This is a genomic window from Thermobispora bispora DSM 43833 (assembly GCF_000092645.1).
Taxonomy (GTDB): Bacteria; Actinomycetota; Actinomycetes; order Streptosporangiales; family Streptosporangiaceae; genus Thermobispora; species Thermobispora bispora.
Window position 1 is genome coordinate 2,518,872 of record NC_014165.1, and the last position, 57,671, is coordinate 2,576,542.

At 72.1% G+C, this 57,671-nt stretch carries 52 protein-coding genes and 1 pseudogene (2 of these 53 cut by a window edge); 25 read left to right on the plus strand and 28 right to left on the minus strand.

Annotated elements, in window-relative coordinates; all coding sequences use genetic code 11:
* A protein-coding gene (locus tag TBIS_RS19870; protein ID WP_013132408.1) for an FmdB family zinc ribbon protein crosses the window boundary here: on the plus strand, positions 1-454 show its 3' portion. It extends 23 nt beyond the left edge of the window; only the last 454 of its 477 coding nucleotides appear in the window; its start codon lies off the left edge, out of view; its stop codon occupies positions 452-454.
* Between the two features lie 20 nt (positions 455-474).
* Complete coding sequence (locus tag TBIS_RS10780; RefSeq protein WP_013132409.1) at positions 475-3,309, plus strand: FAD-binding and (Fe-S)-binding domain-containing protein; 2,835 nt, start codon at positions 475-477, stop codon at positions 3,307-3,309.
* Here the strand turns inward: TBIS_RS10780 and TBIS_RS10785 are convergent.
* Together TBIS_RS10785 and TBIS_RS10790 are read right to left on the minus strand one after the other, a co-directional pair.
* On the minus strand, positions 3,289-7,038 hold the full coding sequence (locus TBIS_RS10785) for an AAA family ATPase (protein WP_013132410.1): 3,750 nt from the start codon (positions 7,036-7,038) through the stop codon (positions 3,289-3,291). The two genes, TBIS_RS10780 and TBIS_RS10785, sit on opposite strands and share 21 nt — an antisense overlap.
* The gene (locus TBIS_RS10790; protein WP_013132411.1) at positions 7,035-8,135 is read right to left on the minus strand and encodes an exonuclease SbcCD subunit D; all 1,101 of its coding nucleotides are present in this window, start codon (positions 8,133-8,135) and stop codon (positions 7,035-7,037) included. The genes TBIS_RS10785 and TBIS_RS10790 overlap by 4 nt, the downstream gene beginning before the upstream one ends.
* A gap of 191 nt (positions 8,136-8,326) precedes the next feature.
* Between TBIS_RS10790 and TBIS_RS10795 the strand changes: the two genes are divergently transcribed.
* Together TBIS_RS10795 and TBIS_RS10800 are read left to right on the plus strand one after the other, a co-directional pair.
* A complete protein-coding gene (locus TBIS_RS10795; protein ID WP_013132412.1) occupies positions 8,327-9,823 on the plus strand; it encodes an alpha/beta hydrolase family protein in 1,497 nt (498 codons plus the stop codon).
* A gap of 181 nt (positions 9,824-10,004) precedes the next feature.
* A complete protein-coding gene (locus TBIS_RS10800) occupies positions 10,005-11,504 on the plus strand; it encodes an LCP family protein (RefSeq protein WP_148231507.1) in 1,500 nt (499 codons plus the stop codon).
* On the opposite strand, the gene TBIS_RS10805 is transcribed toward TBIS_RS10800, so the two are convergent.
* The 6 genes and pseudogenes from TBIS_RS10805 to TBIS_RS10830 form a co-directional block, all read right to left on the minus strand.
* The gene (locus TBIS_RS10805) at positions 11,501-12,496 is read right to left on the minus strand and encodes an enolase C-terminal domain-like protein (protein WP_013132414.1); all 996 of its coding nucleotides are present in this window, start codon (positions 12,494-12,496) and stop codon (positions 11,501-11,503) included. The genes TBIS_RS10800 and TBIS_RS10805 overlap by 4 nt on opposite strands.
* A gap of 483 nt (positions 12,497-12,979) precedes the next feature.
* Positions 12,980-14,169: pseudogene (locus TBIS_RS10810) on the minus strand (VWA domain-containing protein).
* Positions 14,169-16,301, minus strand: a complete 2,133-nt coding sequence (locus TBIS_RS10815) for a DUF5682 family protein (RefSeq protein ID WP_013132416.1) — start codon at positions 16,299-16,301, stop codon at positions 14,169-14,171. Before TBIS_RS10815 ends, TBIS_RS10810 begins: the two are co-directional and overlap by 1 nt.
* Complete coding sequence (locus TBIS_RS10820) at positions 16,291-17,376, minus strand: ATP-binding protein (RefSeq protein WP_013132417.1); 1,086 nt, start codon at positions 17,374-17,376, stop codon at positions 16,291-16,293. Before TBIS_RS10820 ends, TBIS_RS10815 begins: the two co-directional genes overlap by 11 nt.
* A complete protein-coding gene (locus TBIS_RS10825; protein ID WP_013132418.1) occupies positions 17,373-18,725 on the minus strand; it encodes a DUF5691 domain-containing protein in 1,353 nt (450 codons plus the stop codon). The genes TBIS_RS10820 and TBIS_RS10825 overlap by 4 nt, the downstream gene beginning before the upstream one ends.
* On the minus strand, positions 18,722-19,999 hold the full coding sequence (locus TBIS_RS10830) for an SWIM zinc finger family protein (RefSeq protein ID WP_013132419.1): 1,278 nt from the start codon (positions 19,997-19,999) through the stop codon (positions 18,722-18,724). Before TBIS_RS10830 ends, TBIS_RS10825 begins: the two co-directional genes overlap by 4 nt.
* Positions 20,000-20,166: 167 nt before the next feature.
* On the opposite strand from TBIS_RS10830, the gene TBIS_RS10835 reads away from it, so the two are divergent.
* From TBIS_RS10835 to TBIS_RS18670, 11 genes are all read left to right on the plus strand, one after another.
* The gene (locus TBIS_RS10835) at positions 20,167-21,672 is read left to right on the plus strand and encodes an aldehyde dehydrogenase family protein (protein WP_013132420.1); all 1,506 of its coding nucleotides are present in this window, start codon (positions 20,167-20,169) and stop codon (positions 21,670-21,672) included.
* A 429-nt stretch (positions 21,673-22,101) separates the two neighbouring features.
* Positions 22,102-23,964, plus strand: a complete 1,863-nt coding sequence (locus TBIS_RS10840) for a hypothetical protein (protein ID WP_013132421.1) — start codon at positions 22,102-22,104, stop codon at positions 23,962-23,964.
* 2 nt (positions 23,965-23,966) lie between these two features.
* Positions 23,967-26,069: a hypothetical protein gene (locus TBIS_RS10845; RefSeq protein ID WP_013132422.1), complete on the plus strand. Its 2,103-nt coding sequence runs from the start codon at positions 23,967-23,969 to the stop codon at positions 26,067-26,069.
* A gap of 271 nt (positions 26,070-26,340) precedes the next feature.
* On the plus strand, positions 26,341-26,787 hold the full coding sequence (locus TBIS_RS19080) for a hypothetical protein (RefSeq protein ID WP_013132423.1): 447 nt from the start codon (positions 26,341-26,343) through the stop codon (positions 26,785-26,787).
* Positions 26,784-27,245, plus strand: coding sequence for a hypothetical protein (locus tag TBIS_RS19085; protein WP_013132424.1), 462 nt, complete (start codon positions 26,784-26,786; stop codon positions 27,243-27,245). The genes TBIS_RS19080 and TBIS_RS19085 overlap by 4 nt, the downstream gene beginning before the upstream one ends.
* A complete protein-coding gene (locus tag TBIS_RS19090; protein WP_013132425.1) occupies positions 27,242-27,625 on the plus strand; it encodes a hypothetical protein in 384 nt (127 codons plus the stop codon). The genes TBIS_RS19085 and TBIS_RS19090 overlap by 4 nt, the downstream gene beginning before the upstream one ends.
* Positions 27,626-27,766: 141 nt before the next feature.
* Positions 27,767-28,093 (plus strand): hypothetical protein, encoded by a 327-nt coding sequence (locus TBIS_RS18665; RefSeq protein WP_013132426.1) that lies wholly within the window; start codon positions 27,767-27,769, stop codon positions 28,091-28,093.
* Between the two features lie 9 nt (positions 28,094-28,102).
* Complete coding sequence (locus TBIS_RS19095) at positions 28,103-28,441, plus strand: phage tail fiber protein (protein WP_013132427.1); 339 nt, start codon at positions 28,103-28,105, stop codon at positions 28,439-28,441.
* A 23-nt stretch (positions 28,442-28,464) separates the two neighbouring features.
* Positions 28,465-30,606, plus strand: coding sequence for a hypothetical protein (locus TBIS_RS19100; protein ID WP_013132428.1), 2,142 nt, complete (start codon positions 28,465-28,467; stop codon positions 30,604-30,606).
* A 3-nt stretch (positions 30,607-30,609) separates the two neighbouring features.
* Positions 30,610-30,948, plus strand: coding sequence for a hypothetical protein (locus TBIS_RS10855; RefSeq protein ID WP_013132429.1), 339 nt, complete (start codon positions 30,610-30,612; stop codon positions 30,946-30,948).
* A 269-nt stretch (positions 30,949-31,217) separates the two neighbouring features.
* Entirely contained in the window at positions 31,218-31,898 is a 681-nt protein-coding gene (locus tag TBIS_RS18670; RefSeq protein ID WP_158306180.1) for a peptidoglycan recognition protein family protein, read from the plus strand.
* 97 nt (positions 31,899-31,995) lie between these two features.
* Here TBIS_RS18670 and TBIS_RS19305 read toward each other — a convergent pair whose 3' ends face one another.
* The 3 genes from TBIS_RS19305 to TBIS_RS18675 all read right to left on the minus strand — a co-directional run bounded on the left by TBIS_RS19305 (position 31,996) and on the right by TBIS_RS18675 (position 33,231).
* Positions 31,996-32,157, minus strand: a complete 162-nt coding sequence (locus tag TBIS_RS19305; protein WP_158306181.1) for a hypothetical protein — start codon at positions 32,155-32,157, stop codon at positions 31,996-31,998.
* A gap of 535 nt (positions 32,158-32,692) precedes the next feature.
* Positions 32,693-32,917 (minus strand): hypothetical protein, encoded by a 225-nt coding sequence (locus tag TBIS_RS10865; RefSeq protein ID WP_083785258.1) that lies wholly within the window; start codon positions 32,915-32,917, stop codon positions 32,693-32,695.
* Positions 32,918-33,015: 98 nt separating this feature from the next.
* Positions 33,016-33,231, minus strand: a complete 216-nt coding sequence (locus tag TBIS_RS18675) for a hypothetical protein (RefSeq protein ID WP_013132436.1) — start codon at positions 33,229-33,231, stop codon at positions 33,016-33,018.
* 138 nt (positions 33,232-33,369) lie between these two features.
* Between TBIS_RS18675 and TBIS_RS10870 the strand changes: the two genes are divergently transcribed.
* The 5 genes from TBIS_RS10870 to TBIS_RS10890 all read left to right on the plus strand — a co-directional run bounded on the left by TBIS_RS10870 (position 33,370) and on the right by TBIS_RS10890 (position 37,415).
* Entirely contained in the window at positions 33,370-34,041 is a 672-nt protein-coding gene (locus TBIS_RS10870) for a pirin family protein (RefSeq protein WP_204251951.1), read from the plus strand.
* 40 nt (positions 34,042-34,081) lie between these two features.
* The gene (locus tag TBIS_RS10875; RefSeq protein WP_148231508.1) at positions 34,082-34,408 is read left to right on the plus strand and encodes a carboxymuconolactone decarboxylase family protein; all 327 of its coding nucleotides are present in this window, start codon (positions 34,082-34,084) and stop codon (positions 34,406-34,408) included.
* Positions 34,409-34,452: 44 nt separating this feature from the next.
* The gene (locus TBIS_RS10880) at positions 34,453-35,205 is read left to right on the plus strand and encodes an SDR family NAD(P)-dependent oxidoreductase (RefSeq protein ID WP_013132438.1); all 753 of its coding nucleotides are present in this window, start codon (positions 34,453-34,455) and stop codon (positions 35,203-35,205) included.
* A 135-nt stretch (positions 35,206-35,340) separates the two neighbouring features.
* The gene (locus TBIS_RS10885) at positions 35,341-36,516 is read left to right on the plus strand and encodes a glycosyltransferase (protein WP_013132439.1); all 1,176 of its coding nucleotides are present in this window, start codon (positions 35,341-35,343) and stop codon (positions 36,514-36,516) included.
* Entirely contained in the window at positions 36,513-37,415 is a 903-nt protein-coding gene (locus tag TBIS_RS10890; RefSeq protein ID WP_013132440.1) for an MraY family glycosyltransferase, read from the plus strand. Before TBIS_RS10885 ends, TBIS_RS10890 begins: the two co-directional genes overlap by 4 nt.
* Positions 37,416-37,469: 54 nt before the next feature.
* Here TBIS_RS10890 and TBIS_RS10895 read toward each other — a convergent pair whose 3' ends face one another.
* Entirely contained in the window at positions 37,470-38,687 is a 1,218-nt protein-coding gene (locus TBIS_RS10895) for an ABC transporter ATP-binding protein (RefSeq protein WP_013132441.1), read from the minus strand.
* Positions 38,688-38,833: 146 nt separating this feature from the next.
* Between TBIS_RS10895 and TBIS_RS10900 the strand changes: the two genes are divergently transcribed.
* Together TBIS_RS10900 and TBIS_RS20235 are read left to right on the plus strand one after the other, a co-directional pair.
* Positions 38,834-39,802 (plus strand): LacI family DNA-binding transcriptional regulator, encoded by a 969-nt coding sequence (locus TBIS_RS10900; protein WP_241019668.1) that lies wholly within the window; start codon positions 38,834-38,836, stop codon positions 39,800-39,802.
* Between the two features lie 323 nt (positions 39,803-40,125).
* Positions 40,126-40,563 (plus strand): aggregation-promoting factor C-terminal-like domain-containing protein, encoded by a 438-nt coding sequence (locus TBIS_RS20235; protein ID WP_013132443.1) that lies wholly within the window; start codon positions 40,126-40,128, stop codon positions 40,561-40,563.
* A 197-nt stretch (positions 40,564-40,760) separates the two neighbouring features.
* Here the strand turns inward: TBIS_RS20235 and TBIS_RS10910 are convergent, their stop codons facing one another.
* From TBIS_RS10910 to TBIS_RS18190, 4 genes are all read right to left on the minus strand, one after another.
* Positions 40,761-41,111: a DUF202 domain-containing protein gene (locus TBIS_RS10910; RefSeq protein ID WP_013132444.1), complete on the minus strand. Its 351-nt coding sequence runs from the start codon at positions 41,109-41,111 to the stop codon at positions 40,761-40,763.
* Positions 41,108-41,443, minus strand: a complete 336-nt coding sequence (locus tag TBIS_RS10915) for a YidH family protein (protein ID WP_013132445.1) — start codon at positions 41,441-41,443, stop codon at positions 41,108-41,110. Before TBIS_RS10915 ends, TBIS_RS10910 begins: the two co-directional genes overlap by 4 nt.
* 162 nt (positions 41,444-41,605) lie before the next feature.
* Positions 41,606-41,986: a hypothetical protein gene (locus tag TBIS_RS10920; RefSeq protein ID WP_013132446.1), complete on the minus strand. Its 381-nt coding sequence runs from the start codon at positions 41,984-41,986 to the stop codon at positions 41,606-41,608.
* A 47-nt stretch (positions 41,987-42,033) separates the two neighbouring features.
* Positions 42,034-42,768: a hypothetical protein gene (locus TBIS_RS18190; RefSeq protein ID WP_148231509.1), complete on the minus strand. Its 735-nt coding sequence runs from the start codon at positions 42,766-42,768 to the stop codon at positions 42,034-42,036.
* A gap of 135 nt (positions 42,769-42,903) precedes the next feature.
* On the opposite strand from TBIS_RS18190, the gene TBIS_RS10930 reads away from it, so the two are divergent.
* Positions 42,904-44,934: an ATP-dependent DNA helicase gene (locus TBIS_RS10930; RefSeq protein ID WP_013132448.1), complete on the plus strand. Its 2,031-nt coding sequence runs from the start codon at positions 42,904-42,906 to the stop codon at positions 44,932-44,934.
* A gap of 596 nt (positions 44,935-45,530) precedes the next feature.
* On the opposite strand, the gene TBIS_RS10935 is transcribed toward TBIS_RS10930, so the two are convergent.
* The 11 genes from TBIS_RS10935 to TBIS_RS10985 form a co-directional block, all read right to left on the minus strand.
* A complete protein-coding gene (locus tag TBIS_RS10935; RefSeq protein ID WP_013132449.1) occupies positions 45,531-46,316 on the minus strand; it encodes an SGNH/GDSL hydrolase family protein in 786 nt (261 codons plus the stop codon).
* A 29-nt stretch (positions 46,317-46,345) separates the two neighbouring features.
* Positions 46,346-46,780 (minus strand): type II 3-dehydroquinate dehydratase, encoded by a 435-nt coding sequence (gene aroQ / locus TBIS_RS10940; RefSeq protein ID WP_013132450.1) that lies wholly within the window; start codon positions 46,778-46,780, stop codon positions 46,346-46,348.
* The gene (aroB, locus tag TBIS_RS10945) at positions 46,777-47,853 is read right to left on the minus strand and encodes a 3-dehydroquinate synthase (RefSeq protein ID WP_013132451.1); all 1,077 of its coding nucleotides are present in this window, start codon (positions 47,851-47,853) and stop codon (positions 46,777-46,779) included. The genes aroQ and aroB overlap by 4 nt, the downstream gene beginning before the upstream one ends.
* Positions 47,850-48,347: a shikimate kinase gene (locus tag TBIS_RS10950; RefSeq protein WP_013132452.1), complete on the minus strand. Its 498-nt coding sequence runs from the start codon at positions 48,345-48,347 to the stop codon at positions 47,850-47,852. The genes aroB and TBIS_RS10950 overlap by 4 nt, the downstream gene beginning before the upstream one ends.
* 14 nt (positions 48,348-48,361) lie before the next feature.
* The gene (aroC, locus tag TBIS_RS10955) at positions 48,362-49,540 is read right to left on the minus strand and encodes a chorismate synthase (RefSeq protein WP_013132453.1); all 1,179 of its coding nucleotides are present in this window, start codon (positions 49,538-49,540) and stop codon (positions 48,362-48,364) included.
* 421 nt (positions 49,541-49,961) lie between these two features.
* A complete protein-coding gene (locus TBIS_RS18195) occupies positions 49,962-50,630 on the minus strand; it encodes a prepilin peptidase (RefSeq protein WP_013132454.1) in 669 nt (222 codons plus the stop codon).
* A gap of 10 nt (positions 50,631-50,640) precedes the next feature.
* Complete coding sequence (locus tag TBIS_RS19105; RefSeq protein ID WP_013132455.1) at positions 50,641-51,540, minus strand: SseB family protein; 900 nt, start codon at positions 51,538-51,540, stop codon at positions 50,641-50,643.
* 146 nt (positions 51,541-51,686) lie between these two features.
* Positions 51,687-52,793 carry a barbiturase gene (gene bar, locus TBIS_RS10970; protein ID WP_013132456.1) on the minus strand — a complete coding sequence of 369 codons (1,107 nt, stop codon included), beginning with the start codon at positions 52,791-52,793 and terminating at the stop codon, positions 51,687-51,689.
* On the minus strand, positions 52,794-53,735 hold the full coding sequence (locus TBIS_RS10975; protein WP_241019670.1) for a carbamate kinase: 942 nt from the start codon (positions 53,733-53,735) through the stop codon (positions 52,794-52,796).
* Between the two features lie 143 nt (positions 53,736-53,878).
* On the minus strand, positions 53,879-54,415 hold the full coding sequence (gene ahpD / locus TBIS_RS10980; RefSeq protein WP_013132458.1) for an alkylhydroperoxidase, AhpD family: 537 nt from the start codon (positions 54,413-54,415) through the stop codon (positions 53,879-53,881).
* On the minus strand, positions 54,415-54,969 hold the full coding sequence (locus TBIS_RS10985; protein WP_013132459.1) for a peroxiredoxin: 555 nt from the start codon (positions 54,967-54,969) through the stop codon (positions 54,415-54,417). The genes ahpD and TBIS_RS10985 overlap by 1 nt, the downstream gene beginning before the upstream one ends.
* A gap of 96 nt (positions 54,970-55,065) precedes the next feature.
* On the opposite strand from TBIS_RS10985, the gene TBIS_RS10990 reads away from it, so the two are divergent.
* A complete protein-coding gene (locus TBIS_RS10990; protein WP_013132460.1) occupies positions 55,066-56,040 on the plus strand; it encodes a LysR substrate-binding domain-containing protein in 975 nt (324 codons plus the stop codon).
* Here TBIS_RS10990 and TBIS_RS10995 read toward each other — a convergent pair.
* A complete protein-coding gene (locus TBIS_RS10995; RefSeq protein WP_083785260.1) occupies positions 56,000-57,163 on the minus strand; it encodes a pyridoxal phosphate-dependent aminotransferase in 1,164 nt (387 codons plus the stop codon). The two genes, TBIS_RS10990 and TBIS_RS10995, sit on opposite strands and share 41 nt — an antisense overlap.
* 262 nt (positions 57,164-57,425) lie before the next feature.
* Between TBIS_RS10995 and TBIS_RS11000 the strand changes: the two genes are divergently transcribed.
* Positions 57,426-57,671, plus strand: partial view of a carbon-nitrogen hydrolase family protein gene (locus TBIS_RS11000; RefSeq protein ID WP_013132462.1) — the 5' portion only. 546 nt of this gene lie beyond the right edge of the window; the window shows 246 of its 792 coding nt (coding positions 1-246); its start codon is at positions 57,426-57,428; the stop codon falls past the right edge of the window.

Here is a 57,671-nt window from a genome sequence, read left to right on the forward strand (position 1 = left end):
CGGTGAGGGACACCGGTTCGAGGTGATCCAGTCCTTCACCGCACCGCTCCCGGACTGCCCCTACTGCGGCGCGGCCACGACCAAGGTCCCCAGCCGGGTCGCGGTGACCGGCCTGGCGAGCGCCCCGCCGCCGCCCGAGCGGATGCCGCAGACCTGGCGCGGCACCTACGGGGCGAACCGGGAGTACGTCGCCGAGCTGCGCAGGACCGCCGACGCCCGGCGCAGGCTCGAGGAGAAGTACCCCGAGCTCGCCGGGGACCGGCGGCCCATCCTCGCGCACGAAGGCCGGTTCGAGCGCGCCCCGCTGCGCGCCGGGGACCCGCTGCCGGGCGCCGCCCCGAGCCATGCCCACGCCCACGGGCACGGGCATGGTCACGGGCACGGCCACGGGCATGGGCATGGCCACGGGCGGGCCACCGGCGAGCGGAGCCGACCCTCGGAGGTCGCGCCCTGAAGCCGTCCCAGCTCGCCGAGGTGCTGCGCAAGGCCGGGGTGCGCGACGTCGACGCGTCGTCACGCCGCCGGGCGGAGTACTCTTCCGACGCCTCCCTCTACCGGGTGCTCCCGTCGGTCGTGGTCTTCCCCCGCGACGCCGATGACGTCGCCGCCGCGCTCTCGGTCTGCCGCGCCGAAGGGGTGCCCATCACCGCGCGCGGTGCCGGCACCTCGATCGCGGGCAACGCCGTCGGCCCCGGGGTGATCCTCGACTTCAGCCGCCACATGCGGCGGGTGAGGTCCCTCGACCCGGAGTCCCGCACCGCCGTGGTCGAGCCCGGGGCCGTACTCGGCACCCTGCAACGCCTGGCCGCGCCGTACGGCCTGCGGTTCGGGCCGGACCCGTCGACGCACAGCCGGTGCACGATCGGCGGCATGATCGGCAACAACGCGTGCGGGTCGCGGGCGCTCGCCTACGGCCGCACCGCCGACAACGTGCTCGCCCTCGACGTGCTGACCGGGGGCGGGGAACGGCTCTCCACCAGGTCGGAGATCTCCCCCACGCTCACCACGCTCCGCCGGGTGGTCCGGGACCACCTCGCGGTGATCCGCACCGAGCTCGGCCGGTTCCCCCGGCAGATCTCCGGCTACTCCCTCGAGCACCTCCTGCCCGAACGCGGGTTCGACGTGGCCAAGGCCATGGTCGGCTCCGAGGGCACCTGGGCGCTGGTGCTCGAGGCCGAGCTCAGGCTGGTGGCCACGCCCGCCCGGACCGTGCTCGTCGTGCTCGGGTACCCGGACATGGCGGCGGCCGCCGACGCGGTGCCCGCGCTCCTGCCGCACCGGCCGGTCGCCCTGGAGGGCTTCGACGCGCGCCTCATCGACCTGGTGCGCGACCGGCGGGGCCCGTCCCGGGTGCCGCCGCTCCCCGGCGGGCGGGGCTGGCTCCTCGTCGAGCTCGGCGGCGAGCACGAGGCCGAGCTGCGCGCCGCGGCCCGCGCGCTCATCGCCGACGCGGGCGCGGCCGACAGCATGGTGATCGAGGACACGGGGCACGCGGCGGCGGTCTGGCGGATCCGGGAGGACGGCGCCGGGCTCGCCGCGCGCACCCCCGCCGGCGCGCCGGCGCACGCCGGGTGGGAGGACGCCGCCGTGCCGCCGGAGCGGCTCGGCGCGTACCTGCGGGACTTCGAGGAGCTGCTCGCCGCGCACGGGCTCACCGGCCTGCCGTACGGCCACTTCGGCGACGGCTGCGTGCACGTGCGGATCGACTTCCCGTTCCACCGCCCCGACGGCGCCGCCGCGTTCCGGGCGTTCCTGCTCGACGCCGCCCGCCTGGTCGCCGGGTACGGCGGCTCGATGTCCGGGGAGCACGGCGACGGCCGGGCCCGCAGCGAGCTGCTGCCGCTCATGTACTCCCCCGCCGCGCTCGCCGCGTTCGCCGCGGTGAAGGACGTCTTCGACCCCGGCGGCGTGCTCAACCCGGGGGTGATCGTCCGGCCGGCCCGGGCCGACGCGGACCTCCGGCTCCAGCCGCCACCCCCGCCGGTGCGCGGCACCGTGTTCCGCTACCCGCACGACCGCGGGGACCTGGCCACCGCGGTGCACCGGTGCACCGGGGTCGGCCGGTGCCGGGCCGAGACGGTGACCGGGGACACGGTGATGTGCCCGTCCTACCAGGCCACCCGGGACGAGAAGGACTCCACCCGGGGCCGGGCCCGGGTGCTGCAGGAGGCGGTGAGCGGCGCCCTCCCCGGCGGGCTGCGCGCGCCCGAGGTCCGCGAGGTGCTCGACCTGTGCCTCGCCTGCAAGGGCTGCCTGTCGGACTGCCCGACCGGGGTGGACATGGCCACCTACAAGGCCGAGGCGCTGCACGCCGCCTACCGGCGCCGGCTGCGCCCCGCCTCGCACTACACCCTGGGGTGGCTGCCGCGCTGGGCCGCGCTCGCCGGCCTCGCCCCCGGGGCGGCCAACGCGCTGCTCCACGCCGGTCCGCTCACCGGGCTGATCAAACGGCTCGGCGGGATCGACCCCCGGCGGGAGCTGCCGTACTTCGCTCCGAAGCGGTTCCGGCGGCACCGGCCGCCGCGATCGGAATCCCGGCCCGGACGTCCCGGCGAAGGCCCGGGGCGGACCGCGCCCGGCCGCACCGCGCTGCTGTGGGTGGACACGTTCACCGACCATTTCGCCCCGGAGATCGCGCTCGCCGCGATCGAGGTGCTGGGCCGGGCCGGCGTGGCCGTGGCCGTGCCCCGGGCCTCGCTCTGCTGCGGCCTCACCTGGATCTCCACCGGGCAGCTCACCACCGCCCGCCGCAGGCTCCGCCGTACCGTCGACGCCCTGGCCCGGCACGCGCGGGCGGGGATGCCGATCATCGCGCTCGAGCCGTCCTGCGCCGCGGTGCTGCGGTCGGACGCGCTCGACCTGCTCGGCCCGGACGACCCGGCCGCGCGGGCCGTCTCCGGGTCGGTGCGCACCCTCGCCGAGTTCCTGAGCGGCCTGCCGGGCTGGACCCCGCCCGACCTGACCGGGGTGGAGATCCTCGCCCAGCCGCACTGCCACCACCACGCCGTGCTGGGCTGGGACACCGACCGGGAGCTGCTCTCGCGCGCGGGCGCCTCGGTCACCTCGGTCGGCGGGTGCTGCGGGCTCGCCGGCAACTTCGGCGCCGAGCGCGGCCACTTCGAGATCTCGGTCGCGGTGGCGGAGACCCGGCTGCTCCCCGCGGTACGGCAGGCCGCGGAGGGCACGATCCTGCTCGCCGACGGGTTCTCCTGCCGCACGCAGCTCGCCCAGCTCGCCGGCGCCCGGGCCTACCACCTCGCCGAGCTGCTCGCCGGGCGGGCCGCCCCCTCAGGCGTGCACCAGCCGTGAGCCCGACCGGCCCTTGACCACCTGGAGCCGCGCCGGGATCCGCAGGCGCAGCTCGGCGACGTGGCTGACGATCCCCACGGTCCGGCCGCCCTCCCGCAGGCCGTCGAGGATGTCGAGCACGTCGTCGAGGGTCTCCTCGTCGAGCGTGCCGAACCCCTCGTCCACGAAGAGCGTGCCGATCTCGGGCCCGCCCGCCTCGGCGGCGACCACGTCGGCGAGGCCGAGCGCCAGGGCGAGCGAGGCAATGAAGCTCTCCCCGCCGGAGAGGGTCGCCGGGTCGCGCGCGGCCCCGGTCCAGCCGTCGAGCACGCGGAGCGCCAGACCCCCGCCGGACCGTCCCCGGTCCCCCGCGACCCGGCCCAGGTCGTGCTCGAGCAGGTAGCGGCCGCCCGACATGCGGTCGAGCCGGTCGTTGGCCGCGTCGACCACCTGGCGGAGCCGCTCGCCGAGCACGTAGGAGGAGAGCCGCATGTGGTAGCGGTTGTCCGGCGAGGTGCCGCCGGTGAGCTCGGCCATCCGCCTGGCGAGGCGGTGCCGTTCCGCGGCGGGCAGGTAGCGCCGGTGGGCGGCCTCCAGCTCGGCGGCGAGGTCGGTGAGCTGGTCGAGCCGGCTCCGCGCCCGGTCCCGGGCGGAGACCCGCTCCGCGTGCTCGCGCTCGGCCCGCTCGTGCTCCTGCTCGAGCGCGGCCAGGTCCGGGGCCGGGCCGGCCGCGGCCGCGGCGAGCTCGGGGTCGGCCAGCTCGGCCTCGATCGCGGCCTGCTCGGCGTCGAACCGCCGCAGGCGTTCGGCCATCTCCTCGCGTTCCGCTTCGGTGCGGATCGCGGCCTTGGCGTCGGCCACCCCGCGGAAGCCCGCCTCGGCTGCCGCCGCCTCCGCCTCGGCGGCCGCGCGCTCCCGCTCCTGCTCGGCGAGGCGCGCCCGCTCCACCGCCTCCGCGGCGTCGCGGAGCAGCGCCGTCTCCGCGGTGATCCGCTCCAGCCGTGCGGCGAGCGAGGGGTCCTCGCCGCGGTGCTCGTCGAGGAGCCCGGTGAGCCGCGCCTCCTCCTCGGTGAGCCGCTCCAGGCGGGTGCGGGTCTCTGCCGTCTCGATCGCCAGCCGCCTGGCCCGCTCCTCCACGGTGGCGAGCTCCTCGGCGAGCCGCCGCCGCTCCTCGGCGAGCGCGGACTCCTCGGCCGCGAGCGTGTTCGCGGACTCGAGCGCCTTGTCGGCCTCCTCCAGGGCCCGGCGGGCGGCCTCCTCCTCGGCGCCCTCCGGCACCGCGGCGCGCGCCTGCCGGTAGGCCTCTTCCGCGGCGCGCGCGGCGGCGACCGCGTCCGCGGCGGCGGTGAGCAGCCCGAGCTCCCGCTCGAGCCGCTCCCTCCTCGCCCGCACGTCCCGGTCCTCGCCGAGCGCCTCGGCGAGGCGGGCGGCGAGGCGGGCGTGCTCGGCCGCCAGGTCGCGCTCCTGGGCGCGGTGCTCCGCGAGCCGGCGGCCGAGCACCTCGGCCGTGGCGCGGAGCCGGTCGAGCCGGGCGGCCAGCTCGGTGGCCTCGGCGGCCAGCTCCGGCTCGGCGGCCGCCGCCTCCCGTTCGGCGGCCATCGCCTCCTCGGCGGCGGCGAGCAGCGCGGCCGCCTCGGCGGTGCCGCGTCCCTCCGCGCGCCGGGTCACCTCGTCGAGCCGGGCCCGCATGCTCGCGACCCGCCGCTCGGCCTCCTCTCGGGCCCGCCGGGCCGCCTCGAACTCGTCCTGGGCGCGCTGCTCGTCCTCGGCCGTCGGCGCGGCGTCCGCCGGGGCGGCCGGCGCCGGGTGGTCGGGCGACCCGCACACCGGGCAGGGCTCCCCGGGGGTGAGCTCCCTGGCGAGCTCGCCCGCCATGCCCTCGATCCGGGCCTGCCGGATCTCCTGGAACCGGTCCCGCGCCTCCTGGGCCCGGTCCACGGCCGCCTGGCGGGCCCGCTCCGCCTCGGCGAGCTCGGCGGCCAGCCGGTCCCGGTCCTGCGCGGCGGCGAGCCGTTCGGCGGCCCGCCGGCACTCCGCCTCCAGGCCGGGGAGCCGGGCGGCGGCCGCGCGGGCCCGGGCGAGCCGCTCCTCGGCCCGTTTCAGCTCGTCCGGCAGGCCGGTGAGGTCGGCGCGGACCGCGGCCTCCTCCTCGGCGGCCTCCGCGATCTCCCGGCGGAGCCCGGCCAGCCGTGCGGTGATCTCCGCGAGCCGCGCCTCCTCGGCGGCCCGCTCCTCGAGCTTGACCAGCTCGTCCCGGCGGGCCCGCTCCAGCTCGGCCAGGGACCGCCCGGGGTCCGGCCCCGCAGGCTCGGGCAGCGCGGCGAGCGCGTCCGCCTCGGCACGGCGCGCCTCGGCGAGCGCGGCGGCGAGCTCGTCCCGGCGGCGGACCGCGGCGAGCGCGGCGGCCGCGGCGTCCCGGTTCGCGGCGAGGCCCGGGATCCGGGCCGCGGCGAGCCGGGATTCGGCGAGCCGTTCCTCGGCCCGCGCCAGCTCATCAGGCAGCTCGGCACGGCGCTCGGCGAGCCGGGCCTCCTCGGCGGCGAGCTCGGTGAGGCGCTCGCGCGCCGCGGCGAGGTCGCCGCGCACCGCGGTCAGGCGCGCCTCCTCGGGGAGGAGCTGCTCCAGCCGGGCCGCCTCGGCGCGGCGCTCCCGCTCCAGCCGCTCCAGGTCGGCCGCGCCGGCCGCCGGGCCGATGAGAGGGCCGGCCCGGCCGATCGCGTCGCCGGCGAGCTGCCGCGCCTTCGCCGCCGCCTCCGCCCGCTGCTCGGCCAGCCGGATCAGCGGGCTCACCCGGTCGGCCCGGGCCGCCTCGTCGAGCATCGACTCCAGGTCGGACCGCTCCTCGGCCGCCAGGGCGAGCTCGTCCCGGCGGGCGAGGGCCGCCTCGTACCGGCGCCGCCGCTCGGCCACCTCCCGGCCCGCCTCCAGCGCGGCGCGCGCGGACGCCAGGGCGTCCGCGCTCCGCTGCTCCTCCGCGCCGGTGGCCGCGACCGCCTCGGCCGCCGCGGCGAGCAGCGCGGCCGACCAGCCGAGCGGGTCCCCCGCCGGGTCGGCGGTCTCGGGGAGGGCGGCGAGGAGCTCGGGACCGGCCGCCCCGCGCATCCGGTCGATGACCGACTCGACCTCGCGCCACGCCTCCTGCTGCTCGCGCCCGGTCTCGGTCCGCCTTTCCGCGAGCCACCGCTCCACCTCGGTGTAGATCCGCACCGAGAAGAGCCGCTCGAGCAGCCTCCGCCGTTCCTCGCCGTCGGCGCGGAGGAACCGCGCGAACTCGCCCTGGGGCAGCATCGCGACCTGGCAGAACTGGTCGGCGTTCATGCCGAGCAGCTCACCGATCAGGTGGCCGGCCTCGTCGCTGCGGGTGGTGCGGGCGGTCCACCCCGCCGGGGTGAGCTCCTCGACGCGGGTCTTGGCCTTCTCCTCGACCAGGCCGGTGCCGCGCTGCTTCGGCCGCAGCCAGGCGGGCGACCGGGTGATCCGGAACCGGCGGTCCCGGATCGTGACCTCCAGCTCGACCACCGGTCCCCGGCCGGGCGGCGCGTGGTCGCAGCGGAGGCTCCGCGCCTTGTCCCGCTGCCCGGGCACCCGGCCGTACAGGGCGAAGCAGACCGCGTCGAGCACCGTGGTCTTGCCCGCCCCCGTCGGCCCGTGGATGAGGAACAGGCCCGCCTCGCTGAGCGCGTCGAAGTCGACCTCCTCGGTCCCGGGGAAGGAGCCGAACGCGGTCAACCGGAGCAGGTGCAGCCTCATCGGGCCTCCTCCAGGCGGCACGCCTCCACGGCCTGGGCGGCCAGCCGCGCCTCCGCCTCGTCGGCCGGCTCCCCGCGGACCTCGCGGACGAAGTCGAGCACCACGTCGATCTCGGCCCGCCCGGCGATCCGCGGCCGGTGGGCCTGCGCCCGGCCGCCGCCCTCGGGGTCGAAGTTGAGCACGAGGGTGTGCGGGAAACGGCGGCGGAGCCGCTCCATCGCCTCCTTCGGCCGGACCGGGTCGGTCAGCGTCACCTGAAGCCAGTGGTCCTCGTAGCCGGCGTACCGCGGGTCGGTGAGCAGGTCGTCGAGGCGGCCGCGGAGCACGCCGACCGGCCGGGGCACCGGCGCCGGGACGAACTCCACGCTCCCGGCGTCGAGGTCGACCAGCCAGGACCCCTTCACCTGGCCCGCCTCGGAGAAGGAGTACGCGATCGGGGAACCGCTGTAGCGGACGGTCTCGCTCATCACCTGCCGCCCGTGCAGGTGGCCGAGGGCGACGTAGTCGACCCCGTCGAACACGCTCAGCGGCACGTGGGCGACGCCGCCGACGCTGATGTCCCGCTCGCTGTCGCTCGCCCGCCCACCGGTGACGAAGGCGTGGGCGAGCACGACCTTCCGCTCCGCCGGGTGGGCGCGGATCCGGTCCATCACATAGGAGAGCGCGGCGGTGTGGCTGCGCTCGGCCAGCTCCCACCGGGCCTTCACCAGGTCGGGCTCGAGGTAGGGGATGCCGAAGAAGGCGACCCCGCCGATCATCACGGGCTCCCAGGCCCGGTCCGGGACGGTGCGCAGGTGCACCCGCTCCATCAGGTCGGCCCCGAAGCCCAGCCGCACGGCCGAGTCGTGGTTGCCGCTGATCACCACGGTGTCGACGCCGAGCGCCTTCAGCCGGGCCAGGGCCTCGTCGAACAGCGCCACCGCGTCGACCGGCGGCAGCGCCCGGTCGTAGACATCGCCCGAGACCAGCACGACGTCCACCCGCGCGTCCCGCACGGTCTCCACGAGGTGATCGATGAACGCGGCCTGGGCGCCGAGCAGGCTCTCCCGGTGGAAGGACCTGCCCAAGTGCCAGTCGGAGCTGTGCAAGACCCGCATGTCGCAGGAAGCTAACAGGTCACGGCGACAAGCGCCGCCCAATCCGTCACATATGTGACCTGCGCCCCGCCGGTCCGCGCCGGTCTCGGCACACGCCCGGACGCCCTGATGGACGCCGTGATCTGGCGGCCCGCGCCTAGATCGACTAATGACGTAGCCTGGAGTCGGCATCGAGGTCGGTAGGGAGCCGTATGACCGTCGGCCGCCGTACGCTGGCGTTGCTCACGGGACTGCTGATCGTCGTGCTGGCCGTCATCGGCCATCTGCTCTCACCGCCGGCCTTCGACCCCCCGCTGCTCGCCGCCTCCCCGGAGTTCCGGTCCGTACCGCCGCAGCCCGCCAAGGAGCTGCAGGAGGTGGCGGCCACCGCCCCGATCCGGACGGAGACCGTGCGCGTCCCGGTGCGGAACGAGACGCTGCGGGCCACCATCCGCAGCCCGCTCACCCCGGGGCGGCACCCCGCGATGGTCTTCGTCCAGGGGTCCGGGTCCGGCGAGGCGTCGGAGTTCGAGGAGCAGGCCGAGTGGCTGGCACGGGCCGGGATCGTCACCCTCGCCTACAACAAGCGCACGGTCGGGTACTCCTTCCGGGAGCGGGACTTCTCCCTGCTCGCCGAGGACGCCCGGCGGATGATCCAGGTGCTGCGCCAGCGGACCGACGTCGACCCGGACCGGGTCGGGCTGTGGGGGGTGAGCGAGGGGAGCTGGGTGGTGCCGATCGCCGCCGCCCAGGACCCGGACATCCGCTTCGTGGTCCTGGTCTCCGCCCCGAACGTCTCCCCGCTCCGGCAGGTCGCCTGGGCGCTCAACGAGCAGCTCCTGCGGCTCCACGCGCCGACCGGGGTGCGCGACCTCCTCACCCGGGCGATGGGCGGCGTCGGCTTCGACTTCCTCCGCCACGACGGCACGCCGTGGCTGCGCCGGGTGAAACAGCCGGTCCTCGCGCTGTACGGCACGGACGACCCGTCCATCCCGTTCGTGGAGAGCACCCAGACACTGGTCAAGGCCCTGAACGAGGGGGGCAACACCGCCTACACGATCCGCTTCCTCGCCAAGGCCGACCACGGGATGCGGGTCCGCGGCGGCCCGTACGCGCCCACGTACCTGCCCACCCTCGCCAACTGGATCAAGGGCCTGCCGGAGACGGCCCGCCCGAAGGTGCCGATCGCCGGGGCCACCCCGGTGCAGCGGTTCGCCGCGGCGGACGTGCCGGCCGCCCCGTGGTACGGCGAGGGCACGGTGCTGTGGCTCACCCTCACCCTGGCCGCGGTCGGGTACGTCGCCGCCCCGGTCACCGAGATGGTGGTGGTGCGGCTGCGGGGCCGGGACCCCCGGCTGCAGGATCAGGCCACCCAGTGGCCGGCGATCCGGCGCCGGCTCCACCAGATGGCGTGGACCGGGCTCGGCGAGCTCGCGGCCGTGGCGGCGTTCATCACGCTGATCGTGCTGTTCTCGGTGAACCAGGCCGGGGCGTGGCCGGCCGTACTGGCGGGCTGGCTGCTCGTCCGGCTGCTCGCCATCGTGCTGCTCGTGCAGGAGGTGATCGCGGTGATCACCGTGATGCGCGGCCTGCGGGACGGCTGGGAGCCCACCCTCTGGCAGCGCATCGCCCTCGCCTGCGTGCTCGGGGGCACGGCGATCCTGCTGCTCATCGGCGCGTACTTCGGCCTGTTCACGTTCCCCTGGTGACCCGCCGGCGGTCCGCGCGCCGCCGGCCACGCCGCCCCTCGGGCGCGGCGGTGTGGGCGCCGGGCCCGCCACCTGGGCGGGCGGCCCTCGTGATCCGCAGGTGCGTCAATCCCCGGTCAAATGGCGGCCAACGACGGCCGGGATCCGGGGCATCTCCCCGCGGTCCGTGCACTGTTGGCGTGTGGGTTCGTCCAGTACGCCGAAGCGGGAGGCCACCACCGGAGCACGGGCGAGGCAGGCCGCCGCCGGAGCACGGGCGCAGGGGGCGGCCGCCGGATCGCCGCGGCGGGAGGCCGCCGCGCTGCTCGGCTGGGTGGCGCTCTCCGCGGTGCTGCCCGGGGTGGCTCACCTGAAGGCGGGGTGGCGGCGGACCGGGCTGACCCTGCTCTGCTGCCACCTGGCGGCCGTCACCTGCCTCATCTGGACGGCGGTGGGCGCCGACGTCGGGCTGCTGGGGTGGGCGGTGGTCCGGCTCAGCCAGGTCACCGTGGTGACCGGGGCCGCCGCCGTGGCCTGGTTCTGCCTGGTGATCCACTCGTACGCGGTGCTCGGGCCCGGGCGGCTGCCGCCGGCCGACCGGGTGGTGACCGCGCTGATCGCCGGAGCGCTCGCGGTGGCGGTCACCGTCCCCTTCACCCTCGCCGCCCGGTACGCGGCGGTGAGCGAGCGGATGCTCGGGGAGGTCTTCACCGGCCGGGCCGAGGACCGGCCGGCCCGCGGCGACCCGTGGGCGGGCCGGGACCGGATCAACGTGCTGCTGCTCGGCGGCGACTGGGGCCCGGGGCGCATCGGCATGCGGACCGACAGCATCAACGTGGCGAGCGTGGACGTCCGCACCGGCGACACCGTGCTGATCGGCCTGCCGCGGAACCTCGAGCGGGTGCCGTTCCCGCCGGGGAGCCCGATGGCCGCCCGGTTCCCGTTCGGCTTCGACCTGCCGGAGAGCAGGCCCGGGTGGCGGGAGGACCTGCTGTACTCGGTGTGGCAGTACGCGGACGACCACCCGGAGCTGTTCGGCGGGCGCCAGGGCATGGGGGCCGAGGTGATGAAGGAGACCGTCGGCCACATCCTCGGCCTGCGGATCGACTGGTACGCGCTCGTCAACCTCCGGGGGTTCGCCGAGCTGATCGACCGGCTCGGCGGGCTCGTCCTCACGGTCGACCACGACATCGTGTACGGCCGGCACGACGAGGGCGTGCTACCGGCGGGCACCCGGCGCCTCAGCGGCGCGGAGACGCTGTGGTACGCGCGCTCCCGCACCTACAGCGACGACTACCAGCGGATGCGCCGGCAGCGGTGCGTGTTCGGGGCGCTGCTCGCCCAGGCCGACCCGGCGGCCGTGCTCCGCCGGTTCACCGAGATCGCCGAGACCGCGTCGCAGATCGTGCGCACCGACATCCCCCGGCCCATGCTCGAGCACCTCGTGCCGCTGGCGTGGAAGGTCAAGCGCGCCCGGGTGACGATGGTGCAGTTCATCCCGCCGCTGATCAGCCCGGCGAACCCGGACTGGGACCTGATCCGCCGGCTCACCGCCGAGGCCGTGCGCGGCTCCCGCGCGCCCGCCGCGGCCGCGGCACCGTCCCGGAGCGGCGCCGCCCCCGGCCCGCAGGGGGAGGCCGCGGGGCCGCACCCCACCGGGACGCCACCGGTCGCACCGCTCGCCGAGGGCTGCGGCCGCTAGGCGCGGAAGGACTCGTGGGCGAGCCGCCGGACCCGCTCCTCGTCCACGGTGTGCCCGAGGCCGGGCTGGGTGAGCGGCACGGCGACGACCCCGCCGGTGGCGCCGACGGGCGGGAGCACCACCTGGGCGCTGCGCGGGGGCGCGGCGACGTCGCTCGGCAGAGTGCATCCGGGGAGGCTCGCGACCGCGACGGTGGCCGCCCGGGCGAGCCCGGCGCCGAGCCCTCCGGCGCAGAGGATGTCCCAGCCGGCGGCCACGGCGCGGTCGTGCGCCCGCCGTACCTCGGCGAGCGAGGCGAACCGGGCCGGGCGGAGCATGAGGGCCCGGCCGGCCTTGAGCCGCACCGCCTCGTCGAGCTCCTCCACCGAGCCCACCTCGACCGCCACGGCCGCGGAGACCCGGTCCTGCAGGTCGGCGCTGGTGAGCAGGTCCTTGAACGGCCGCTCGATGGTCGCCACGCCGTAGGCGTCGAGGGCCTCGAGCTGGGTGGTGTCCGTGTAGGAGTGCCGGGCGTCGACGGCGATGGCGAGCCCCGGGTAGGCGGCCCGGACCGCGCGGAGCGGCTCGATGTCCCACCCCGGCTGGATGTCGATGGTCACGTGGGAGTAGCCGGCGCACACGTGCCGGTTCACCCGCGCGATCAGGCTGTCCAGCGAGCGGTCGGAGCCCAGCCGCACGGTCGCGATCAGGGAGGTACGGTTGCCGCCGAGGGCGTGGGCGAGCGGCACGCCGTTCATCCGCCCCCACAGGTCCCAGCAGGCCATGTCACCGGCCGTGCCGCCGGGGATCTCCCCCAGCTCCGAGGGGTGCTCCCAGTCGACGCCGATGAGCTTCGGCAGGGAGCGTTCCAGCGGTTCGCCGGTGACCGGTTCGACGGCCTCGCCCCACCCGACCATGCCGCCGTAATCCGTGAGCTTGACGAGCACGGTCTCCGGGCGCCTGCCGTACGGCAGCGCGATCCGGAAGATCTCCAGTTCACGGATGCGCGGCATGTGAACCCCTTCCGTCACTTCCCATCGTGCCCGCTCAGCGCCGGTCCGCCAAACGCCGGTGGGCGGGGCGCGACCGCGGCCGCCACCCGGCGGCGGCCGGCCCGGACGGGTCGCGGGCCCGCGGTGCGGCGCCCGGGCGGAAAGAGCACGAGAAGGCCGTCCCGCGGCCGGACATCGATGGTAGGGGCATCGGCGGGGTGGCCCGGGAGCGCGTCAGCGGGGCCATCCCCACGTCGGCGCGCCAGATCAGGCACCGCGGCCAGGGATGCGAGCGCGCCGGTGGCCCAGGCCAGGCACACCGGCGGGGAGTCCGGCACGCCAGGGACCGGTTGACGGCGTGGCGCGGATTGGCGGGCGGTTCCCGGGGATCCGGTCGTGCCAGGAGGCCGGGGCCGGGCACCCCGGCGGGCGATCCGCCTGTGTCGGCGGGCCGGGTCAGGCGCCCCAAGGGGGCGATCAGAGCGCGCCGGTGGGCCCGGCGGGTCAGCGGGCCGGTCCGGGCGCCCGGTGCGGGCCCGCGGCCAGGACGCCGTCGAGCGGCCGGCGCTCGATCGCCGCCGCCATGAGGTCGGGGAACACGTCCGGGGTGCAGGCGAAGCCGGGACGCCCAGCGCGGCGAGCGCCGCGGCGTTCTCCCGGTCGTACTGGGGCGCCCCCTCGTCGGAGAGGGCGAGCAGCGCGATCACCTGCACCCCCGAGGAGGTGAGGGAGGCCACCTGGCGCAGCATCTCCTCCCGCGGCCCGCCCTCGTACAGGTCGCTGATGAGCACGAGGACGGTGTCGTTCGGGCGGGTGATCAGCCGCCGGCAGTAGGCGAGGGCGCGGCCGATGTCGGTGCCCCCGCCGAGCTGGGTGCCGAACAGCAGGTCCACGGGGTCGTGCAGGTGCTCGGTGAGGTCGGCGACCGAGGTGTCGAACACCACCATCGAGGTCCGCAGCGAGCGGATGGAGGCGAGGACCGCGCCGAACACGCCCGCGTAGACCACCGAGGCCGCCATCGACCCGCTCTGGTCGACGCAGAGCACGATGTCCCGGTGCACGGCCCGCTGCCGGCGCGCGTACCCCACCAGCCGGGACGGGATCACGGTCCGCCGCTCGGGCAGGTAGTGGCGGAGGTTGGCCCGGATGGTCCGGTCCCAGTCGATGTCCGCGGCCCGCCGCGGCCGGTGGGTCCGCGCCGACCGGTCGAGCGCGCCGGTCACCGCGGTCACGGTGCGCCGGGCGAGCCGCTTCTCCAGTTCGGCGACCACCTTGCCGACGACCATCCGGGCCGTCTGCCGGGTCCGCTCCGGCATGACCCGGTTGAGGGAGAGCAGGGTGCCGACGAGGTGGACGTCCGGTTCGGTGGCCGCGAGGGTCTCCGGCTCCAGCAGCAGCCGGGTCAGGCCGAGCCGGTCGATCGCGTCCCGCTGCATGAGCCGCACCACGGTCGAGGGGAAGTACTCCCGGATGTCCCCGAGCCACCGCGCCACCCGCGGGGCCGAGGCGCCCAGGCCGCCGCGCCGCTCGCCGCCGTCGTCGTCCCGGTCGTACAGCACGGCGAGCGCGGCGTCCATCCGGGCGTCGGCGCCGGTCAGCGTCCCCCCGGCGGCGCCGCCGAGCACCAGCCGCCACCGGCGGGCCCGCTCGGCCGCCGCGGCGTCCGTCGCGTCGTTCTCCAGCAACTCCGTCATCACGCCCTCGCCAGGATCTCGAGCACCGTCCGCACCGCCGGGGCCGCCAGCTCGTCGTCGATGGCGGCGTCCTCCGCCGCCCGCCGGAGCCCTCCGGTGAGCACCCGCTCCCCGATCAGCCGCCGCTCGGCCGCGGGGAAGGCCCCGAACGCGCGCCGGAGCACCGGCAGCACGTCCACGAACGCCTCGGGGGTGAGCCCGGTGAGCCAGCCGTGCAGGGCGACCAGCAGGCGGGGATCGTGGACGAGCAGCATGCCGCCGCCGGAGAGCAACCCCTCCAGCCACCCGGCCGACCAGGCCGGCGGGTTGCCCGGGGACATCGCCCGCGCCAGGCGATCGGCGATGTCCTCGCCGAGCATCCCGGCGTCGAAGAGGATCCGGACGACCCGCCCTTCGATCACGCCGGGCAGGCCGCTGCGCCGCGCGAGATCGGCGAGCGCGGCGAGCCACCGGTCGCCGCCGAGCAGCCCGGCGGCGGCGTGGACCCGGTCGATCAGCGCGGCCATCTCCCGGGCCGCGTCGTCGTCGAGGCCGACCACCGCGGGTGCCAGCCCGGCGCAGATCCGGGTGAGCAGGGAGTCGGTAAGGGCCGGCAGCCCTTCGGTGCCGCGCACGTCGCCGTACCGCCGGGCCCGGGCGAGCGCGGGCAGGGCCTCCATGAGGTGCCGCACGTCCGCGTCGCGGGCCGCCCGGTCCCGGATCGCCCCGAGCACGTCCGGCAGCGCGTCCGGCAGGTGGGCGAGCAGGCACCGCTCGGCGAGCTCGGTGAGGTCGGCGAGCCGGGGGGCCGTGGCGAGCTCCCGGGCCCGCGCGGTGGCCGCCTCCTCGACGGTGAGCCCCCACGCCCCGGCCTCGATCAGGGCGAGGTCGAACTCGGGACGCCACTGCACCGTCCACGGCTCCTTGAACGTCCCCTTGCCGCGCGCGGGCCGGCGGGTGCCCCAGGCCACGCCGAGCAGGCCGAGCCGGTGGAGCAGGCGGCTGCGGGCCAGGTCGGTGGGCTTGCGCAGGTCGAGGTCGAGGTCGCGCGGCTCGGCCGTGGGCGTGAGCCGGAGCCGCCGCTGCTGGGCGCGCAGGTCGCGCTGGAGCGGGACCATGGGCGTGGCGTCGGGCACGCGGCCGAGCCGCTCCCCCACCACCATCCGGCTCTGGATCAGGGCGAGCGGGGCCTCGGCCCCCTCGCACAGCACGGCCCGCACGGCCTCGGTCGCCTCGGCGAGCCCGGGGACCGGCCTGCCCCGGAGCACGGCGAGGGCGTCCGCCAGCCGCGCCGCCTCGATGACGTGGGCGGACGAGACCGGCAGGTCCTCCTCGCGGAGGATCGCGGCGGCCCGGGCGAGCCACCGCTCGACCGGGCGGTCGGGGGCGGTGAACAGGTGGTCGTACCAGCCGGGCGAGGCCACCCCGGCGCGGTAGCCGCCCGCGGTGGCGAGCCGGCCGTACGTCCACGGCACCCAGGTCATCTCGATCTTGATCTTCGGCAGCCCGGTGAGCAGGCGGTCGTCGTCGGCGGCCGGGCGCGGCTCGCGGAGCGCGGGCAGGTGCCACGCCCCGCAGACCACGGCGATCACGCGGAACCCCTTCCGCACGGCCCGCCGGACGGCCGCGCGCATGTGGGCCTCGCGCACCGCCTCGAGGCCCTGCGGCACGTGCCCCTCCCGGATGGCGATCATGGCCTCGGCGACCGCCCGCAGCGTGCCGGCCTCGCCGCGGTGCTCGACCATGTCCTCCCACCAGGCCTCGGGGTCGTCGTGGCCGGCCGCGGCGGCGAGCTCGGCGATCGGGTCGCGGTCCTCCGCACCGGTGTCGCCGAGGGCGAGCAGGTGGGCGGCCGGCAGGTCGCAGAACCGGACCTCGGCGCCGGCGCCGAGCGCGTACCGGATCGCCTGCCACTCGGGGGAGAACGCGGCGAACGGCCAGAACGCGGCCTTGCCCGACCCGTGCGCGAGCAGCGCGACCGGCGGCTCCATGGCGGGGTCGGCGGCGAGCGGCAGCAGCGCGTCGGCCTCGGGCGGGCCTTCGACGAGCACGAGGTCGGGCTCGAGCCGCTCCAGCTCGGCCCGTACGGCCCGGGCCGACCCCGGCCCGTGGTGCCGGATGCCGAGGACCTCGATCACGGGGTCAGCAGACATCGCGGCACGCCCGGTAGAAGTCACGCCAGTCCGCGCGGTCGCGCACCACGGTCTCCAGGTACTCCTGCCAGACCACCCGGTCGGAGACCGGGTCCTGGATCACCGCGCCGACGATGCCGCCGGCGACGTCGGCCGGGCGGAGCACCCCGTCCCCGAAGTGGGCGGCGAGCGCGAGCCCGTTGGTCACCACCGAGATCGCCTCCGCGGTGCTGAGCGTGCCGCTCGGCGATTTGATCTTGGTCCGGCCGTCCGCGGTGACCCCGGAGCGCAGCTCCCGGAAGACCGTCACCACCCGGCGGATCTCCTCCAGGCCGGTGGAGACCTCGGGCAGCTCCAGCGCCCGGCCGAGCTGGGCGACCCGCCGGGCGACGATCTCGACCTCCTCCTCGACGGTCGCCGGGACCGGGAGCACCACGGTGTTGAACCGCCGGCGCAGCGCGCTCGACAGGTCGTTGACCCCGCGGTCGCGATCGTTGGCCGTGGCGATGATGTTGAAGCCCTTGGCGGCCCGCACCTCCTCGCCGAGCTCGGGGATGGGCAGGGTCTTCTCGGAGAGGATGGTGATCAGCGCGTCCTGCACGTCCGAGGGCATGCGGGTGAGCTCCTCCACCCGGGCCAGCCGCCCCTCGGCCATCGCGCGCAGCACCGGGCTGGGCACGAGCGCCTCCCGGGACGGGCCCTCGGCGATGAGCCGGGCGTAGTTCCAGCCGTACCGGATCGCCTCCTCCGTGGTGCCGGCGGTGCCCTGGACGAGCAGGGTGGAGTCGCCGCTGATCGCGGCGGCGAGGTGCTCCGAGAGCCACGTCTTGGCGGTGCCGGGCACCCCGAGCAGGAGCAGCGCCCGGTCGGTGGCGAGCGTCGCCACGGCGACCTCGACGATCCGCCGCGGGCCGATGTACTTGGGGGTGATCCGGTCGCCGTCCCCCAGCAGGTAGGTGGTGACCGCCCAGGGCGACAGCCGCCACCCCGGCGGGCGGGGCCGGTCGTCCGTCTCGGCGAGGTACGCCAGCTCCTCCGCGTACTGCTCCTCCGCGCGGGGGCGCAGCACGGAGGCGGTGGGGATGGTGGTGGTCACGACAGCTCCTTCGCCATCTCGAAGCGGAATCGCAGGGCGTCGGCGAGCTCGGGGATGTCCGTGACGCCCGGGTGCAGTGCGGGGTCGATCCGCTCGCCCGCCAGGTTGATCAGCTCGGTGACGCTCCACGGCAGCCGGTCGGCGTCGCCGCGGATCCGGTCGAGCACGGCCTCGGTGAGGCGGGGCCCCCACGGGCCGGCCACACCGCCGAGCATCATGATCATTTGGCCGTCCACGGGCCGGCCGCGGATCAGCTCGGCCGCCAGGTCGGACCGCTCCTCCGGGGGGAGCACCGCGAGCAGATCGGTGAGGGGGTCGGCCTGGAACAGGGCGCGGGCCCACGCGGCGTCCCGCTGGAGGATCGCCGCCCGGACCCAGCCCATGCGGACCTCGCGCTCCCAGCCGTCGATCCGGGCCCGGACGATCTCTTCCGGGGTCAGGCCGAGGTGGGCGGGCCAGAAGGAGAGCGGGGTGTGCGCGATCACCTGCTGCAGCCACCAGCCCTGCGGGTCCGTGCCGGACGGCGGCCTCCGCCGCACGCCGTCCCGGGCCATGGCGGCGTCGCACTCCGGCGGCGGCTCCGCCCGCAGGCCGGTGCCGTCCCGGGCCAGGCAGCGGGACGCGCGCTCGGCCATGCGCACGCCCAGCCGCGACCCGGGCAGCCGGGCGAGCAGGCCGGCGGCGGCCTGCCGTACCTCGCGGCGCGGATCGTCCAGGGCGGCCTCGAGGAACGGCTCGTCGTCCATGCCGAGGCCGTCGGCGAGCATCGCCACGAACGCCGCCCGGTCCTCGGGCGTCTCCGCGCGCCACCCGCGCTCGAGCAGCTCCCTGGCCTGGGCCGGGTGCCGGGCGCGCAGCGCGGCGAAGTACGCCCTGCGCTCGCCCGGCGTGCCCGTCTCCCAGGCGTCCTCGCCGGGCGGCCCGCCCGCCTCGGCGAGCAGGTAGGACCAGGCGGGGTTGAGCTCGGCGAGCCAGCGGCCCCGGGCGCCGGCGACCACCCCCAGGTGCGGGCGGATCGAGCGGTCCTTGACCCCCAGGTCGAGCAGCTCGGGCAGGAGCCGGGCGGGGGCCCGGAGCCGCCGGGCCGCCGCGAGCGCCAGCCACTCGGGCAGGAACCTGGACCGCGGGCCGGCGAGCATGCGGGCGAGCCGGTCGGCCGCGGCCCGGGGCACCGGGGGAAGGGTCTCGGGGGGTGCGGCGGCCGGCGGGCGGGCCTTGCCCGGGTGCCGCCCGGCCCGCGCCCGCACCAGCTCCACGGCCGCCTCCTCGAGCAGCCCGGCCGGGTCCACCGCCCGGCGCTCGGCGCCGACGAGCGCGGTGGCGACCAGCTCCTCCCAGGCGCGCGTCACAGCTGCACCACCGTCCCCTCCTCGTCCCAGGCGGTGAGCGGGCGCAGCCCGTCCGGGGTCCACTCGGCGGCGACCGTCACCGGGCGGCCGCCGGAGACGGCGAGCAGCCGCCAGGGCACGCCGGCCGACGGGTGGAGCGGCAGGGCGTTGCCCTCCTCATCCAGCAGGAGGCCGTCGGCCGCCGGGACGACCCCGGCGAGCACCACCGGCCAGGAGTCGGTCCACGGGTCCGCGGCGAGCACCTCCGCGATCAGCCCGGGGAGCCGGGTGAGCCCGATCCCCGGCGGCGGGCCGGCCGCGGCGAGGCCGTACCGCTCGGCCACCAGGGCCCGCAGCGGGGCGGAGCCCGGGTAGAAGGCGAGGTCGGCGTCGATCGTCGTTCCGGTGACCAGCGACCCGTCCGGGGACCGGCCCGCCGGGGCGTGGGAGAGCACGAGCGCGGGGCGGCCGCTCTCCCGGCCCATCAGCCAGACCCGCCGGGTGATCAGGCGGTCCCGCTCCTCGTCCCGGCACCCGATCACGTCCCAGCGGTCCCGCACCGGGGTGGTGGCGAGCACGCTCTCCCGGGGGACCGGGAATCCGATCCGCGCCCGCACCGTCGCCACCAGGTCCGCGGGGAGCCCGGACGAGCGCCGGTACACGGCGGCGAGCAGGTAGAGCAGCGCGTACTCGCCGAGCAGCCGGTCCGGCCAGTCCGGGTGGCCCAGCGCGCGGGCGAGCAGGCCGGCCCGGTCGGCGAGCCCGGGCGCCTGGGCGTCCACCAGCCGCCGGGCGAGCTCCGTCCACTCGGCCGGCCCGTCCGTGCGCGCCTGGGCGATGCCCTGCGCCACCCGGTCGGTGAGCCACAGCTCCAGCTCGGCGAGGCCGGCGGCCACCCGGCTCTCCCGCCGGGCCGCGGTGCCCGTGCCGGGCCGCCCGGCCGCGGCGGCCTTCGCGGGCCGCTCCGCGGCCCTGGCGCGGCGCCGCTCCAGCCACTCGGCCACCCAGCCGGGCGGCTCCGCGGCCGGCGCCACCTCGCCCGACGACCAGAGGAGCAGCAGGCCGAGGACGTGCTTGCAGGGGATCTTCCGGCTCGGGCAGTCGCACCGGTACGCGGGCGCCGATACGTCCACGCAGGACCGGTACCGCTTCCCTCCGCTCCCCGCGCACTCCCCCCATACCGCGTCGTGGGCCGCCCCGGTGCCCGACCACTTCGCGGGCGCGCCCACCTTGTCAGCGGCCTTCCGCGACGCGGCGTCCGGTGCGAGCGCGAGGACCTGATCTCGGGTCCACATCACGCGCGGCACGGTAGCCACCGCCGCCGACAAAACCGGCGTACCGCCGTAAGCGAGGCGTGCGCCGCCGGGGAAGGAACCGGTGCGGCGATACCGGGGCCGGCACGGTTTCGCCGGAAATACTGTGTAATCAGAACATCAGACGACAAAGACTTCCGGAGGTCAGGGTGGCCCGGCAAATCGTTTCCGTCATCGGGGGGAAGGAGCTCCCGTCCGGCACGCCGTACGCGTCGATCAACCCGGCGCGGCCCAGCGAGACCGTCGCCACCGTGCTGCTCGCCGGGGCGGACACCTTCGCCGAGGCCTGCCGCACCGCCGCGGCGGCGCAGCGGGAGTGGGCCCAGATACCGGCCCCGGTGCGCGGGCGGGTGATCGCGTCGATCGGGCGCCTGGTCGAGGCGAACGCCGAGGAGCTCGCCCGGCTGGTCACCCGCGAGGTGGGCAAGCCGTACCGCGAGGCGCTCGGCGAGGTACGGGAGATCATCGACACCTGCGACTTCTTCCTCGGTGAGGGCCGCCGGCTCTACGGGCAGACCGTGCCGTCGGAGATGCCGGACAAGCAGCTCTTCACCTTCCGGGTCCCCGTGGGCGTCGCCGCGGTGATCACCGCGGGGAACTTCCCGGTCGCCGTCCCCTCCTGGTACCTCGTGCCGGCGCTGCTCTGCGGCAACGCGGTGGTGTGGAAGCCCGCCGAGTACGCGGCCGCCTCGGCCCACGCGCTCTACCGGATCTTCGCGGCGGCCGGCCTGCCCGACGGCGTGCTCAACGTGGTCTTCGCCGACGGGCCGGAGACCTACGCCGGGCTGGAGCGCGCGCTCGGCGAGGGCACCGTGCACAAGGTCGGCTTCACCGGCTCCACCGCGGTCGGCCGGGCAATCGGCGAGCTGTGCGGGCGGCACCTCCAGTCGCCCTGCCTGGAGCTCGGCGGCAAGAACCCGATGGTGATCATGCCGGACGCCGACCTCGACCTCGCCGTTGAGGGCGCGCTCTTCTCCGGGTTCGGCACGGCCGGCCAGCGGTGCACCTCGCTCGGCACCGCGATCGTGCACGAGGACGTCCACGACGAGTTCCTCGACCGGTTCGTCACCGCGGTGCGCAACGCCAAGATCGGCGACCCGAACGGCGACGTGCTGTACGGCCCGCTGCTCGACCACAAGTTCGCCGAGCGGTTCGAGGAGTACCTCACCTGGATCCAGCCGCACCACACCGTGCTGCCCGGCCCGATCGGCCGGATGGAGGGCGAGGGCCTCTACTACCACCCGGTGATCGTGGACGGGGTCCGCCCCGACGACCGGCTCTTCCTGGAGGAGACCTTCGGCCCGATCGTGGGCGTCACCACCTTCTCGACCCTGGACGAGGCGATCGAGCTCGCCAACAAGCCCGGGTACGGCCTGTCGTCGTCGATCTACACCACCGACCCGAAGGCGGCCTTCCGGTTCCGCGCCGGTGTCTCGGCGGGCATGGTGAGCGTGAACAACTCGACCTCGGGCGCCGAGGCCCACCTGCCGTTCGGCGGGAACGGCAAGTCCGGCAACGGCAGCCGGCAGAGCGGCATGTGGGTGCTCGACCAGTTCACCCGGTGGCAGGCGATGAACTGGGACTACTCCGGCCGGCTGCAGAAGGCCCAGATGGACGTGGCGGAGATCACCCCGGACCTGGGCTTCCGGCTCTGAGCGTCACCCGCGAGGGCCGTGCCGGGGGCGGCGTGCCGCGCGGAACGTCGCCCGCCCGGCGCGGCCCCGCTGCGTTCTCACCGCCTGGCGGCCCGCTCGCCGGGCATCGGGCGGCGGACGGCCGGGCGCCGTCCCGCGCGGCATCCGGAACGTGGTTTCGGCGCTGGGCGCCGGCCCTGATCGTGGTGCGCGGCGCGCGCCGGGCGAACCACCGGTGGGCCGGTGGCCCGCGAGCACCGTCACGGAATCCGCCTATTTGCGGATTTCATTCCGCCACCGTGGCACCCGCTCCCATCGGCCGGCCGCCATGCGGCGTGGCGATTTCAGACGTGTTTTCGGCGGAATTACGGACGACTGCATTACGAGGCGCGCCGCACCGCTCTGGTCTCCGTCAGCAGGGTCAGCAGCCGATCGCACCCGGTTTTGAAGGTGTACATCGCGTTCAGCAGCAGATTGACCCAGCCGAGCGATCTATGTGTCGCGATTCTGACATTGAAGGACCGTGTCAACGCCCTGTCGACGGCGTTCGACGCTTACTTCAATCCGGCCATGGCCGTCTTCCAGGCGACCAACCAGCTCAAGAGCGCGGTAGCGAATTCCGATACCGTCCTCAAGAACTCGAAGGCCACGACTCAGGATCGTCAGCGTGCCCTTGAAGGCCAGCTATCGGCTTTGGCTCAGTTGGCTTCGGCCGAATTTCGGCAGACGAAGAACGTTAAGGATTCTTCGGCTGCCATGCTCGCCCAGGTCCCGACGCTGCTCAAGCTTGCGGGCAACAGCCGTACGGGTAAGGCTGCGATTGATGGCCTGATCACTTCTATGGGTGGGTCGATCGCGCGCACGAAGAACGCGATCACGGTAACCGACCAGTTCGGGAACAAGATTAAGATCCTGCCGTCCGGCAAGGTCGTTAAGATCAAGGCCGATACGAAATCGGCTGAGACGAACCTGAGTAACACCAAGGGCAAGGTCGATTCCCTCAAGGGCAAGACCATCCGGATTGGTGCCGATACTTCGGCGGCTACCGGTGCTCTCGGCTCGCTTCTGTCCAGGATCAACAGCTCGTCTGCCAGCGTGAAGGTTGGCGTGATGGGCGGTAGCTCGATCCCTGGCATGAAGCGTGCAGGCGGTGGCTTCGTTTCCGACCCAGGTACGTCAACGTCGGATTCCATCCCCGCTTGGCTGTCTGATGGTGAGTACGTCGTCAACGCTAAGGCCACCTCGCAGCATCGTGAGCTTCTGGAAGCGATCAACGCTCGGAAGTTCAAGAAGGGTGGCTACGTCGGGCCGACCGACCTTAGGGCGAGTGGCGGCAAGGCGGTAATCCGAAACCTGTCCGGTGACCTGACGTCGATCAAGTCCGCGTCCAAGCTGCTGACGAAGGCCGTCATGGATGCCGCTAAGGTGCATCGAATTTCGGCTAAGTCGATGAAGTCGCTCATCAGGCGCATCGACTCGACTACGGACAAGTTGAACGGCCTGTATAAGCAGAGCGATTCTCTGTCCAAGAAGATCGCCGATGCTAAGCAGTTCCAATCGAGCACGCGGGACAACGCCCGACAGTTCGCCGGTATCGCCGGCTTCGATTACGGGGACCGTGGACCGACCGCAGGGAAGGTTCGTACCGGACTCCAGTCGAAGCTACAGGTCATCAAGAATTTCGCCTCCGTCATCAAGGCTCTCGCCAAGCGAGGAATCAGCAAGAGTCTGCTCCGTCAGGTCATCGAAGCTGGTCCCGAGCAAGGCTACGAACTCGGCAGGGCGATTCTGTCGGCCGATTCCGGCACGTTCAAGTCCATCAATGCCGCTCAGGCTGAGATCGATAAGACGACGTCGGCTCTCGGCACCAGTGCTGCGGACCTTCTGTATGACTCTGGGAAGATGGCCGGTAAGGGATTCCTTGCGGGACTTCTGGCCCAGAAGAAGGACATCGACAAGGCGATGGACGACATCGCTAAGTCGCTGGTTACTCGGGTCCGTAAGTCGCTCAAGATCAAGAGTCCGTCTCAGGTGATGTATGAAGCCGGTGACATGACCGGTCAGGGCTTCATCAATGGTGTCTTGTCCTCGCTTGGTGGCGTCGCTGCTGCTGGTAACCAGCTTGCATCTTCGGTGATGGGCGTTCGGCCCAGCGTTTCCGTTCCTGGTGCTACTGCTGCCGCATCGGCCGGTGGTGGAGAGGTTCGCGTGGTGTTCGACACTACGGGCGCTGACGCTGACTTCCTGCGAATGATCCGAAAGATGGTCCGTGTCGAGGGTCGTGGCAATGTCCAAACCGCTTTCGGGAGGTAGTCGTGGCTTTCCCGATCGATCCTCTTGATGTCGCGGTCGAGCTGCTGATAGACGGTGCATGGGTCGATATCACGACGGACGTCCTCGTTCGCGACGGCATCACGATTAATCGCGGTCGTCGTGACGAGGGCGTTCAGACCGACCCGTCGAAGTGTTCGCTGAGCATCAACAACGTCAGCGGGAAGTATTCGCCACGTAACCCGAACTCTCCCTACTTCCAGAAAATCGGCCGGAACACTCAGATTCGTATCAAGGTCGATGGGGTCGTTCGGTTCCATGGAGAGGTCTCCAGTTGGCCGCCGAAGTGGGACGTGTCCGGCAACGATGTGTGGACTCCCATAGAACCGTCCGGCATCCTGCGTCGGCTCGGTCAGGGTGCGACGGTTCTCCGCTCGACCTTGTACCGCGGACTGACCTATCCGGAAGCTACTGATCCTCCCGTCGCCTACTGGCCGTGCGAGGACGCCAAGGGCTCAACGTCGCTTGCGTCCGCTGCCGGCGGTCAACCGATGCGTATCAAGGGTGATCCGACCCTTGCCGAATTTTCGGATTTCATCGCGTCCGGACCTATCCCGCTGCTGAGCGACAGTGAGTGGACCGGAACCGTTCCTACCTACTCGATGACCAGCCAGACGCAGGTTCGGTTCCTGCTTCATGTCCCGAGCACAGGTTCGGCCAACGGGCAGACCATCTGCCGGATTCGTACGACCGGCACGGCGAAGCTCTGGCATCTGAACTACGGATCAGGTGGCGCGCTACAGCTCCAGGCGTTCGCCGGTGACGGTGGCGGTGGGGTCATGGACACGGGCATGGTCACGTTCAACGTTGACGGCAAGCTCTTGCGCGTCTCCATCGAACTGGAGCAGAACGGCGCCAACATCGATTGCGCCGTAGCCACGCTCGAAGCCGGGAAGAACACGGGTCTGGTCTACCTGAGTTCGGTATCCGGCCAGACCGTTGGACAGGTAACGCAGCTCATCATCTCGCCCGAGGGCGGCATCGGTGACGTGGCGATCGGTCACCTGTCGGTACAGAACGCGATCACAGATCTGTTCGACCTGTCGGGACAGCTCACCGGTTGGGTTGGCGAGACGGCCGGACGGCGGATCGAGCGGTTGTGCCGAGAGGAAGGTATTCCCTTCACATCAGCCGGCGACTTGGACGATACCGAGCCGATGGGGCCGCAACGCTCGACGACGCTCCTAGAGCTGCTGTCCGACGCTGCTCTGTCGGATGACGGCATCCTCTATGAGCCTCGCGAGAATTTCGGCCTGGCGTATCGGACCCGATCAGGCATGTATAACCAGGTGGCTACGGCTGCTCTGAACTACGCAGCAGGTCACCTCTCGCCACCGTTGGAACCTGTCGATGACGACCAGGGCGTGATCAATGACGTCACAGCCTCTCGGTACGACGGTTCGAGCGCCCGATACACGAAGGACACAGGCGCTCTGTCGGTCGCTGATCCTCCTGATGGTGTCGGCCGGTATGACGAGTCGATCACTGTGAGCGTCCGCGACGACTCGCGACTTCCCGATCATGCGTCATGGCGTGTCCACGTTGGCACGGTCGATGAGGCTCGCTATCCACAGATCACGGTCAACCTGGCGAACAGCGCCATTGTCGCTGATCCTGATCTCAAGACCGGTCTCGTCTCGATGGACATCGGCGACAGGCTGACGATCGACAACCCTCCCCCGTGGTTGCCACCCGACCAGATCAGTCAGCTCTCACTCGGCTTCACGGAAACTCTGGAGCCGTTCGTCTGGCAGATCGACGTCAACTGTGTGCCTGAGTCTCCCTACCAGGTAGCCGTCTATAGCAGCGACCGGTACGGGACCGAGTACAGCACCTTGTCTTCCAGCATGTCTGTCAACGCTACGTCGATGTCGGTCTCGACCTCGGTCGGGCCGCTGTGGACGACGGCACTCGGTGACTTCCCGCTTGACGTCATGGTCGGCGGTGAGCGCATGCGGGTTACGCGAATCACAGGAACGTCATCCCCGCAGACGTTCACGGTTACCCGTTCCATCAACGGCATCAAGAAATCCCATTCCCCCGGTGAGCCGGTAACTCTGTTCAAGCCTGCGATCAGAGCACTCTAAGAAAACTCAGGACATGGCGCATGAGTGGTCCTACGTAGGGCTGCCTCTTGTTTCAGACACGTTCAGTTTCTCCGTCAGCGACGGTTCGACACGATTCGCTGTCACGGTGAGATTTTCCTCGGCCGAATATGACCCGTCCGCTTGGGCGTCGCTGTGCGCTCAGATCAGGGATGCATTGTCTGACTATGGTCTGGAGATCTCGCCTGTCGTCGGCGAAACGACCCAACCTGTTCAACTGACGGAATTCCCCTATTGATGTAGGAGGTTTCGCGTGACCGTCGTTAAGTCGCTCGACACACCTCCGGCAGTCGGAAACTTTGACGACACGGTTCTAGTTCAGATCTCCTCAGCCTCGTACACCGAGGGCGTTCCGGAGGTTGGTGTTACGTTCGTGGCTCCGACCTCCGGTCGCGTTCTGATCACTATCGGCGGCGGCCTTCGAGACAACGGCGCCAATGCCACGCGGGTATTCATGGCTCCGCAGGTGTTCGAGGACGATTCGGACGGAACCGTTGTCCTGTCTCCAACTGTTGGACAGTACGGAATCGGATCAGCCGGCGAGCAGTCGGAATTCATGTACTACAGCCGAACGTCATTGCTCTCGGACCTGACGCCCGGACGGGTCTACTACGCGAGAGTCATGCATCAGACGTCGAACACTCCAGGTTCACCAACGGCTGACATCGCGTGCCGTGAGATCACTGTGAGCCCGGCATGACAGATATTCTCGTCGGCTCGAAGATTCAGCCGGAAGACTTCCCTGCCGCTGTCCAGTCGTTCAACAACACCACGCTCAACCCGGTCAGCAACACCTCGTATGCGGCTGGTTCACCCGTGGTCGCGGTTACGTTCGTCGCTCCTACGTCGGGCCGTGTGCTCGTCACGGTCGGGCTCGGTGCCCGATCGACCGATGGTGGTAATCGTGTCCACATCTCGCCCGAGGTTTATCTAGGCACCAGTTCTTCCGGCTCTCTTGTCCTGTCGGCCGATGTGACGACACGCGGTGCCGGAACTCCGGCCGAGACGAAGGACTACATGTATCTGTCCAGGACGACGCTGCTCAGCGGCTTGACTCCAGGGAGCACGTACTACGCCAGGACGGTTCACAAGGTTTCCGGCGGTGGTGCGACGAATTACATCGTTGCCCGATCGATCGTTGTGGAGCCGACGTCATGAGCGACTACATCGCGGGTACGCGAATCGAAGCTCTCGACTTCCCTCCTGCCGTTTCTGCGTCGAACAATACCCAGATCGACAACTTCGCCAGTGCGAACTATTCGCCTGGTAATCCGGAAGTGAGCGTTACGTTCATCGCTCCCACATCCGGCCGAGTGTGGGTCATCATCGGCGGCGGCATAGGCAACAGTTCCGGTGCCGACCGCATCTTTTTGTCTCCCGAAATTCGGCTGAACAACTCGGCCGGTTCGGTGATCGTATCCCCATCAGCGCCAGCGCACGGTTTCGGCTCCTTCAAGGGTGCCGCGTCATTCCATTACGGAAGCCGTAGGACGCTGGTTACTGGACTCATTCCAGGTCAGACTATTTCGCCCGAGTAATGCAAGCCTGCTCGACCAGCGATACCGGCCCTAGCACGGCTGACATCGCATGCAGAGACATCGCGGTAGTCCCGGCCACCTGACACGGAAAAATTCGGCCCACTTCATGTAAGTCCGTTTTTCCCGTAAGGAGATATCTCCGTGACCGGCATCTTCATTGTCGACATCTGCATTGCCGCTACTGCCGTCGCCGGTGGTCTAGCCGTCTTTTGGAAGCTATTCAAGCTGATGAAGCGCCTCGGCGATTTTTTCGATGACTGGCACGGTGAGCCCGAGCGCGACGGAGTTCCGGAACGACCGGGAGTAATGCGTCGGCTGGCAACCATCGAAGAGAAGCAAGTAACGATCGAAGCCGAATTGCACCCAAACCATGGGTCGAGTCTCCGTGATGCCGTCGATAAGGCCGTCTTCACTGTCCAGCGCCTCGAAGAGCGCTTCGACGCTCACCTAAAGAACGAGACTTTCTAGGAGTCGTCCATGGCCATGAACACAACCTATTTGAATCTGATCGCCGAGACCGGCCGATCCACCCTTACCCATATTGGTTTGGTTAACGGTTCCGGTGTGGAGATCTCCGGGGGCTCATACGCCAGGAAGGCCGTTACGTGGACTGCTGCGAGCAACGGAGTAATCCGGCCGAACGCTGATCTGGTGTTCGACGTTCCCTCGGGTGCGACAGTCGCCGGCTGGCGTGCTTATTCCGGTAGTGCTGGCGGTGCGACGAATTACGGCGGTGCTGATCTCACCTCGCAGAATTTCGCATCGTCCGGCACATACACCTTGCTCGCGGCTAGCACGTCGATCTCTCACAGCTAAATCGGACTGATCGGAGGTCGCTGGTGAAAACGAATCCCAGGGCCGACGCAGTTAGGAACGCCATAGCCCAGCGTTGGGCAGGCAACGGCCGGAAGCTCGAATCCGTCCGCAACGGGCGCAGGCTCGTATTCACATCTCAGCCGGAATTCATCCGGAACGCTACAGGTGACGTCGTCGGCGTTGACGCATGGGTCAGGCTGTACGACGGCGACGGCAAAGAGCTTCCGATCGATCCTCATCGGATCATCGTTAATCCTCCGGTAATTCCGCGCTCTGGAATCAAGGAAACAGTAGATGCCAAGGGTAAGGCGACCAGGGTACTTACGCCTAGCCCTTATGAAGCGTTCATCGAGGCTGTTTGGGATTCCGTCGAGTCTCAGCCGAATCCGTCCGGCTGGAATACGGCGGGCACGGTTACGACCATCTACGCCGATGAGGACGATGGTCGAATCACATGCACGTCATCGAACTATTCGACGGCCAGAGCTGGTAACGGAACGTACAACGTCAACCCGACCGGTAACGTCTCGGCTGTCGGGCAGTCGTTCGCGTCCCCAAACTATAACGTCTTTCAGATGTTTTGGGGATTCGACACCTCATCGATCGGTGCGGACGCCCGTATCACGTCGATCGATTTCGAGTTGAACCATGCGCTCGACAACTCGGCTACAGACTTCGTTCTGGAGATTAGAGAGCGGGATTGGGTTCCTCCGCTCAGCTCATCGCATTTCGTCCCTGGTGCGAGTCTCGCCAATTCCGGGCCGATCGTTGCACAGCGGAACACGAACTCGCTTCCGGCCGTGGGCGAATACTGGCTGCTCGACACCCAACCGGATATGTTCCGGATGGCCAACCTCGGTACCGGCACGGTACGTCTGTTCGGATCGTCGTCTCGTACCCGAGCCGGAAATACTCCATCCGGTCAGGAGTCGGTACAGTTCCGATTCGCCGAGCAGTCGGGAACTACGCAAGACCCGCGGCTGACGATCGTTCACCAGACCGAACGGGCTCAAGCCGTTGAGACGTTCGAGACCAACCCGCTTACGTTCAAGTGGCTTGGTACCTGGGGATGGGCGTCTGACTCGACGCACACCGGTTCGTTCTCGTGGAAATCAGCAGCGATCGGGAACAGCGCTTCCACCGATACCACGCTGATCCTTCCCCCAGACGCTCAGACGCTCCAGTTCTGGTATCGAGTCTCATCTGAGTCCGGTTGGGATCACTTCCGTGTCTATCGAGACGCTGCCAGCGGTACGCCCGTACTCGAAGAGTCGGGCAACCTTTCGTGGCGTCAGTCACCGGTCATCGACGTTTCCAGCGCGACGACGATCATCTTCCGGTACATCAAGGACACCTCGAACGCTTCCGGTTCTGACTGTGTGTGGATAGACGACGTTGTTCTGACCTTCCCGGTTCCGTCGTACTCCGGTGGCTCCAGTACCTCAGTGACGCACTCGGTATCCGGTGCTGGTCGGCCCGGTCCGAAAAACGGCGCCGATTCTGGCATCTCGGTATCGGCTGCTGCTGTAGGCCGACCGGCGACGTCCGGTGGATCTGCCGTCGAGGTCTCGGTCTCCTTCAGCGGCTCGGGAAGTCCCGGATGGTCGGACGGCTCTCCCACATCGATCACGGTCACATCAGCCGGCAACGGCATCCCCGGTCTCTTGGGCGGCTCGGATGTCTCGGTCACTGTCGAGGCTGTAGGCGCTGGTGAGAAGGGCGACATCAGCGGCGGCTCTACGGCCGAGGTTGTGGTTCTCGCATCTGGCGACGGTTTCGCGTCCTTCGCCGAAGGTTCGGCCGTCGAGGTAGCCGTCTCGGTTTCGAGTGCGTGGACCATCGCGATTGCCGAAGGCGCTACCGCTCTGGTCAAGGTCGTTGCGGTAGGCCGCGGAATCAAGCCAACGGTAGACATCACGGTCGATGTCGGCCCGTCGTACGTGGTCGAGCGGTTCGGCGTACTGGAGAGCCGCAACGGTTCTGAGATCGGCGACAACCGGTTGAGTCTCGTCGCTCTAGACAGTGCTGTCCGGGAAACCGTCGAGGTGTTGCTGTCCCGAATTCGTGAGCGCGTAGAAATCGGCGAAACGCGATCGTCGGTCAGCGTATCGGACGCACGCACATCTACGGCCTTTGAGCCGAGCAGAATTTCTAGAGGAGAGTGACCTATGGCTGTCGAGATTTTCAGCACGAGCACTGAGTACATAGCCAATGAGATTACGATCTCCAGAGGCACGGTTGCTGACATCACCGCTGTAGGCGTCTATCACTCCGAAGACCCGAATTCTCGGCCGGATGTTACCGACTTCACCACGGTACAACTGGTAGACGGCACGGTTCCTGATCCGTTGCCTTTGGCTGAGGCTGGAAAGATTGACGTGCTGTCGCTGGTCGGTCCCAGAGATGGGGACGTTGTTCTGACGCCCGGTGACTATCAGCGCTTCGTCCTGGTGCAGACGGCTACGGAAGACATCATCCGGAAAACCGACACAGTCACGATCTTGTGAGGTGAGTATGTCGGCCCGAATTATCGATGGCTGGCTCGCGGTGCCGTACTCCGGTCACGACATGGCGAGCGTGTATCTGAACGTCGGTGGTGAATGGAAGCCTGCGTTTCTCGACTGGCACAACGGTAAGCGCGTAGCGAAGGTTCGATTCCCTGCTACGGCCAGTAGGTCGAGCAGCGTCGTAATCCGGATCAATGATGTTGAGACAACTGTCGGTCGAATTTCCGCATAGGTAGGTACCGATGCCTTATCTGACGAACCTAGCCGACGTGGCACGTCGTACCGGCTATCCGGTTACCGAGGTCGCCGGCTGGAAGTCCCGAGGCCATGGACCGCAGCCATCAGTGCAGGGCATTGTCTGCCATCACACGGCCGGTCGTAATGACATGCATGTGGTCAGGGATGGTCGGCCCGGTTTGACGGGACCGCTGTCTCAGTTCTGGCTACGGCATGACGGTCATATCTTCGTGATCGCCGCTGGTCGATGCTGGCACAATGCGCCTTCGACCTCGAACTATCACCGGAACGATACGTCTCTCGGTATCGAGGCCGAAAATAACGGCTCCGAACCTTGGCCTGCCAAACAGGTTGATGCCTATCAGCGGCTCTGTGCTGAGCTATGCAGGGCATTCAAGCTTCCGGCTTCCCGTGTCAAGGGACACAAGGAAGTCAACACTCAAAAGCCGGACCCGCACTCTATCAACATGGACACGTTCCGGGCTCGGGTCGATCTGCTGCTCAAGGGAGAAGATGACGTGAGCGCTAAGGACATGTGGACGTACGAAATTCCGGTGCCGTACGGCAGCAAGGAAAATCCGGAATGGCAGGCTCGGAATATCCTGACCAATCACGGCGTGTGGCTGCGTAAGATCTCGACTCAGATCGGCGATCTTTCGACGTCTATTAATCGCCTGGTCGATCGGCTGGAAGCCGATAACGCTGAGAAGTGATACACCACCCGTTCCCCAATGGTTCGGGTATGCAAAACCCCCGTCGCTCCTTATTGGAGTGGCGGGGGCTCTTTTTGCGTTGGGCCGAATTTAGCGCCTACGGCTGCTCGTCTCCCGATCCGTCGTCGGTCTGCTCCGTCGATCCCTGGTCGTCGGTCTGCTCGTCGGCGGTACCCACCTCATAGACGATGTAGCCCTGTCCCTTGCAGTGCTTACACTGCTCATCGACCAGCGCTGTGCCGATTCTGCCGTTATGCACTGCCGCCCGAGGAACAGCGGCTCGACCAGAGCCGAAGCAGGTTCGGCAGAGCATCGTTTCTTGCCTGATCGCCACTAGTTACTGTCTCCCGTTCCTCCGCAGCGCTTGCAGTCGACCCAGACCGTTTCCGTCACGATCTGGTCCTTCTTCTGGTCGGCCGTCTGATCTTTGGGGATTACCCGCTGTACCTGCGTCTTGATGCTGCCGCTACCTGAGCAGCCGGGGCAGGACTGCCGACCTCCGCTAGCGCCCTTCTTCCAGCCCATCTGATCCTCCCAGTATGCATCTCGGTTGGTGTGTTACCTGACTCGCTGCGCGATTTCGTCTTGGTGGGCGAGAGCCGACGACAGCGCTTCGCCCGTATGGCGTGCGACGGTGGCGACCATTCCGGCCGAAATTTGGGCAAGAGTCGGTGGGACGTATCGCGTTGCCCACCACCTGACCGGGCCGTGAGGTCTGATCGTGATCCTCCATGCGGGATGAGTCACCTCAAGCGCGTAGAGCTGCTGACACTCCCTGATCTGTTCGTCATCGATCACGAAGCGGCTCGCATGATCCTTCGGTGCCTACCCGTGGTGATCAGGCCGACCGTACGTCTCGTGAGCGCGCGCGTCTCGGCATCGCCCATCAGATCCTCAAGCTCTTCGGCCGTAGCGGCTTCGAGGATCAGGCTCTCGTGAGTCTGCATCGACGCGATGGCGTAGAACCGTCTCGACCACGTTCCGTAGAACACGGTCCAGTTCGACCACTGTTCGTCCATCCATCGGGCGTCGGCACGTGCCTGACGGTCCCATAACCGGCGTCGCCACTCGCGGTAGGCGGAACCGATACGGTGCTCTCCCCTGCTCCTACCGAAGATCACCGGTTCACCTGCTCAGAGATCTCTTCCTGCTCCGAGATGACCTTGATGAGGCCGGCCATGTCGTCGGCATCGACCGTCCGGTATGCGCCTGCCTTCTCCGCATCTGTCGAGAACGGGCGCATCCGGGATGCCCAGAGCCGGTTTGCGTCACTGGTGAAAATCCGCCATCCGGGGATCGTGCTGACGCTGCGGTTGGCACTACTCTGTTCCACGGGTCGGACCTCCGATGTCCGATCAAGGGTCTGTCCGGTCGTCGTCAGCGCCGGGCAGACCCGCCTATTACGTGCGGTGAGTCAATAACACCTCTGAGATGCGTCGACAGTAAGGTCCGACCCTCCTATGGTGATCTCTTGGTTAGTCCTTTAGAGTTACCTACAGGCAGCGGGCTGCAGCACATCGAACAGCCGCCCCCGGAGCTCGTGGCCAAGGGCGGGCTCTTCCACGGCGTCCAGCTGTGGGTGAACCTGCCGCGGGCGCGCAAGTGGGTGCCGCCCCGGTACCAGGACATCCGCGGACGCGACCTCACGCTGGTCGCCAGCGACGACGGCTCCTCGCTCATCCGGATCATCGCCGGCTCGCTCGCCGGGCACGAGGGCCCCGGCGTCACCTACACCCCGATCACCTACCTGCACGCCACGGTCGCGCCCGGCGCGCGGCTCGCCCTCCCCTGGCCCGGCGGCTTCAGCGCCATGGTGTACGTGCTCGGCGGCGACGGGCACGTGGGCCCCGGCGGCCGGCCGTTGCACGAGGGCCAGCTCGCCGTGTACGGCATGGCCGGCGACGCGCTCTGCCTGCGGGCGGCCGATCGGCAGCCGCTCGCCGCCCGGGGCGGCTGGGAGGTCCTCGTGCTCGGCGGCCTGCCGATCCGCGAGCCGATCGCCCGGTACGGCCCGTTCGTGATGAACACCCGTGAGGAGATCATCCAGGCGTTCGAGGACTACCAGGCGGGGCGCATGGGGATCATCCCCCCGGAGCGCCTGCCGCACCGCACCGCGGCCGATGATCGGCTGCCGGACGGATGATCTGCTCTCTCTCCCCGGCAGCGGCAACCTCGACGAAGAAGTGGACCACCTGATGCGGATCAACGGGGGCGAACCAGGCAAACATCACCCGTTCGCGGCGACGGTCGAGCGCATCTTCTCCGAGGCGTGGTCGCTGAACTCGCTCACCGGCCGGGACCGCCGCCTGCTGCTCATCGGCGCGCTGGCGGGCCTCGGCGTCGACGACATGCTCACGCGCCACCTCGACGCCGCCCTGCGGACCGGTGATCTCAACCCGGGTGAGCTGAGGGACGCCGTGGCCTTCCTCGTCCCGTACCTCGGCCTGGCCCGTGCGGCGAAGCTCCACGCCCTGGTGGAGGAGCTGATCGACCGGTGCGGGGAGACCTAGGGCCCTGATCGCCCGGAGCCGGGGAGGCCCGGTACCCTGCCGTCATGCCCATCGCTTTGATCACCGGCGCGACCGCCGGAATCGGCGCGGAGTTCGCGCGCCGCGCCGCCGCCGACGGGTTCTCCCTCGTGCTCGTCGCCCGCGACGCCGAACGGCTCGCCTCGACCGCGGAGGCGCTGCGGCGGCGCTACGGCGTGACGGCCGAGACCCTCCCGGCCGACCTCGCCACGGAGGAGGGGATCGCGGCGGTCGAGGAACGGCTGGGCCGCGGGGTGGACCTCCTCGTCAACAACGCCGGGTTCGGGCTGCGCGCCGGATTCCTCGACGCCCCGGTCGCGGACGAGCTGCGGATGCTCCGCGTCCACTGTGAGGCGGTGCTGCGGCTGACCAGGGCGGCCCTGCCGTACATGGTCGGCAAGGGCCGGGGCGCGGTGATCAACGTCTCCTCGGTCGCCGCCTTCTTCCCCCGCGGGACCTACAGCGCGTCCAAGGCGTGGGTAGTGAGCTTCAGCGAGGCGGCCGCCGCCGAGGTCGCCGGCTCGGGGGTGCGGGTGATGGCGCTCTGCCCGGGTTTCGTGCGGACCGAGTTCCACCAGCGCGCGGGCATGAACGTCTCCGCGATCCCGTCCTTCCTGTGGCTGAACGCCGAGCGCGTGGTCGACGAGGCGATGCGCGATCTGGCGCTGGGCCGGTGGGTGAGCGTCCCCACCCTGCGGTACAAGGCGATCGTCGCCGTCGGGAGGTTCCTGCCGCGCCGGCTGATCTCGCGGGTGTCCGTCCGCCTCGGCCGCCGGTGAGGCCGGGCGGGAAGGGCAAGCGGCGGTAGCGATCGGGTAGTGATCGGGGAAACTCTCGCCCGTACCTCGATCAGCGGACCCCGCCCGGGTCAGGGGCTGGGTTAGCTTCTCCCACATGATCAGGGAGAAGCCCGGATGAAGCCCGACGGCCGGATCCGCGTCATGGAGATCATGGCGCGGATGAACGTCTGCGGTGCGGCGACCCAGGTCACCGGGGTGTGCGAACGCCTCAACCCCGAGGAGTTCGACCACCGGCTGTACACCGGCCACGTCGACGGTGGCGAGGGCGACCACCTGCGGCTCCGCGGATCGGCCGTTCAGGTCCACCGGGTGGCCGGGCTCGGCCGGTCGATCCGGCCCCTCGGCGACCACCGGGCGCTCGTCGGGCTCGCCAGGGCCATGCGCGAGTTCCGGCCCCACATCATCCACACCCGCTCCCCCAAGGACGGCGCGCTGGCGCGGCTCGCCGCCCGCCTCTCCGGGGTCTCCGCCGCCCGGATCCACGCCTTCCACGCGCCGTACCCGCACGGTCATCTGCCGTGGGTGAAGCGCCGGCTCCGCCTGCGCGCCGAGCGGTACGCCGCGTCCGGCGCCGACCGGCTGGTGACCGTGGGCGCCACGCTCCGGGACGAGCTGCTCCGCGCCGGGGTCGGCCGCCCCGAGCAGTACGTGGTGATCCCGCCGGGCGTCGAGCTCGGCCCGATGCCGGACCGCCGGGAGGCGCGGCGCTCCCTCAGCCTGCCGGGGGACGCGCCGGTCGTGGCGTACGTCGGCAGGCTCAGCCGGGCGAAGCGGCCGGACCGGTTCGCCGAGGTGGCCCGGCGCGTGCTGGACCGGGTGCCGGGCTGCCGGTTCCTGATCTGCGGGGGCGGGGAGCTGAGGGCCGAGTTCGAGCGGGCGATCCGCCCGATGTGGGACTCCTTCCGGCTGCTCGGCTGGCGCCGGGACGTGGAGACCGTGTACGCGGCGGCCGACGTGGTGCTGCTCACCTCCGACTGCGAGAGCTCGCCGCTCGCCCTGATCGAGGCGGGCATGGCCGGGGTCCCGGTGGTCTCCACCGCGGTCGGCGGGGTGGCCGAGGTGGTGCAGGACCGGCGTACCGGGCTGCTCGGCGGCCCCGACGCCGCGGAGCTGGCCGGGCACACGGTCCGCCTGCTCACCGACCCGGGCCTCGCCCGGCGGATGGGCGAGGCGGCGCGCCAGTGGACCACCCGCGCGTTCGCCGTCGACCGGCTGGTCGCCGACACCGAGGCCCTCTACCGCTCGCTCAGCGGCGCCGTCCGTCCCCGGCGGGGGGTGGGCATCCGATGACCGTGATCGTGGCGGCCGCGGCCGGGCTGCTGCTCGCCGCCGCGGCCCGGCGCCCGCCCCGGCACCTGGGGGCGTCCCTGTCCGGGCTCGCGCTCGTCCCCGCCGCGGTGGCCCCGGCGGCCGTGCTCGGCGATCCCGACCACCGCGCGGTCGGCGTCCTGCTCGCGGCGACGGCGGTGGCGGTGCTCGGCCTGATCGACGATCTCGCCCTGATCCCCGCGCCGGCCCGGCTGATCGTGGAGTCGGTGGCGGCCGGCGGGGTCGTGCTCTGCGGTGTTCAGGTCACGTTCACCGGCGGGCCGGCCGACGGCCCGATCACGGTGATGTGGCTGGTGGCGGTGGCCAACGCCTTCGGGCTGCTCGACCGGGAGCGCGGGGTCGCCCCGGCGGTGACCGCGGTGGGCGCGGGCTGCCTCGCCGGGGTCGCGCTGGTGCGCGCGGAGCCCGCGCAGGCGGTGCTGCTCGCCGCGCTCGCGGGCGCCGCGCTCGCGTTCCTGCGCCCGGGCCGGATGGGCCGGTCGGGCGCGCGGTTCGCCGGGTTCGCCATGGCCTGCGGCGCCATCGTGCCGACCGCCGGGCGGAGCGCCGATGTGATCGCCGCCGGGATGCTCCTCCCCGCCGCCGTGGCCCTGGTGAGCGTGGCCGGGCGCGCCGCGCACCGGCTCCGCCGTGCCGGCCTGGTCCCCGGGGCGGTGACCGCGGTGCACGCCGGGGCCGCGGCGGTGGCCGGTGCGGCCGGGCTGGCGGTCGCCGCCGAGGTGGTGCCCGCGTGGCCGGTGGCGGCCGCCGCGGCCGCGGCCTCCGCAGTGCTCAGCGGCGTGCTGCGCGGGCCGCTGCGCCCACGGCCGGCCCGGGTGCCGGTCCCCGCCGTGGTGCGGGCCACGGCCCGGCGGGCCTGAGCCTCAGGGGCGGCGGCCGGCGGGCGGCCCGCCGGCCGTGCCGCGGCCCCTGGCTCAGCGGCCGATGTTCGCGGGGTGCCCGATCGCCAGGCCGGTGGCCGGGTCGAAGAAGTGCAGCCGGTGCGTGTCCACGACGAGCTCGACCTCCTCGCCGGGGCGCACGTGGCTGCGGGCGTTCACCCGGGCGGTCCACAGCGACTTGTCCCCGGTGAGCGGGAGCGTGCCGTCGTCGTCGGACCGGTCACGGGCGGCCTGGGTGGCCTCGTGCTCGACCGGCGGCGCGTCGATGGTGAAGAGCACGTTGATCTCGGAGCCGAGCTCCTCGGTGACGTCCGCCTTCACCTTCATGTGCGCCCAGCCGGCGCCGTGGCCGTTGACCGAGTGCGCCTCCTCGAAGTCCGACGGGCGGACACCGAGGATGATCTTCCGGCCGATGTACCCGTCGAGGCCGGGCTTGGCCTGGAAGGTGGAGTCGGGGACGGGGAGGCGGTAGCCGGCGAAGACGACCGCGGAACCCTGGCCATCGCGGATGAGCTCGGCGTGGGTGAAGTTCATCGCCGGGGAGCCCATGAAGCCGGCGACGAACAGGTTAACCGGGTTGTCGAACAGGTTCTGCGGGGTGTCGACCTGCTGGAGCACGCCGTCGCGGAGCACGCAGACCCGGTCGCCGAGGGTCATCGCCTCGACCTGGTCGTGGGTGACGTAGACCGTGGTGACGCGGAGCCGGTCGTGGAGCTGCTTGAGCGAGGCCCGCATCGAGACCCGCAGCTTGGCGTCGAGGTTGGACAGCGGCTCGTCCATGAGGAACGGCTGCGGCTCGCGGACGATCGCCCGGCCCATGGCGACGCGCTGGCGCTGACCACCGGACAGGGCGGCCGGCTTCCGCTTGAGGTACGGCTCCAGGCCGAGCATCTTCGCCGCTTCCTGCACCCGCTTCTGGATCTCGGCCTTGGGCATCTTGCGGAGCTTCAGGCCGAAGGCGAGGTTCTCCTCGACCGTCATGTGCGGGTAGAGCGCGTAGTTCTGGAAGACCATCGCGATGTCGCGGTCCTTCGGCGGCAGGTGGTTGACCACCCGGTCGCCGATGAGGATCTCGCCGTTGCTGATCTCCTCCAGCCCGGCGATCATCCGCAGCGCGGTCGACTTACCGCATCCCGAGGGCCCGACCAGGACCATGAACTCGCCGTCCTTGATCTCGAGGTTCAGGCCGCTCACGGCCTTGACCCCGCCGGCGTAGATCTTGTCGACGTTCCTCAGAACGATGGAAGCCATCTCTGTCCTTGTCTACGGGTCTTCTGGATACGTTTTCACAAAATTCACGTCCTGTCCTCATATGTCAAGCTCATCCAAATAGAATCCCTGGAATTATGGTGGAATCGTTTCCAGGAGCCCGGTCGCGGCGTACGACGATCAAGGACGTGGCGGAGGCCGCGGGCGTCGGGGTGGCGACGGTCTCCCGGGTGTTCTCGGGCGGGCCGGTCAGCGACGAGACCCGCGAGAAGGTGCTCGCCGCGGCAGCGCGGCTCGACTACCGCCCGAGCGCGCTCGGCCGCAACCTGCGGCAACGGCGGAGGGGCGGGATCGGGCTCCTCGTCCCGGACATCACCGACGGCTTCTACGCCGGGCTCGCCGACGGCGTGCTCGCCTGCGCCCGCTCGTACGGCGAGCCGGTCACCGTCGGGGTCACCGGGGACGACCCCGAGCAGGAGGCCGAGATGATCGGCACGATGATCGAGCAGAGCATGGACCGCATCGTCGCGGTGCCCACGGGCGACGCGGAGATGTGGGCCCCCGCGCTCCGCGCCGGGCTGGAGGTGATCTTCGCCGAGCGCCGGGTGCGGCCGGACGTGCCCGGGGTGCTCACCGACGACGCCTCCGGGGTCCGCACCGCGCTGGAGTACCTCACCGGCCTCGGCCACCGGCGGATCGCCTTCCTCGCGCAGCGGGGGCAGTCCCGCCGGGTGGCCGCCTTCACCGACGCGCTCACCGCGCTCGGCATCCAGGCCGACCCCGAGCTCATCGTGCACGCCCGCGCCTCCCGGGACTCGGCCTACGCGGTCGCGGCCGGCCTGCTGCAGAGCCGTACCGACCTCACGGCGATCATCGCCGGGAGCAACCTGCTCGGCGAGGCGGTCGTGCTCGCCGCGCGGGAGCTCGCGGTCCGGATCCCGAGAGACCTGTCGCTGATCATGTTCGACGACGTGCCCTGGGCCGAGCTGTGCTCGCCGCCGCTCACCGTGATCGCCCGGCCCGCCCAGGACGTCGGGTACCGGGCGGCCGAGCTCGCGCTCCGGCAGGGCCGCCGGCCCAAGACGGTCACGCTCCCGGCCGGGCTGATCGTGCGGGCGAGCTGCGGACCGCGGCGCGCGGCCGGGTACTGGCGCTGACCCCGCGGACGCCGCGGGTCACCCCAGCCCCAGGCGGCCACCACGCGGGATCAGGGCGCGGGCAAAGAATCGGCGGGCCCATGTCGCCGATGGCCCGAGTGCGGCGGTCCGTCGTATTTCAATCCGGTCCATGAGGACTCGTCGCGGTGCCCGCCGGAGCAAGGGTCCGGCGAAGGGCGAGCGGACGGCCGCGCTCACCGGGCGCGGACCGATGGCGGGCGCGGGCATGCCCGCCTTCCGCACGCGACCCGGCGACAAGGACCGACTTGGACGGTAACCGACGTAGCAACGGCAACCGGAACGTGCTTCGCGGCACGGCAACGATGATCGCTTCCACGGTGCTCGGCGGGTGGTGCGCTCTCCCCGCGTGGGCGGGCGAGCCCGACCCCAAGCCGGCCCACGTGCGGGTGTGGCGGACCCGGGCCACGGCCGGCCCGGAGCAGAAGGCCCCGCTGAAGACCCGCTTGAAGGCGTACGCCTTCCGCCTGCTCACCCGGTACGCCTGGCGTGGCGGGGAGCAGTTCCGCTGCCTGGACAGCCTGTGGACCCGGGAGAGCAACTGGAACCACCGGGCCAAGAACCCCACCTCGGGCGCGTACGGGATCCCCCAGGCGCTGCCCGCCGGGAAGATGCGGAGCGCCGGCCCGGACTGGCGGTCGAACCCGCGGACGCAGATCCGCTGGGGGCTGCGCTACATCAAGGAGCGGTACGGCACGCCGTGCGCGGCGTGGGACCACTTCCGCGCGCACAACTGGTACTGAGCGCGCACCCCGCGTACTGAGCACGCGCCCCGGACCGGGGTGGCGGGCCCGCCCGATGGTGACGAGAACGCGTCCGGCCGGACCGGTCATGAGCCGGGCCATCGTCAGGCGCCGATGCGGGGAAGGCGGCCGCGGCAGCCGGTGGCCGTGTCCGGCCGGGCGATCGCCCGCGCGGGCGCTCCGGGCGCGGTCCCGGATCAGGGCACCGCGCCGAGCACGCACAGCAGCGCGCCCGCGGCCGCGGCGAGCGTGCCGAGCCAGGCGAGCCGGGCGTCGGCCGTCGCGTCGCCCCGTGCGCCGGCGCGTCCCGCCCGCAAGGTCCGCCGGTACCGCACCCCGGTCCGGGTGAGCAGGACCGCGCCGGCGAGCAGGGTGAGCGTGAAGCACGCCGGCGCCGGTGGCGGGGCGCCGTGGCGGAGCGCCGTGTCCAGGCCGGCGATGCCGCCGCCCACGAGGATCACGGCCGTGCGGATCCAGGCGAGCACGGTCCGCTCGCCGTGCAGGCCGGGCCGCTCGGCCTCCCGGCCCGGCCGCCGCCCGGGCGTCACCGGAAGGACAGGAGACCGACGAGGGCGAGCAGGGCCACCGCGGCCACGCCGTACCCGAGCACCGGGGCGATCACGGGCGGCGGGAGCGGGCCGTCCTGCCGGAGCGCCGCCTCGATGCGCCGCCACCGGGGGTAGGCGGTGGCCGCGGCGAGCGCGCCGAGCAGCACCAGGGTGACGGCGAGCGGCGTCCGGATCCACGGCAGGCCGCCGTCGCCCGGCACGAACGCGATCGCCACGCCCGCGGCGGTGAGCGCGAGCGAGGTGCTCAGCCAGGTGAGGAACGTGCGCTCGTTGGCGAGCGTGAACCGGGGGTCGGGCTCCTTCCCTTCCATGGAGACAAAGGTAGGCCGCGGCCGGAGGTGCCCCGGACCGCGCCGGGGCGCCGGCGGAGGCGGGCCGTCGCGGGTCCCGCCGTGGGCCGGCCCGCGGATTCCCCGGCCGGCAGGCCGCGCGCGCCTTCGGGCCGGCGGCCCGCCTCGGCGAGCCGGAGGAGGCTACAGGCAGGCCTCGCGGATCTTGTTGAGGTACTCGGCGGTGTCCTTCGCGACCTGCGCCGCCGCCTTGGCCGCCTGCTGGACGTCGCTGACCTGGATCCGCTCCAGGCGGTCGGTGAGCCCTTGCAGCGCCTCTCTGAGGGTGGTGTCCGCCGCCTTGTCGGCGAGATCCCGGAGCTTGGTGATCCCGGCGGAGATCTCCTCACGCATCGCGTCCGGATCGTTGACCACCCGGCGGACCCGGTCGAGGGTCTCACTGATCGCCTTGGGGGCCTCGATGCAGGTGCGGGCCTTGTCCATGGTCTCCGCCGTCTCCGCGCAACCTGTGGCGGACAGCAGGGCGAAAGCCGTTAACGCCGTGGTCACAGCAAGGGTTCTCACGGCCGCCACCCTACCCGGCCGCGATCAGGGGCGCGCAGGGCGCGCGATCACCAGTCCCGCCGGGTCTCCCACTCGTCGGTGTCGTGGTGCTGCCGGGAGCGGGGGCGCTCCCCGCCTCCGTACCGCTGGTCCCGGTGCCCCCGCATGGGCCCGAGGCCGAGCGGGTCGTTGGGGTCGACCACGGGGTCGTGGGCCAGCTGGTCGGGCATCGGCTCATGCCGCTGATCGCGCACGTGGCCCTGGGGCCGGGACCGCTGGGCGTGCCCCGACGACGAGGCGACCAGACGGTCCTGCGGCGGGTTGCCGCGGGCGACGAGCACGTCGTTCGGCCCGAGCGCCGCCGTGGGGTACTGCTCCTGGGCGGCCGGCTGGTACGGCTCCGCCTGGTAGCCGCCGGCCTGCGGGTACTGCTCCCGCGGCTGGTAGCCACCGTCCTGGTAGGACCGTTCCGACGCAGACGGCCGCGCGTACTGCCCGGTGCCGGGGTAGTCGTGGTACTCCTGCTGATCGTCCCGGGCGTAGGCCTCCTCCTGGCGCGGGAGTGGGCCGGTGTTCTCCTCCTGGGCCAGCCGGCTCTCCGCCTCCGCGAGCCCTTCGTCGAGGGCGTCGATGAGGCGCCCCACGTCGCTGAGGGGCATGCGGAAGCTCGCCGTGCACATGTCGCCTCGCCACAGGCTCAGCACGAGCGTGCCGTGGTGCCAGGTGATCCGGAGCACGCGGTCCTGGCCGCGTGCGTCGAAGAACACCTCGCCGAACGATGGCAGCGGGACAACTTGCGACATGGCAGACAACATAGTGCCCTCACCCGCCGTGACCCGTCCACTTGACCACGGAGACCGGGCCGGCGGGGCGCGACGGGCCTCAGTGTGCCATGACGCCCGCCGGACGGTGGGCGGAATCGCGGCGGGCCCGCGCGGATGGCCGCGGACGTCGGTGCGGCAGGGTACGGTTCTTCCGTGCCCACGGACCATGCCGAGCCGCCGCCGGTCGAAGAACTCCTCGCCATCGCCGTGCGCGGCCTCCGCGGGGTGGAGCGCCCCGGTCAGGTCAAGATGGCCCAGGCCGTCTGGCAGGCGATGAGCGATGCGGAGCACCTCGCCGTGCAGGCGGGCACCGGCACCGGCAAGTCGCTCGCCTACCTGGTCCCCGCGATCCGGTACGCGGCGGAGACCGGGAGGCCCGTCGTGGTCTCCACGGCGACCATCGCGCTCCAGCGGCAGCTCGTCGAGCGGGACCTGCCGCGGCTCATCGACGCGCTCGCCCCGCACCTGCCGCACCGGCCGGAGTTCGCCATCCTCAAGGGCCGGCGCAACTACCTGTGCCGCCACAAGATGAGCACCGGCCTCGCCGACGACGAGGAGGAGCGGCTCTTCGACGTGGCGGAGGTGAGCGCGACCGGCCGGATGGTCCAGCGGATCCAGGAGTGGGCGAATGAGACCGAGACCGGCGACCGCGACGAGCTGGTCCCCGGCGTGAGCGATCTGGCCTGGCGGCAGTTCTCGGTCAGCGGCCGGGAGTGCCTCGGCGCCCAGCGCTGCCCGAACGGCGCCGAGTGCTTCGCCGAGCTCGCCAAGGAGCGCGCGAGCCACGCCGACATCGTGGTGACCAACCACGCGCTGCTCGCCATCGACGCCATGGAGGACCTGCCGCTGCTCCCGGAGCACGACGTGGTGGTGGTCGACGAGGCGCACGAGCTGACCGACCGGGTCACCTCGGTCGTCACCGGCGAGCTGTCCGAGAGCACCGTCGCCCTCGCCGCGCGCCGGGCCGAGCGGCTCGTCGGCCCGGACGTCGCCGAGCGGCTCAAGGAGGCGGGCGAGAGCCTGGCCGCCCTGCTCGCCGCGGCCCCGCCCGGCCGGATCGACCGGCTGCCCGAGTCGCTCGCGCTCACCCTCGCCCTGGTGCGGGACGCCGCCTCCGCCTGCGTGACCGCCCTCGGGCCGCGGAACGCGGACGACCCGGAGAACGCGGCGGCGCGCCGGGCCGCGTTCACCGCGCTCGACGAGATCCACGATACGGCCCAGCGGATGCTCGACGCCTTCGGCGACCCGGAGCAGGGCGGCCTGCCCGAGGCGCAGCGCAGCGAGGTCGTCTGGCTCGACCCGCCGGGCCTGCATGGGCGGCGGACTCCCCCGGCGCTGCGGGTGGCGCCGCTGTCGGTCGGCGGGATGCTGCGCGAGCGGCTGTTCGGGCGCCGCACCGTGATCCTCACCAGCGCCACGCTCGTGCTCGGCGGGTCGTTCGACGGGCTCGCCCGCCAGTGGGGCCTCCGGGAGGGCGAGTGGACCGGGCTCGACGTGGGCTCGCCGTTCGACCACGCCCGCCAGGGCATCCTCTACGTGGCCAAGCACCTCCCCCAGCCCGGCCGGGACGGGCTGCCCGAGGCGTACCTCACCGAGATCGCCGAGCTGATCGAGGCGGCCGGCGGGCGCACGCTCGGCCTGTTCTCCTCGATGCGGGCCGCCAGGGCGGCGGCCGAGGCGCTCCGGGAGCGGCTCGACGTGCCGGTGCTCTGCCAGGGGGACGACACCACCGGGCAGCTCGTCAAGCGGTTCGCCGCCGACCCGGCCACGTGCCTGTTCGGCACGCTCTCCCTCTGGCAGGGGGTGGACGTGCCGGGGCCGTCGCTGTCGCTCGTCATCATCGACCGGATCCCGTTCCCGCGCCCGGACGACCCGCTCGCCTCCGCCCGCCAGCGCCACGTGGCCGCGACCGGCGGGAACGGGTTCATGGCCGTGGCGGCCACCCACGCGGCGCTGCTCCTCGCCCAGGGGGCGGGACGGCTGCTGCGCTCGCCGGACGACCGGGGGGTGGTCGCCGTGCTCGACCCCCGCCTCGCCACGGCCCGGTACTCGGGGTTCCTGCTCGGCTCCCTGCCGCCGTTCTGGCGGACCACGGATCCCCGGGTGGTGCGGGACGCCCTGCGGCGGCTCAACGCCCAGGCCTGACCGCCGCGCCCGCGGCGCCCCGCCCGCCGGTTCGTCCCCGCCCGGGGCGGTGCTCGCGGCCGCCCTGGCCCCTTGCTCCGGCTGCGCTCGGCCCGGCGGCTGATCGCCCAGGGCCTGCCCCTCGGCGAGGTGGCCGCCCAGGCCTGCTTCGCCGACCAGACCGCGGGCGGTGCCTCGTGGCCGCCGGCCGGCTCACCGCCCGCGCCCGCCCGAGGCGGTACGGCAGGCCTGGGGCGGCGGCCCCGCGGCGCGGCGGCCGGATCGGCCTTGCCGTACCGGGCCGCCCCCGTCGGGCCCGGCCCCGATCCGGCCCGGGTCGTTGACCGGGCGGTCAGTCAACCACGGCGCCGAGATCGGGAACTGGGCGGGGTCGCATCATCGGGAGTCAGACCCTGACGGGCCGCGCCCGGGCTCCCACCCCGGCCGGGCGGGCGCTCCGAGCCGCGTGGCCTGGGACGGGAGCCTTGCCCAGTGGATCCGCGGACCCGGCGTCCGGCCCTGCGGGCCGAGCCGGGCGGCTCGGGCTCTGTGGGCTCGGGCGGCACCCCTCCCCCGGGGTGATGCCGCGGATCCGGTGCCGGATTCCCGCCGGGCGGTCAGCCGAGCGGCGCGAGCTCCGGGCGCTTGGGCGGGACCCCGTCGCCCGAGGACACCCCGCGGATCCGGCGCCCGATCCAGGGGGCGACGTGGTTCTTCAGCCAGAGGGTGTCCTCACGCCGCTTCGTCCACGGGTCGACCGCCTCGAGCGGCGGCCACTTCTTGCGCCAGTCGTCCTTCGACGGCACGCCGAGCACGTCGAGCACCTTGGCGGCGACCAGCCGGTGGCCCTCCGCGTTGAGGTGGAGCCGGTCCTCGCTCCACGCCCGCGGATCGCGTAGCGACTGCATGGGCCACAGGTCGACCAGGTGGCAGCCGTACATGTCGGCGATCGCCCGGGTGTGCATGAAGAACACGGCGAACTTGCCGCGCCCCATGCGCATGAGGGGGGTGTCCCGGGGGTCGGTGCCGGTGAACATGATCACCTCGGCGCCGGTCTTCCGCAGGTCGCGGACCGCCGTGGCGAGCTTCTTGGCGACCCGGTCGGGGTCGCTGCCCGGGCGGAGCAGATCGTTGCCGCCGGCGCAGAAGCTGATCAGGTCGGGCTTCATCTCGATCGCCCGGGGCACCTGATCGGCGATGATCTGGTCGATCAGCTTGCCGCGGACCGCGAGGTTCGCGTAGCGGAACCCCGGCTCGAGCTCGGCGAGCCGCTCCGCCACCCGGTCGGCCCACCCGCGGTACCGGGTGATGCCGTTGGGGTCCTGGGCCGCGCCCTCCGGTAACGGATCGTTGAGACCTTCGGTGAAACTGTCGCCGAGCGCCACGAACGATCTGTACGCCATAAACCCTGCCTTGGTATCGCCTTTACTGGTTACTCACCAGTATCAGCGATCGCCTGCAGGGCGAGAACGTACGACCTGAAGCCGAAACCGGCGATCGTGCCGGTCGCCACCCCGGCGACGACCGAGGTGTGGCGGAACTCCTCCCGCGCGTGCGGGTTGGAGATGTGCACCTCGATCAGCGGCGCGGTGCGCTGGGCGATCGCGTCGCGCAGCGCGTACGAGTAGTGGGTGAAGGCCCCCGGGTTCAGCACGACCGGGGTGCGGGTGTCGGCGGCCTCGTGGATCCACTGGATCAGCTCGGCCTCGTCGTCGGTCTGCCGCACGTCCACGGAGAGGCCGAGCGCGCGCCCGGTCTCCCGGCAGAGCCGCTCCAGGTCGTCGAAGGTGAGCGTGCCGTACACGTCCGGCTCCCGGCTCCCCAGCCGGCCGAGGTTGGGGCCGTTGAGCACGAGGACAGGCCTCATCTGGCTACCTCCCGGTAGGCCGCCTCGAGCAGCTCCTCAGGGGGGTTCTCGAGGCGGGACGCCTTCGCGATGCCGTCGAGCACGACGAACCGCAGGGTCGCTCCGCGTGCCTTCTTGTCGACCCGCATGTGCTCCCGGACCGCCGGCCACGCGTCGCGCCGGTAGGTGGTGGGCAGGCCCACCGACTCGAGGATCGACCGGGTCCGGTCGACCAGGTCCCGGCCGGCGCGGCCGTCGAGCCGGGCGAGCTCCGCGGCGTAGACGAGGCCGATCGCCACGGCCTCGCCGTGCCGGATCCGGTAGTCCTCCGCCCGCTCGATGGCGTGGCCGAGCGTGTGCCCGTAGTTGAGGATCTCCCGCAGCCCGCTCTCCCGCAGGTCGGCGCCGACCACCTCGGCCTTGACCCGGATCTTCCGCTCGATCAGCTCCCGGGTGTGCGCGCCGTGCGGGGTCACCGCGCCCGCGGGGTCGCTCTCGATGAGCCGGAGGATCTCCGGGTCGGCGATGAACCCGCCCTTGATGATCTCGGCGAGCCCGGCGACGTAGTCCTCGCGGGGCACGGTCTCCAGCGCGGCCAGGTCGCACAGCACGCCGACCGGCGGGTGGAAGGCCCCTACGAGGTTCTTGCCCTCGGGCGTGTTGATCCCGGTCTTGCCGCCCACGGCCGCGTCGACCATGGCGAGCAGCGTGGTCGGCACGAGCGCCACCCGCACCCCGCGCAGCCAGGTCGCCGCCACGAACCCGGCCAGGTCGGTGGTCGCCCCGCCGCCCACGCCGACGATCGCGTCGGACCGGGTCACCCCGTGGCGGCCGAGCTCGGACCACAGCCCGGCCGCGACCTCGATGGTCTTGGCCTGCTCCCCGTCGGGCACCGGGAGCGGCACCACGTGGTACCCGGCCTCCTCCAGCGCGGCGCAGGCCGGGCGGGCGAGCCCGGGCAGCCCGGCCGGGTGGATGACGGCGACGGTGCGCACCCCGGGGCCGAGCATGCCGGGCAGCTCCCCGGCGATCCCGGTCCCCACCACCACGTCGTACGGGCGTTCGCCCTTGACGGTGATGCGTGTCACGCTCATAGCGCCGCCGCGATCTCGGAGGCCACGTCCTCGGGGTCGCGGCCGTCGGTCTTCACGGTGATGTCGGCGAGCCGCTCGTAGATCGGCCGGCGCTCCTCCATGAGCTTGCGGAGCTGGCTGCGCGGGTTGAGCACGAGCAGCGGCCGCGCCGTGGCGAGCCCCACCCGCTTCACCGCCTGGTCGAGCCCGACCTCCAGGTAGACCACGCGGTGGTCCTCGAGCAGCCGCTGGGTGGGCTCGTGGAGGATCGCGCCGCCGCCGAGCGAGAGCACCCCGTCGTGGGTGGCCAGCGCCTGCCGTACGGCCTCCGCCTCGAGCTCGCGGAACCTGGCCTCGCCGTCCTCGATGAAGATGTCGCTCACCGGTTTGCCGGCCACGGCCTCAACGTCCGCGTCGGTGTCACGGAAGGGCACGCCGAGCCGGTCGGCGAGGATCCGGCCGACCGTGGTCTTGCCGGCGCCGGGCGGGCCGATGAGGACTACGACAGATCCCATGATCGCAAACCTTATTACTTGATCACCAAGGAGGAGAGGTAGCCGGCCACGTTGCGCTTGACCTCTTCGACGGAGTCCCCGCCGAACTTCTCCACGGCCGCGTCGGCGAGCACGAGCGCCATCATCGCCTCGCCCACGACCGCGGCCGCGGGGACCGCGCAGACGTCGGACCGCTCGTGGTGCGCCTTGGCCGGCTCGCCGGTGAGCACATCGACCGTGGAGAGCGCCCGCGGCACCGTGGAGATCGGCTTCATCGCCGCGCTCACCCGGATCGGCTCGCCGTTGGACATGCCGCCCTCGATGCCGCCGGCCCGGTTGGTGATGCGGCGCACGCCCTCCGGCGTCTTCTCGATCTCGTCGTGGGCGCGCGAGCCCGGGCGGCGGGCCGTCTCGAACCCGTCCCCGATCGCCACGCCCTTGATCGCCTGGATGCTCATGAACGCGGCGGCGAGCCGGGCGTCGAGCCGGCGGTCCCAGTGCGCGTAGCTGCCGAGCCCCGGCGGCACGCCGTACGCGATCACCTCGATCACGCCGCCGAGCGTGTCACCGTTCTTGTGCGCCTTGTCGATCTCGGCGACCATCGCCGCGCTCGCCTCCCGGTCGAAGCACCGCACCGGGTCGGCGTCGATCGCCGCGAGGTCGTCCGGGCCGGGCAGCACATCGCGCGGGGCGCTCGCCTCGCCGATCGCGACGACGTGGCTCACGATCTCGATCCCGAGGGCCTGCCGGAGGAAGTTCCGCGCCACCTGCCCGAGGGCCACCCGTGCCGCGGTCTCCCGGGCGCTCGCCCGGTCGATCACCGGGCGGGCGTCGGTGAAGCCGTACTTCTGCATCCCGGCGAGGTCGGCGTGGCCCGGCCGGGGGCGGGACCGCGGGGCGTTGCGCGCCAGGCCCTCCAGGCGCGCCGGATCCACCGGGTCGGCCGCCATCACGGCCTCCCACTTCGGCCACTCGGTGTTGCCGATGCGGATCGCGACGGGCGAGCCCATCGTGCGGCCGTGCCGTACGCCGCCGGAGATGGTCACCACGTCCTGCTCGAACTTCATCCGCGCGCCCCGGCCATAGCCGAGCCTGCGGCGGCGGAGCGCCTCGGCGAGCTCGGCGGTCGTGATCTCGACACCGGCGGGAATGCCTTCCAGGATCGCCATGAGTTCGGGGCCGTGGGACTCCCCGGCGGTCAACCAGCGCACCATGCAGATAAGTCTTCCATGCACGCGCCGGTGCGCCGTCCGGCGGCGCGCCCGGCCGGCCGCGGAGGCCGTTGGCGGCCAGGCGCGCGGACGGCGCCGTGTCACCCCCGGAGAGCACGGACGGCATGGCATGCCGGGCGAGCCCGGTGGGGAGCACAGCGGCCCCGGGTGCGGCCATGCCCCTGCCGCCCAGCGAGCCCGGCCCCTTCCTGGGAGAACGGGTGGCTTGGCCCGGCGATGTGGGCGCGGCCCGGTCGCGGACGCCGTGGTGGAGGTCGCGGTCGCGGGCGTCGCGGGCGGCGCCCGGGCCTGCGGGCGCACCGGCCTGTTCATCGGCGAGTGGGCCCCGACACTCGTCGCCACTCGTCGCCGCCCCGGAGCTGCGGGCGCACCACGGCGCATCCCTGCCCCACGGGGCTCGCGCTCACCCGGGGGAGCCGGCGGCGAGCGCGGCGAGCGCCCCGGTGATCAGGAACGGCCCGAACGGGAACACGGTGTCCCGGCTCCCCCGCCCGCGCGCCAGCAGGGCGATGGCGTAGAGGGCGGCGAGGAGCACCCCGGCCAGCACGGCGGTGGCCGCGGCCGCCGGGCCACCGGACCCGGTCACCAGCCCGATCAGCCCGGAGAGCTTGACGTCGCCGAGGCCGAGATCGGCCGGGCGGATGAGCCAGAGCACCCCGAAGACCACGATGAGCACGGCCGCGGCGAGCGCGGCGCCCGGGAGCCGGCCGGACGGGGCGAGCAGGGCGATCAGCACCGGGTAGGACGGGAGGGTGATCGCGTCGGGCAGCCGCCGGGTCCGCCAGTCGATCGCGGCGAGGGCGGCGCCGGCCCACACCGCGTACCCCCAGGCGGCGAGCTGCCAGCCGGGCTCCACCCGCCAGGCCGCCAGCGCGGCCGCGGCCGCGGTCGCGATCTCCAGCAGGTACGGCGGGCGGGGGACGGGCCGGGCGCGCACCGCCGCGGCGAAGGCGTCCCGCGCCTCCCGCCGGGGATCGCCCGGGTCCGCGGTGAAGCGGGCGGCGAGCGCCCGGGCGTACGCACCGGCGATCAGCCCGGCGGCCGCCGCACCGGCGACGAGGAGTGCGGTCACGGGCCGGAATCTAGCCGCGGCCGCGCCTGGACCGCCCGGGGATCAGCCTCGACCACCACCGGCGGGGCCGGTCGTCCGGGCCGGGATCCTCGGCGATCCGGGCGACGGTCACCCCCGCGCCGGCGAGCTCCTCCGGTGAGGCCGAGCCGCGGGCGGCGTCCTCGAGCCGGGCGAGCGCGCCGAGCGCCTCCCCCTCGATCACGAAGGGCACCGGCCCGGCGACGTCGATGACGACCGCCGCCGCCCGCTCCAGGCGGGCGGCCTGGCAGACCTGCGCGACCGTGGCCTGGATCGGCCGGGCGTCGGGGCGCCACCGCGCCAGCGGCTCGGCGCCGGTGAAGGCGGGCACCGCCTGCCTGCCGTCCTTGCCGACCAGCTTGGGGAGCGCGACGTCGCTCCCCTTGCGCCGCCCCGCTCCGTGGCCATGCCCGTGACCGTGCCCGTGGCCGTGGCCGTGCCCGTGCCCCGCGGGACCGCCGCCATGGCCGTGCCCTGGCTCGTGTTCGTGGCCGTCACCACGCTCGTGGCCATCGCCATGCCCGTGGCCGTGTCCGTGGGCGTGCCCGTCTCCGCTGCCGTGGCCCTGAGCGTGCCCGTCGCCATGGCCGTTCTCGAGGTCGCGCCCATGCCCGTGACCGTGCCCGTGGCCATGGCCGTGACCATGACCGTGGTCGCTCCCCTGCTCGTGACCGTGCTCGTGGCCGTGGTCATGTCCCTCGTCGTGGCCGTGCGCCTCGGCCGCGTCCGCGGGCAGGGGGACCACCGGGATGAACAGCCTCGTGCCGGTGAGCGCGGACAGCACCTCGGCGGCGGTGGCCTTCCCGGCCTGGTAGGCGGAGAGCGCCGAGGCGACCGCCGGGTCCACGGAGCCGTCGTCGTCCGGGCGCAGGGGCTGCGAAATCGCTGGCACGTCTCCCGAGACTAGCCGCTCCCCCGCCCGCCCCCGTGCGCGGCCATCGGGCGGCGGCGCTCCGGAACCCCGCGGAACGTGCGAAGGCCGCCGGGCATGGCGCCCGGCGGCCTTCAGGTGACATCTCCGCGCCGGAGATCCCCGCGTCAGCCGTGGTCGACGATGGCGATCACCGGGCCGCCTCCGGCCGGGCCCTGGTGCACCGCCGCGACCGAGACGAACACGGCCGGGTCACCGGTCACGCTCGCCGCCACACCGCCGACGGCGGCCTTGATCTGGCGGTGCCAGTGCACGTCCGAGTCGTCGAGCATGATGTTGCGGCGGCCGCGCACCCGGCCCGTCGGGTCGGCCTCGCACTTGAGGAAGACGTTGACCAGCCGGCCCTTGAGGTCGCTCGGGTGCGGGCGCTCGGGGAGGTCGAGGCCGGCGTTCCGGATCGCCTCCCAGATGCCGTCGGTGTCGAGGGCGTCCTTCATCACGGAGTGCCCGATGCGGTACCGGCCGCCGATGCCGCGCACGTTGCCCATCACGACGATCTGCGCGCGGTCGAGCTCGACACCGCTGGAGCAGGACGCGACCGAGGAGTACAGCGACAGATCCCGGTGGATCTGGTCCTCGCGCGGCATCTCGATCTCGCCGAGCGCCACGGCGATGCCGAGCGCGGTCGTGGAGTTCGAGATGTCCATCGACTTGAGGGTGTCCTCGGTGACCACCGTGTGCCCGCGCCGCTTCGCGTCGTTGATCGTCTCAAGGGTGAGCAGCGGGGTCTTGGTCTGCACGTAGTGCACATCGGCCGGGTCCTCGATGCCGGCGATCTTCATCGCCTCGCGGACGCCGTTGGCCACCTTCTCGATCATGGCGGGCCGGCCGATGTCCTCGGGCAGGATGGGCTCGCTCATCGCCACGCCCACGCTCAGCCGCGGCTCGTCGGTCTTCGGGGCCTTGGCCGGGTCGACGGTGGCGAAGATCGTCGCGTGCGGGCTGAGCACGCCGTCGGTACCGCCGGACCAGACCAGCGGCACCTGGGCCACCTCCTCCGGCGTCCGGGTGCCCTTCTGCACGAGCACGTCGCGGAAGGCGCGGTCGGCCAGGATCCGGGTGTAGTCGTTGACGCCGCCGTTGCCCTCGGTCTTGCCGATCACCGCGAGCACGCGGTCGGCCTCGATGATCCCTTCGTCGATGAGCTTGGCGAGCCCCGAGGCGTCGGTGACGCTCTCGATGGGAACCTTCCGTACCTCGATCGGGTCCGGCATCTAGCTCTCCACCCCTCTGAAAACCCGAGTCCCTACTTTTCCTGACAGCGCGTCGCCGATCTGCTCGAGCGAGGTGATCACGGCTCGCTCCCCGCCGCCCTCCACGAAGCGGAGCGCGGCCTCGACCTTCGGGCCCATGCTCCCGCTCGCGAAGTGCCCCGCAGCCTGCAGCTCACGGAGCTCCGCCGTGGACACCTCCTCGATCGGGCGACTGTCCGGCGTGCCGAACCCCACGATCGCGTTCGGCACATCGGTCGCGATCACCAGTTCGGTCGCCCCCACCGCCGTGGCGAGCACGGCGGCGGCGAGGTCCTTGTCGATGACGGCCTCGACCCCGGTCAGGGTGCCGTCGGCCGTGCGGATGACGGGCACTCCCCCGCCGCCGGCGGCGACGACGGTGTACCCGGCCTCGATCAGCGCGACCGCCGCAGCGGCGTCGAGGACCTCGACCGGCTCCGGCGAGGCGACGACCCGCCGCCAGCCGCGGTCGAACCGCCGCCAGGTCTCCCCCTGCTCTTGGAACCGCCGGGCCTCCGCCTCGCCGAAGTACCGCCCGATGGGCTTGACCGGGTCGCCGAACGCCGGGTCGTCCGCGTCCACCAGGGTTCTCGTCACGAGGGCGGCCACCCGCGCCGGATCCGGCGCGAGCGCCTGCTCCAAGGCGCTCACAATGACCGCGCCGATCGTGCCCTGGGTCTGCGCGACGCACCAATCGAGTGGGACGGGCGGCACCACCTGGGCGGCCAGCTGGTTCTTCAGCAGCAGATTGCCGACCTGTGGACCGTTGCCGTGAGTGAGCACGACCTGGTATCCGGATTTGATCAGGCGAGCGACGTGGACCATTGCCGCGCCGATCGCCCGTCGCTGGTCGGCCGGGGCCGCGCTCCCGTCGGGAGCGGTCATGGCGTTGCCGCCCAGCGCAATCAGTACGCGTCCACCCACACGGGGAACCTATCCAGGCACCGGACCCCGCATCATGGGCGACTATCGCCCACTCCGGCGCGATTCATCGGCAAGGTTCCCCAAAAACGTGACGGGGTGCCCTGACTGGGCACCCCGTTCGTCCGTGAAATGGGCCGCGCCGGTCAAACCCCGGTGGGGACGGCCTCGGCCTCCAGGGTGGTGGCGACCGCGTTGATCACCGCCGCGATCTTGAGGGTCTCCTGGACCTGCTCCCGGGAGAGCCCGGCCTGGCGCACGACGCGCTCGTGCGACTCCAGGCAGGCGCCGCACCCGTTGATCGCGCTCACCGCGAGGCACCAGAGCTCGAAGTCGACCTTCTCGACACCCGGGTTGCCGATGACGGTCATCCGCAGCTTGGCGGGCATCGTGGTGTAGGCCTCGTCACCGATGAGGTGAGTCGACCGGTAGTAGACGTTGTTCATCGCCATGATGCTCGCCGCCGCCTTGGCCGCGGTGAACGCCTCGGCGGAGAGGTAGTCGGCCGCCTCACCGGACACCTCGGCGATCACCTTCGGCGACTTCGTGGCGATGGCCGTGGCGAGCAGCGTGCCCCAGAGCTGCTGCTCGGTGAGCTGCGAGGTGGTGACGAGCGACCCGAGGTTGAGCTTGATGTCCTTGGCGTAAGCGGGAAGTGCGTCCTTCAGGTTGTCGATCGACATCACACACCGGCCAGCAGCTTCTTGGCGTCCAGGGTCTCCTCGCCCTTGTTCCAGTTGCACGGGCAGAGCTCGTCCGACTGGAGCGCGTCGAGGACCCGCAGGACCTCCTTGACGTTCCGGCCCACCGAGCCGGCGGTGACCATGACGAACTGGATCTCGTTGTTCGGGTCGACGATGAAGGTGGCCCGCTCGGCGACACCCTCCTTGTTCAGGATGCCCAGGGCGCCGGTGAGCTCGCGGTTGGTGTCGGCGAGCATGGGGAAGGGCAGGTCGCGCAGGTCGGGGTGGTGCTTCCGCCAGGCGTAGTGGACGTACTCGGAGTCGACCGAGCACCCGAGCACCTGGCAGTCACGGTCGGCGAACTCCTGGTTCAGCCGGCCGAACTCGGCGATCTCGGTGGGACAGATGAAGGTGAAGTCCTTCGGCCAGAAGAAGACCACGCGCCACTTGCCCTCGTAGGTCTTGTGGTTGATGGTCTGGAACGCGTTGTCCGGGTCGAGCGAGACGCATGCGGTCAGCTCGTACTCAGGGAAACGATCACCGATGGTCAGCACGGCGCAACACCTTCCTTGCAGTGGTCTTCGGTCTCGTTCCCAGCGTGCCCGACTAGCATTGATATGAGAAATCGAGTAGTCGAACCAATCTGAAAGGTGATTGCTATCAGTGAGCCGCTGCCGACGATAGCCCAGCTCCGCGCCTTCCTCGCGGTCGCCGATCACCTGCACTTCCGGGACGCGGCGGCCGCGCTCCGGATGAGCCAGCCCGCGCTGTCCAGCGCGATCGCCGCGCTGGAGCGGACCCTGCAGACGCAGCTGCTGGAGCGGACCACCCGCAAGGTGATGCTCACGCCGGCGGGCGAGCGCGTGAGCGTGCACGCCGCGCGCATCCTCGCCGACCTGGAGAACCTGGTCGCCGACGTGGCGCGGTCGCGGGAGCCGTTCACGGGGCCGGCCCACCTGGGCGTCATCCCGACGGTCGCCCCGTACCTGCTCCCGACGCTGCTCCCGATGTTCGCGGAGCGTTTTCCGGGTTTGAGGTTAATTGTCCAGGAAGCGAAGACCGAGACCCTCCTCGAGGAGGTCCGGGAGGGCGGGCTGGACCTCGCCCTGGTCGCCCTCCCCACCGAGGTGCGCGGGCTCGTGGAGGAGCCGCTCTACGACGAGGACTTCCTCCTCGCCCTGCCGTGCGACCACCCGCTCGCCCAGGGCACCGAGCCGCTCGGCCGGGACGTCCTCAAAGGGCTCGACATCGTGCTCCTCAACCAGGGCCACTGCCTGCGGGAGCAGGCGATCGACGTGTGCCGCGAGGTGGGCGCGCGGGCGACCATGACCACGTACGCCACGAGCCTGCAGACCCTGATCCAGCTCGTCGCGGGCGGGCTCGGGGTGACGCTCGTGCCCCGGCTCGCGGTCGCGGACACGGCGAACCGGCCGGACCGGCTCGCCCTGCGCCACTTCGCCGAGCCGCCCGGCCGCCGGATCGGCCTGGTCTACCGCGCCACCTCGGCGCGGTCGGGCGAGTACGCCCAGGTCGCCGCCGCCATCCGCGGCGCCATCGAGGCCAAAGGGCTCCCGGTGCGGGTGGTCAGGCCAGCCGCTGAAGACGGCGCACCGCCTCGTCGATGACCTCGTCCTTCTTGCAGAAGGCGAACCGCAGGTAGTGCCGCCCCCGGGACGGGTCGTCGTAGAAGACCTGGGTGGGGATGGCCACCACCCCGGCGAGCTCCGGGAGCCGCAGGGCGAGCTCGTGCCCGTCGGCGAAGCCGAGCGGGCGGATGTCCGTCTGGATGAAGTACGTGCCGGCCGGGGTGAACACCTCGAAGCCCACCGACTTCAGCCCGGCCATCAGCCGGTCCCGCTTCGCCTCCAGCGCGGCGCGCTGGGCGGCCACCCAGTCCATCTCCTCGCGCAGCGCGTACGCCACGGCGAGCTGCCACGGCGCGCTCGCGGTGAAGGTGAGGAACTGCTTGACGGTCTGCACCGCGCCGACCAGCGGGGCCGGGGCGCACACCCAGCCGGTCTTCCACCCGGTCACGCTGAAGGTCTTCCCCGCCGAGGAGATCATGACGGTGCGCTCGCGCATGCCGGGGAGCGTGGCGAGGGGGACGTGCTCCACCCCGTCGAAGGTCAGGTGCTCGTACACCTCGTCGGTGATCGCGATCAGGTCCCGGTCGCGGCAGATCCGGGCGATCGTCTCCAGCTCCTCCCGGGTGAACACGGTCCCGGTCGGGTTGTGCGGCGAGTTCACCAGGATCGCCCGGGTCCTCGGACCGGCCGCCGCCGCCAGCTCGTCCGGGTCGAACGTGAACCGGCCCGCGTCCGGGCGGAGGGTCACCGGCCGGCGCACCGCCCCGGCGAGGGCGATCGCCGCCGCGTACGAGTCGTAGTACGGCTCGAACACGATGACCTCGTCGCCCGGCTCGCAGAGGGCGAGGATCGCGGCGGTGATCGCCTCGGTGGCCCCGACCGTCACGAGGACCTCGGTCTCCGGGTCGTACTCCAGCCCGTACCAGCGCGCGCGGTGCTCGGCCACCGCCCGGCGCAGCTCGGGCAGGCCGGGCCCCGGTGGGTACTGGTTCCAGCCGCCCCGGACGGCCTCGACGGCCCGCTCCAGCATCCGCTCCGGCCCGTCGGTGTCCGGGAAGCCCTGCCCCAGGTTGATCGAGCCGGTCTCCACGGCCAGCCTCGTCATCTCCGCGAAGACCGTCGTGCCGAATTCGCGCATGCGGGTCACCAGCGGCTCGTTCACCGGGCCAGGGTAACCCGGCGGCGGGCGTCCGCGCCCCGGCGGGCCACCGCCCCCCCGGCGGGCCACCGCCCCGGACGGCCCGGTGGGCGGGCCGGCCGGGCGACCGGCGCCGCGCGGGCGCGCCCGGGGCCGGGTGCGCCGACGGGCGCGGCCGGGACGCCGGGCGCCCCGCGGCCGCCCATGGCCTGACGCGGCGCGCGGCGCCCGCCGGCGGTCTCCCGGCGCCTACCCCGGCCGATCGGCACCCGGCAGACTGGTGGTCATGACACGCGTAGCCCTCTGCCAGATCCCCGTCGGCCACGACCCCGCGGAGAACCTCAAGACCGCTCTGGACGCCCTCGCCCAGGCGCGCGGCGCCCGGCTCGCTGTCTTCCCCGAGGCGGCGCTCGCCCGCTTCGGCAAACGGGTGGTCGAGGCCGCCCAGCCGCTCGACGGCCCCTACGTCACCGGGATCGCCGAGGCCGCGCGGGAGCACGGAATCGCGGTGATCACGGGCGTGTTCGAGCCG

Excerpts from the sequence above, each read along its gene's own strand:
- aroC (WP_013132453.1), bottom strand. The coding sequence starts at position 49,540 with ATGGTGCGCTGGTTGACCGCCGGGGAGTCCCACGGCCCCGAACTCATG.
- TBIS_RS10935 (WP_013132449.1), bottom strand. The coding sequence starts at position 46,316 with ATGGCGTACAGATCGTTCGTGGCGCTCGGCGACAGTTTCACCGAAGGT.
- TBIS_RS10895 (WP_013132441.1), bottom strand. The coding sequence starts at position 38,687 with ATGGCTTCCATCGTTCTGAGGAACGTCGACAAGATCTACGCCGGCGGG.
- TBIS_RS10795 (WP_013132412.1), top strand. The coding sequence starts at position 8,327 with ATGACCGTCGGCCGCCGTACGCTGGCGTTGCTCACGGGACTGCTGATC.
- ahpD (WP_013132458.1), bottom strand. The coding sequence starts at position 54,415 with ATGTCGATCGACAACCTGAAGGACGCACTTCCCGCTTACGCCAAGGAC.
- TBIS_RS10830 (WP_013132419.1), bottom strand. The coding sequence starts at position 19,999 with ATGTGGACCCGAGATCAGGTCCTCGCGCTCGCACCGGACGCCGCGTCG.
- aroQ (WP_013132450.1), bottom strand. The coding sequence starts at position 46,780 with ATGAGGCCTGTCCTCGTGCTCAACGGCCCCAACCTCGGCCGGCTGGGG.
- TBIS_RS10815 (WP_013132416.1), bottom strand. The coding sequence starts at position 16,301 with ATGTCTGCTGACCCCGTGATCGAGGTCCTCGGCATCCGGCACCACGGG.
- TBIS_RS10950 (WP_013132452.1), bottom strand. The coding sequence starts at position 48,347 with ATGGGATCTGTCGTAGTCCTCATCGGCCCGCCCGGCGCCGGCAAGACC.
- TBIS_RS10865 (WP_083785258.1), bottom strand. The coding sequence starts at position 32,917 with ATGGACGAACAGTGGTCGAACTGGACCGTGTTCTACGGAACGTGGTCG.
- TBIS_RS10915 (WP_013132445.1), bottom strand. The coding sequence starts at position 41,443 with ATGGAAGGGAAGGAGCCCGACCCCCGGTTCACGCTCGCCAACGAGCGC.
- aroB (WP_013132451.1), bottom strand. The coding sequence starts at position 47,853 with ATGAGCGTGACACGCATCACCGTCAAGGGCGAACGCCCGTACGACGTG.
- TBIS_RS20235 (WP_013132443.1), top strand. The coding sequence starts at position 40,126 with ATGATCGCTTCCACGGTGCTCGGCGGGTGGTGCGCTCTCCCCGCGTGG.
- TBIS_RS10790 (WP_013132411.1), bottom strand. The coding sequence starts at position 8,135 with ATGCGGGTCTTGCACAGCTCCGACTGGCACTTGGGCAGGTCCTTCCAC.
- TBIS_RS10880 (WP_013132438.1), top strand. The coding sequence starts at position 34,453 with ATGCCCATCGCTTTGATCACCGGCGCGACCGCCGGAATCGGCGCGGAG.
- TBIS_RS10785 (WP_013132410.1), bottom strand. The coding sequence starts at position 7,038 with ATGAGGCTGCACCTGCTCCGGTTGACCGCGTTCGGCTCCTTCCCCGGG.
- bar (WP_013132456.1), bottom strand. The coding sequence starts at position 52,793 with ATGCCGGACCCGATCGAGGTACGGAAGGTTCCCATCGAGAGCGTCACC.
- TBIS_RS10805 (WP_013132414.1), bottom strand. The coding sequence starts at position 12,496 with ATGCCGCGCATCCGTGAACTGGAGATCTTCCGGATCGCGCTGCCGTAC.
- TBIS_RS10885 (WP_013132439.1), top strand. The coding sequence starts at position 35,341 with ATGAAGCCCGACGGCCGGATCCGCGTCATGGAGATCATGGCGCGGATG.
- TBIS_RS10855 (WP_013132429.1), top strand. The coding sequence starts at position 30,610 with ATGGCTGTCGAGATTTTCAGCACGAGCACTGAGTACATAGCCAATGAG.
- TBIS_RS10930 (WP_013132448.1), top strand. The coding sequence starts at position 42,904 with ATGGCCGCGGACGTCGGTGCGGCAGGGTACGGTTCTTCCGTGCCCACG.
- TBIS_RS19085 (WP_013132424.1), top strand. The coding sequence starts at position 26,784 with ATGACAGATATTCTCGTCGGCTCGAAGATTCAGCCGGAAGACTTCCCT.
- TBIS_RS18190 (WP_148231509.1), bottom strand. The coding sequence starts at position 42,768 with ATGTCGCAAGTTGTCCCGCTGCCATCGTTCGGCGAGGTGTTCTTCGAC.
- TBIS_RS10890 (WP_013132440.1), top strand. The coding sequence starts at position 36,513 with ATGACCGTGATCGTGGCGGCCGCGGCCGGGCTGCTGCTCGCCGCCGCG.
- TBIS_RS19095 (WP_013132427.1), top strand. The coding sequence starts at position 28,103 with ATGGCCATGAACACAACCTATTTGAATCTGATCGCCGAGACCGGCCGA.
- TBIS_RS19090 (WP_013132425.1), top strand. The coding sequence starts at position 27,242 with ATGAGCGACTACATCGCGGGTACGCGAATCGAAGCTCTCGACTTCCCT.